This window comes from Sphingomonas sp. S-NIH.Pt15_0812 (assembly GCF_003951315.1).
Taxonomy (GTDB): domain Bacteria; phylum Pseudomonadota; class Alphaproteobacteria; order Sphingomonadales; family Sphingomonadaceae; genus Sphingomonas.
In genome coordinates, this window is sequence record NZ_QLJH01000009.1 from 57,672 (window position 1) to 113,977 (window position 56,306).

Genomic DNA, 56,306 nt, shown 5'->3' on the forward strand with positions numbered 1-56,306 from the left:
CAGCGCGATCACGGCTTGCGCTCGGCATCCTTCCTGTCGGCCTCGGCCGGCGTCAGCCTGGCGCGCTCGCGTATGCGGCGTTCCAGCGGCGCTCCGACGAACAGGACGAGCATTGCGAGGCTCACCCCGCCGACGATGAGCGGCCACACTGCCAATCCCGCTGCCGCGCCGATCGTGGCGGTGACCCAGATGCACGCGGCGGTCGCCAAACCATGCACTTCCTGACCCTGGCCGACCCGCAGCACCGCACCGGCACCGATGAAGCCGACGCCGGACAGAATGCCCTGCATCGCCCGTCCTGCGGCATCGGCGTTCACGTTCGGCAAGCCACTATGCACGATCGCCTGCACGGCGATGCAGCTCGCCAGACCGACCAGACCCAGCGTTCGCAAGCCCATGATCTGCCGGTTCTCGCGCGAGCGTTCCCAGCCGAGCACCATCCCGGCCGCAGTCGCCACCACCAGCCGCCCGATCGCGTCGATCCAGAAGCCGATGTCCGATGCCGCTGACGCTTCGATCATTCGACCAGCACGTGCACGTGATGCCAGGCGGTGCACAGATAGCCGGCGAAGTTCCACATCGTGTCCGGTCGTTCGGGCTGACCCTGTCCAGCCCCGTCAAAGGCGCGCACGACAAGGTGCTGGCGCCCCTTCGCGAGCGTGGCGTCGAGGGTCCAGCGCCGCCAACCCCAGTGCGTCTCCGGATCATCGGCAAACGTCGCCTGTTGCCAGTCGCGACCACCGTTTACCGACACCTCGACGCGCGAGACGCGGCGCTCATAGGCGATGGCGTAACCCTCGATCCGCACCTCCCCGGCCGACAGAGCATCACCCGAGGCTGGCGAGCAGATCGCGGCGTTGAGCGGCATGGCATTGATGGTCAGACCCTGGCTCCAGTCGACGGTGTCGCTCGTCACATCGGCGGGAAAGAGCTTGTAGTCGTGCGACTGGATCGGTGCGTCGGAGGGTGCGTCGCGCACCTCGATCCGTGTCAGCCATTTGGCGCTGCGCACGCCGGCATAGCCCGGTACCACCATGCGGAGCGGGGCACCGTGTTCGGGCGTCAGCGGCTCGCCATTCATCGCCCAGGCGATGAGGACGTCGGGCTCCCGCGCCTTGCTCATGGCGATCGATACCCCGAACAAGGCTTCCTCGCCCTCCACGTCCACCTCGTCCGCGCCGGTAAACGCCACGAACAGGTCGGACGCATCCGGCGCACCGACGGCATCCAGCACGTCGGACAGTCGTACGCCGGTCCACTCCGCATTGCCGATCGCGCCAACGTCCCACGGGTCGCCGGACGTTTTGGCGACCTGCTGGAGATCCGTGCGCCGGTTGCCGGCGCACTGGAGAACTGCCGTCACCGTGCGCGTGGCAAACGTGCTCTTCAGCTCCTGCACCGAGAAGGAGCGGCTCGCCATGCCCGTCCCGCTCACTTCGATCCGATGATCGGCAGGCAGATCAGGCACCGCACCATGGCTGCGCACATAGAACAGCGCCTGCGGCGTCAGGAACCGCTCGATCAGCGCGCCGGGCGTCGGCTCGGCGTTGTAGGGATCGGATTTGCGCTCGATCATATCAGTCATGGACGAACCAACGCCGCAAGCGCGCGGATCGCTTCAAATATCGGAGGTCATCGCAGATGAAGAATTGTTGATCGTTCCGATATGCAGATTGGAACGAACGCATCAAACGGTTAGTCGTCTTGATCAAGACGCGCGATATATGCGCATGACCCTGGAGTAGCTCAGAATATTCGTCGATGTCCCGGAGTGCGAATACGTCATCAAAGCAGCGGAGGCGCTGTCCCAGCCTAGCATCGAGGCTGTTAAGCCATCGGCGGTGTACGATGTGGCGACCCTGCCGGAGTCGGCGGCGAATGCCGAGCGTGGCATCAGTCAACTCATCGCGGGCGCACTCGCTGACGAGAGCGACGGACCGCCGGACGAACGGTTTAATCGCCGTACGATGGATGTCGATCGGCAGGGCCCACGCTTCGCAGTCGCTTCAGTAACAGTTAACCGCGACGATAGGCCAACCTGGCTGGACGTCATTACCGGACGTCGGGTAGCAGGCTCGTTCAGCTTAGCCGACACGCTCGATGCCAAGGCGCCGGGTAACATTAGCGCTTCGCGTGCCGCGCACGTCTCCGTGAAACTGGCCACTGACCGATGGCGGATTGGGCAGGCGCTGGCGGTGCTCTTGCAGCGGCTGTCGGCATCGCACTGGAGGACACGGCATTAGGCTGCACGTCGTTCGACATGATTGGGCGGCGCAATTCCTAAACTAAACGGCCCCACGCCATGAGACGTAGGGCCGTAAAGCAGTCAGGCGAGAAGACGCACGTCGGACTCACGCTTGTAGAAGCGCTTTGCTGCAGCTTCCAGAAAATCGTGATCGACGTCGACCACGCCATCGTCCGGCTCGACGCCGGCTTTCTCGAGCAACGGCTTCGTCGCTTCGGTCATACCGATCGCCTTGAGATGCCCGAAGGCATCCATGACGAACTGAATGGCCGGCCCCTGCTTCAAGAGTGAAGCGCATCCCTCCTCGTTCACCAGGATCGCGACAGCATCGAAGATCTGGCTTGGGGTACCAGCCAGCTGCCCATCCGCCTTGCGCTTACTGCCGTCAGACAAAGTGATGCCGATCTTTGGCGCGACGATCACCGCCTTGCTCTTCTCGGCCTCGATCGCCGCGACGAGCTTCGCCAACCCTTCGGCGTTCGTACCATCGGCGATGAGAATGCCGACGGCGCGACCTTCAAGAACAGGCTTCATGTTCTTGTGGATCGACAGTGCATCCGAAGGCGGCATGTCGATCGTCGGCCGGGCAGCCGGCGTGGCCTCGGGAAGATCGATCCCGAGCCCATCGGCGACCCGGCGTGCCAGGTCCTCGTCGACGTTGCGCAGATTGGCGACCATGCGCGCAGGCACCTTGTCGAGCAGCCCCACCTTCGACAGCTCGAAAACATAGGCCGACGCGATATGCGCCTGCTCGCTTTCTGTTTGCGAACGATAGAACAGCCGGGCCTGGCTATAGTGGTCGGCGAACAGCTCGGTGCGAACCCGCAGCTTGTCGCCCTCCTCGTCCGCGCCGGTCGCCGCGTTGGTCGTGACGAACCCGCGCTCCATGCTCGCGCGCGGGCCACCTTCCTCGCCATGCTCCGCCAGACTGTTCGGTTCGTAATTCGCACGTCCCTTCGGCACCCGCGTCTGCATCAGGCCATCGCGCTGGAAGTTGGCAAAGGGACACCGCGGCGCATTGATCGGGATCTGATGGAAGTTAGTCGTGCCGAGCCGTGACTTCTGCGTATCCAGGTAACTGAACAGACGCCCCTGCAGCAGCGGATCGTTGGTGAAATCGATCCCCGGCACGATGTTCGTCGGCAGGAATGCAACCTGCTCGGTCTCCGCAAAGAAATTGTCGGGATTGCGATTCAGGGTCAGCGTACCGATGACCCGGACGGGAACGTCCTCCTCAGGTATCAGCTTGGTCGCATCCAGCACGTCATAGGGCTGAGCCTCGGCGAACGCCTGATCGAACACCTGGATGCCGAGATCCCATTGCGGAAAAGCGCCCGTATCGATTGCCTCCCACAGGTCGCGCCGCTGATAATCATTGTCAGCGGCCTGGAGCTTGTTTGCCTCATCCCAGATCGTCGATTGAAGGCCCAGCCGTGGCTTCCAGTGGAACTTGACGAAGCTCGATCTTCCTTCCGCGTTGACGAGCCGGAAGGTATGGACGCCGAACCCCTCCATCATGCGGAACGAACGCGGCAGTACGCGATCCGACATTGCCCACATCAGCATGTGGGTCGTCTCGGGCATCAGCGACGCCCAATCCCAGAAGGTGTCGTGAGCAGTCGCCGCCTGCGGATAGGCGCGATCGGCTTCCATCTTCACGGAATGGATCAGGTCGGGGAACTTGATGGCGTCCTGGATGAAGAACACTGGGATATTGTTGCCGACGAGGTCCCAATTGCCTTCGCGGGTGTAGAACTTGACCGCAAAGCCGCGAACGTCGCGCGGCGTGTCCACCGAACCGGCTCCGCCCGTCACCGTCGAGAAGCGGACGAACACCTCGGTCTTCTCGCCCTTGGTAAATACCGCAGCCCGTGACAGATCGCTGATGTCGTCCGTCGCTTCGAATACGCCGTGGGCGCCGGATCCGCGCGCATGAACAATTCGTTCCGGTATACGCTCGTGATCGAAATGGAAGATTTTTTCACGCAGCACGAAATCCTCGAGCAGCGTCGGACCCCGCTTTCCAGACTTCAGGCTGTTCTGATTATCGCTGACGGGAACGCCGTGATTGGTGGTCAACACGTCATCCTCGCCGAGCGGCTGCTGGTGCGGCTCGCCGCCGTTACCGAATTCGGTCTTGCGTACGTCGGTCATGAAGCACCTCAAGTAGCTGGATGAAAAAGAACGATCTCAACCGTCCGGGGGTTGCTCGCAAATCGACACGATCGTAGCGCGTGAGGGCGAACAAGGACGTCGTACGGACCGTATCAGGCGGGGGCTCGGATAATCTCGATTTGATCTGATCGCCGTGAAAGCGGATCGTCGGACGGCAGGTTGTTCGTCATGCTCCCACCATCATTGAAAAGCGAGGCGCGCTTGGCCGAGTAAAGGGCAGCCAACCGAAGGCGCGCTGCCCGTGCACATTCGTGAACGGAGGACATAGCCAGCGTTCGCTCCGCGCGTTCGCGCCGCGCGAGATAGGTTTGTTCGTCCTTGATATCTTGCATGATGCCTCACTCCTGCATGACAAAAACGTCGTTATTGCTTGAGCAACAGTGACACCGCATCGCGTTCCTGCACGAGTTCAGCAACGCTACGTTGGATCATGATGTGCTGGAAATCGTCGAGCCGCAGCCCTGATACGCGCTCGACCGATCCGGGTGAGCAGATCGCTGGCACGCCGCACATCAGCCCCTGCGGAATATCGTATTCGCCGGTCGAAGACAGGCCCATCGAAACCCAGCGTCCGTCCGAGCCCAGCAGCCAGTCACGCATATGATCGAGCGCCGCGTTGGCGGCAGACGCGGCCGAGGATGCGCCGCGCGCCTCGATGATCGCGGTGCCACGCTGCGCCACTTGGGGGATCATCGTATCGGTACACCATTCTGGGTCGCCGATAATACGAGGTAATGGCTCCGCGCGAACCATCGCATTCGTCCAGTCAGCATACATGGTCGGCGAATGGTTGCCCCAGACCGCGAGCTGCTCGATCTCGCCCACGTTGACGTTTGCCTGTGCCGCCAATTGACTGGCAGCGCGATTGTGGTCGAGCCGGATCATCGACGTGATGTTGTCGCGGGCAAAGCCTGGAGCATGTTCGGCCAGAACCCAGGCGTTGGTGTTAGCCGGGTTGCCGACGACCAGCACCTTCGCCTCACGCTTTGCCGCACGATCCAAAGCATGGCCTTGCGTGCGGAAAATGGCAGCATTGGCGGCGAGCAGGTCGCGGCGCTCCATACCCTTCGAGCGGGGTCGGGATCCAACCAGGAACGCAGCATCGATGTCGGCGAATGCGACGTGCGGATCGGCTGTGACGTCGACGCTGTCGAGCAGTGGGAACGCGCAGTCCTCAAGCTCCATCACAACGCCCCAGACCGCCGGGAGAGCTTGCTCGAGGTCGAGGAGCTGAAGCCGGACGGGTTGATCGGGACCGAGGAGGTCGCCGCGTGCGATCCGAAACAGGAGAGCGTAACAGATTTGACCAGCGGCGCCGCTAACGGCAATCCGGACGGGAGTCTTGGCTGACATATTGAAATCCTTGAATGAAGCCTGACAAGGAAGAAGGGGGAAGAGCGGAGATCGTATTGCAGCCCGCTCTTCACCGTTAGGGTGTCTCGTCTCGAAAGTAGGCGTGTCAATCTGCGTAGACGATTGTTCGGCCGCCTTGATTGTTGGTCCAGGAAACCCCGTCGATTATGTCAGCAGCGGCGAACCGGTTGGGCGTACAAGCGCCGCATCGCCGCATTCAGGCGTCAGCCAACCAAGCAGCCGCGGCTGCTTGTGCGCCAGCCAATAGTCGATGCTGAAGAAGCGTCCGCCGCCATAGAACAGCAGCACCGCCAGCATGATGACATAGGTGACGGTGAATTCGATCCCATTGTTCAGAATAATTGGATCGCCCAGCTGAGTGATGTAGTTGAACCGACCGGGGAAGTTCTGCGCCAGCCATTCCATGAAACCCTGGAAGCGAAGGGTCGATTCCGCCGTCTTGCCCGCGATCGCGGCCCATCCATGCGACCAGTGGACCGACAGACCGGCGACCGTCATGGTTACCATCAGCGGGATCGAGATCAACCGCGTGAAAAGGCCAAGCGCGAGGCAGATGCAGCCCGCTGTTTCGGTTGCGGTGGCCAGTGTCGCCATAAGCAACGGGGCGGGCATGTTGAGCCCGCCCTGTGCCGCGGGTGCACCAAACCATTGTACTAGCGCGGAGAAGCCCGTCAGTTTGGCATGGGCCCCTTCATAGAAAATCGGGATCAGATAGAGACGGATCGCAAGCAGCGGCAGGAAGTCGAGGAGCTGGACGCGACGGAACGCGGTATTCAGCCAGCGGAAGATCATCATCGGGAAGTGTCCTTCTGATCGGCAAAAACGAGAAGCTGTTTGGCAAGGCCTTGCCCGATCCAGTCGGGTACCAGCGGTAAGAGGGATGGTTCGACGGCTTCGGCCAGTCCTCGCGATGTCATCGCCTCTTCCTGCTCCAGGCGGTCCAGCAGCAGGCAGTCGCTGACGGTCAGCGGGCGGGTGAGGACATGATGCTCGCGCGTCCGGTACACCCCGTGCGGACGCGGTGGCGCGGGTTTGAGGCTGTCGTTCGCATCGATGAGCGCGGGATCGAACGGCAGCATGACCACGCGCAGCGTAGGATTGGCCGTGACCGGCCCAGCCGCATCGGTGCTCCCGGCGGCATCGTCCGACAGCGCCGCCGGGTCGATCTCCACTTGGAGCAACACCCATTCATATTCGATGATGGGCATCAGCGCAGACGGCAGCACCGGCTGCCCTTGGACGAACAGCACGAATTCCGTGGCGATCTGGTGGAATTGCGGCCGGCTGGCGGGATGTGCGGCGACGAATGCATCCGCCGCCCTGACCACCACGGCCTCGCCTGCCATGCGCGCCACGGCAGGAAAACTGCTGCGGATGGCTCCGGCGACATTCTCGCGGAGCAGTTGCCCGTACAGATCGCTGGGATCGCGCCGCGCCTGGCCCGCAAGGCCCGCCACCTCCTCGCGCAGCCGGGCGGGCGCAGCCGCGTCAGGCGAGCGCATGGGCCGGCTCCGCCATGGCCGCCTGCACCGCCGCCACCTCCCCAGCCAGCTCGTCGAGCGAGGGCACGAAATTGTCGCGCTCTAGCAGCAGCGGTCGTGCCCCGTGGCACTGCCACACCGACCGGCCGAGCGCGATCACCGCCTCGGCGACCGGCGTGCCATGCGTGTCGAGCAGCGTGCCGTCCTCCAGTTCCAGATGGCCGGCGATATGGTAATAAGCGATCGCGTCGGACGGCAGCGCGGTGACGAACGCCAGTGCATCCTCGTGATGGTTGTGCGCGTTCACATAAGCGTTGTTGATGTCCAGCAGGAGACCGCAACCCGACCGCTCGACCAGCGCCGAGATGAACTCGGCCTCCGGCATCTGGTCCGGGAAGCCATGGTAATAAGAGATGTTCTCCAGCACGAGTCGGCGCCCGGTCGCCTCCTGCACCTGGTCGATGCGATCGGCCAGATAATCGAGGTTGGACGCTCGCCGGGGCACCGGCAGCAGGTCGTAGAGATAGCCGGTCTCGTCGCGCGACAAGCTGAGGTGATCGCTGTACAGGTCGATACCGTAATCGTCGAGAAAACGCCGGACATCGGCCAGGAATTTCCGGTTCAGCGGTTGCGGATCGGCGATCGACAGGCTCAGCCCGTGCGCTACCAGCCGGTAGATGTCCGCGAGGCGGTCGAGCTGGTCGCGCTTACGTCCGCCGAGCCCGAGCCAATTTTCCGGCGCGATCTCGAGGAAATCGATGTCGCCCCGCCGGGGCTGGTCGCACAAGGGCGCGACCAGTTCCGGACGAAGGCCCACGCCGCGGGCGGTGGCTCTCAGCGGCCGCATACGCCCTCGGCCAGCCGGTCCTGGCTGGTCTGCGCGACCTTGTATCCCTTGCCGCTCAGGCCGCACTGGCCGTCGCGGGCGCGGACCAACTGGCCGCTGGGGTCCTGCTTCAGCTTGGTCTGGGCATAGATTTTTTCCGTGCCGCACTTGCCGCTGGCGCATTTGCCGCCGCCGTGCGCCGCCGGGCTGGCGGTGGTGGTCGCGGCGGGTGCGGCCTCTGCCGCCTGCGCCGCGCTGGCGGCCAGCGAGGTGACGGCGATGCCGAGAATCAGTTCACGCTTCATGACAACAACTCCTTGGGGTCAGCGGGACAAGGGGAAACAGGACAGGTCGCGTCCCGCGGCGACCGGGCCGTGGTAGAAGCCGCGGATGATCTGGATGTTGTGATCCTTGTCGCGCAGCGACCGGCCCATGAAGTGGTCCAGCACCAGCATCCTGGGGTGCGTTGCCGCCGCGATCTTGCCCACCACGGTCGGCGGGGCGTGCAGGAAGCGCGAGGCGGTGTCGGCATCGTCGTCGATCGCCGCCGGCATCGTCAGGATGTCGGCGCCACGCGCGAAGTCCAGGAACTCACGCCGGCTGCCGTTCTGGTCGGCGGACAGCACGATCACGCCCTTGGGCGTTTCGATGCGAAAGGCGAGGGCGGGCACATCGCCATGCGGGATACCGAGCGCGGTGATGGTCACGCCGTCACCGCGCCACACCAGGGTCGGCGTTGGTTTGGCGACATTGACGTCGAAAGCGTGAACGTCGAGCTTCAATCCTTCACTGGCCGAGGACAGACCAGACAGGTAGGCGAACGATCCCCGCCCTTTGCCGAACTCGCGCTGGAAGAACCCGGTCATGCTGGGAAAGTTGGTATTGCCCGTCGGGCCGACCAGCCTCACCGCATGGCTGTTGGCGAGGAAATAGCCGCCCTTCAAGATCGCGGGCAGATCGGCGCTGTGATCCGTGTGGAAATGCGAGATGCCGATGAAATCGAGGTCCTCAAGCCGAGCACCCGACTGGCCGTAGCGCAGGTACGTGCCGCCGCCGGCATCGATCAGGATGCGAGCCTTGCCATTGATCCAGATAATTGCCCCGGACGATGCGCGGGCATCGTCGGAGATCGGTCCGCCCGAACCAAGCAGCTGCAGTGCAACGCCGCTTGTCCCGCATTGCGGGGCCTGCTGCGCCATCGCCGGCGATGCCATGGCCAAGACAGCCGCCATGGGCAGGCTACGCAAAAGCTTTTTCATTGGAGGGATCCTTGATGCTCCGGGAGCGCCATTGCCGAGCCGGGTTTTCACATCGGCCACGGAGAGCTGCACGGTCACGGCGGAGGAGGTTGAAACCATGACACGGGGATGCCCCGACGGTTTAAATCAATCCAACCGTTTGATTTGATGGTTTAGATCACGGATCGAGATCGGTTACGGTGACCGTTGAAGTTCTAAGCTGGAAACCATCGGCCACCACCGTAGCGCTTCAGCAACGCGCAGCAGATGCAAGGCGCCGACGGCATCCACTATAAGCGAGGCGGCGACATAGTCCGACCTCGCACATCCCGAATTGCATGACGCTGGGGAAGGGAACTTTGAGGGAAAAAAGCGGTCAGCACCGCATAGGCCATGGTGGGCCCGATCACCGACCCAGCCTTGGCCGAAAACACCGATTAATTTGTGCCGAACTGGTAAGATATAGCGTTGCCCAATACGACATCAATGCCGAAGGCAACTGCAAATATCTTCATGCGATAACTGAGTAGATCGCGATAAACTCGTAGACCGGTCAGAAGCTAAGCGTGTTGGGGACGAGCATGTAGCGGACGAATCATGTCGAGAAATTCGTAAAAATGAAATGTAACACCTCCGTGGACGCGAATTGGGCGCGGGCCAAGATCACGGGTCGAGCTGTTCCCGCATCTTACCCACTACCTTCAGGCTCATCCCGTCACAGGAGGGTGCCCGCTCCGACCAATCTCCGCCGTTTGCGGCAGCCTGCGGACGGCTCCGCAGACGCTGTGCGATCACCCTACCCCATTTGCGACACGCGGGCGATGATCCCGATGACCGCAGCCAGCACCGCCATGCAGGCCGGCAGAAACAGCATCTGGATCACCGCCTGTCGCCCGGTGACGACGTCGTTCAGTGTTTCGACCGGACCGGCCAGGAATTCACGAAAGCTGCGCTGGCGCTCCCCCGGCATGGCGGCGTCAGCCGCCAGGATGCCGCCGACGATCAGCCCGAAATAGACGATCATCAGCACCGTCACCATCGTCATCACCAGTCCGGCCGACGTGTCGCGGGCAAAGAAGGTCCAGAAGCTGGTGAGCATCGTCGCGTAGATACCGACCAAGCCGAGCAGTGCGCCGGGGTGAACGCCGCGCGAGGCGACGCCGGGCGCGGTGCGCTCAATCGCATCGTAGTCGTCGACGTCATGCACCAGCGTCAGCATCGGACGCGGGATCAGGTCATCGGCGGACACATCATGGTCGACCTGTCGGGGCAGCGTTGCCATCGTTCGAACTCCATTCTCGGCGGGGCGCGAGATGCGCGACATCGCGATGAGAAGATGGTTGAACGTCTCACATCAGTCCAACTGATCTTACTTTTCAATCCAATCTGAAAAGGAGATTTATGACTGTCGACGTTAAGGACGCGGCTGGTTATGATGGTAGAACCGCACTGATGTCCTTCAAAGTCATAATGGCATCACCGGCGATAATTATATCTACCACCAGCGATAATGGGCAATCCTCAAAATCCATTACCACCCGGCGTATTTGGCCCAGCACCTACGGCACGGCAAGCAGTTCATAGAGTATAGACTATTCTGACCTGAAACATCACCGGGTGCGCCCCGGCAGATCAGCAAATAACAAATCGCACCACGGCACTACTGAGGACAACTTATCCGAAGATTAGTCCTTATGGAAAATATTTCTTGAAGAGTGAAAGACGTTGAAAATGATTAACGCACTGATAAGGTACGCCCTTCATCGCGTACGAATGGGGCAAGATTGGCCAGACCTTTACCCGATCGGACGGCACCAGGAACATAGATAAGGCTTTGAGCATCGGTACTGATCGGAATCTCCGACGCCATGGTGTACGTAAGCGTGTCGATCGTCGCGAGCTTGTCAGTTCCGGCTAGGCTAACATAGATCCTCGTACCATCGCCAGAGGGCCAAACCGCAGTTGGAGGTGCTTGCAGCGGGACGGTCGTCACAGCCTCCAGGCTATCGGTTCTATAGACCTTGATCGCAGGTACATCGCCACCAACGCCGACATACGCAAAAGAATCATCCGCGCGCTGGGCGAAGTTGAGGGCGCCTGCCGCCGGGCCAGTTTTTATCGCCTCGCGCACCGCAAACGGCGGCTTGGCAGCAAAAACCGTGGTCGTGCCGCTGTCGCGGCGTGTCGCCCAGATCTGTTTACCGTCTGGCGACACTGCGATTGCTCCCTCTCCATCGCCGATGCTGGCAACATTTCCGACGATGCGCCGATGCGCCACGTCGATGACCATGATGGACGGCATTTTAGTGAGCGACACAAAGGCATAGCGTCCGCTAGGCGACAGGATGGTAGCGCCCGCTCCGCCGTTCGCTGGAATACGAGTGATCTCTCGCGCAATTTTAGGGTCTACGATCGCGATGGCATTTTCATCGCCGAGCGAAACCCAGAGTTCGTGCCCGTTGGGTGTAAACGCGACGGCGGTCGGCGAACTCTTGAACGCGACCCGGCCGCGTTTCGTGTTAGTAGCCAGATCCACAAACGTAACGCCTCTCGTCGCTGATGTCGATATGGCCAACGTCCGCCCGTCACGCGTCGCAGCCATCCGTGGGACGTTCAGGCTGAGAAAGGGTGTTTTGACAATTGCGCCCTTCGAAAGGTCGATCGAGCCCAATTCACTGCCCGCGGCAGGATCGATGACGGCAATGTTCGTCGATGTCGGATCGGACACGTAAATCCGGTCCTGATGACTTAGATCGATGTCCGGCCTTGACCATGGCGACTGAACCGCCATGAGATCAGCTGGAAAACTATCTGCAACGGGCGCGGCCCAATAGGCCTGAGCGGTTACCGGGAGTGGCGCTGCTGACGCCAACATCGCGGCAACCAGAACGATTGCAGCTTTCATCGTTTGATCCTTATCGCAGATCCAGCGGGTGATCGTGCCGGTCCGATACCGTTAGATCGACCGATATGCCCCTCGCGTCCAACGCGTGGTCACGATGGTTTCAATACACAATCGTGATCAATTATCGCCCATCATTCCGGCCAGCCGATTGTAGCGGCCATGTTCAACCATTGGACCGATGAACGTGTGACAGTGATCCATACGCGCGGGGTCTGACAAGTTTGGCGGCAATGAAGCTGCTACCCGGAATTATTTTCGGTCAGGGAGCGTTCGTATTCCATGGGGAAAATGCGGATGCGGGGCATGTAGTTTGCGACCCGAATGAAGCCACACCGCCATTATTCGGATGACGAACGAGCATTAGGTTTTACAGTGTTCGACAAGCCGAGTACGACGATCATCGACGCTTTGCTTTAACTGAGCATCTCGGCCATCCTCTCTCATAGGAAGTGAGATACACGTTGCGAAGCGGATCATATTACAAGCAAGACAGCACAATTTTTTGCCTCAAGACATGAACCCGGCACAAGAATATATTTGACGAGCGAACTGGTAGAATGCGGCTCACGTTTCGACGACTAGGCGGCACACGTGCCATCATCATTTTTGATTGATCCCTATAGTCAGCGTCCCTTAGGACACCTCATCTGCTCGATTCAGACTGGCGGGATGGTAGGAGTAGCGCGTAATCATCCTCTCCGCGCCGACCAGCTCGACGTCGAGCATCGTTAATATAGAGTTGACGGCATTAACGATCTGGGCATCGTTCGGCCCTTCCGTCATCTGGCAAATAGGCAAGTGTCCTGCCCGCCAGGCGGGCGCAAAGGCGGGAGCCATCAGCCGCGGCGCGGTCATGCGGGTCAATTCATTGCCGTTGATCTAGATGGCCGAACGTCGTGTGCGGCGCAGGCCGATCGGAACGATCACCGATCCTGTTTGGACCTTTGACGCGATCGGCGGCTAGGCCATCGTCATGCCTACGTTGACCCAAGCCCTGGCCGCCTGCGCGATAATACTCACGACCGCGTGCAGCGAAGCGATCGTCCCGTCAGCAATATCCTCAAATGACGCGAACGTGCCGATCGCTGGCCCCCGTGACGCCACAACCGTCGTCAGCGTCTTTTCGGATTACCGATGTGGGCATTGCCGCGCGTTCCATGCGGTGCTCGATGGCTTCCGCCGCGACAACCCAAATGTCCGCATCGTCTATCGTGACTGGCCGGTTCTGGGTTCGGCGTCCAAGGAGGCAGCGCGCTGGGCGATCGCCAGCGCGATGCAAGGCCGCCACGCTGCGTTTCACGATGCGCTGATGGCTGCACCGAAGGAGATGAGCGTAAACGATCTCTCGCAAGCTGCGGCGCATGCCGGGTTGAATATGGACCGCCTTCGTCGCGATCTCGTCTCGCGGGAAGACGCGATCGATGCGACCTTGCGCGAAACCGACGCTCTGGCGCATTCCTACGGCCTGCAGGGTACGCCGGGGATCGTCATCGGCAAGCTGGTGATCCCAGGCGCGATCGACCGGGCGATGCTCGACCGCGCAGTTGCCACGGTACGCAATTAATCATGAAATTCGATCGGAACGAACCGATCAACGAGATGGATAGATTGTTTAATCAAGCCTAACATCGGCGTCAGGAGATTGATCATGACGCTGGAGCAATTGAGAATATTTGTCGGCGTGGCCGAGCGTGAACACGTTACGCGTGCGGCCGAGGCGCTGAACGTCACGCAGTCCGCTGCTTCCGGCGCGGTTGCGGCCCTCGAAGCGCGCTACGGCGTTCCGCTGTTCCACCGCGTCGGGCGTGGCATCCAGCTGACCGAGGCAGGCCGAGGCTTTCTGGAAGAAGCGCGCGCGGTGCTGGGGCGGGCAGCGCATGCCGAGACGATGCTGGCGGACTATGCCGGGCTTGCGCGTGGATCGTTGCGGATCGTCGCAAGCCAGACGATCGCGAGCTACTGGTTGCCCGCAAAGCTCGCCGCCTTCCACGAACGCCACCCGCAGATCGCGGTCGAGCTGGCGATCGACAACACTGAGGGTGCAGCAGCGCAGGTCCTGAGCGGCGCGGCCGAACTCGGCTTTGTCGAGGGCGAGGTGGACGAACCGGCGCTGGCGCATTGGATCGTAGGGCGTGACCCGATGGTACTGGTCGGCCGCGAGGAAGCCGAACGCATCGACGATGCCTGGCTGCGCGCTGCACGCTGGATCGTCCGCGAGCAGGGTTCGGGCACGCGCTCGACCTTCGAGGACGTACTGCGAACGCGCGGGTTTGATCCGGCTCAGCTGACGGTAGCGATGACGCTGCCGTCGAACGAGGCGGTGCGTACCGCGGTCGAGGCCGGTGCCGGCGTCGCTGTGTTGTCGCGATTGGTCGTCGCACGCGCGCTTAAGGCCGGCGATCTGGTCGAGCTGCCGCTTGGGTTGCCCGATCGCGCCTTTCACGCGCTGCGCCACAAGGAACGCTATCGCACCCGCGCGGCCGACGCGCTGACGGACCTCATCAAGGAGCAGGTCGCATGACTGCCGACACCCCCTCGGTCCTGACCGGCCTCAAGCCGCTCAGCCGGCTTGACCATCCGCGCGAGATGATCCGCCAGTTCACGCCCAACTGGTTCGCCGCGACGATGGGCACCGGTATCCTCGCGCTCGCGCTGCCGCAGGTGCCCGGCATCGGAACTGCGTTGAAGCCGGTCGGCGAGATGTTGTGGTTCTTCAACATCGCGCTCTTCGCGCTGTTCGCCGGCCTCTATGGCGCGCGCTGGGTGATGTTCGGGCACGAGGCGAGGCGCATCTTCGGGCACAACACCGTGTCTATGTTCATCGGGACCATCCCGATGGGCCTGGCGACGATCATCAACGGATGCCTCGCCTTCGGGATCGCGCGGTTCGGTAACGGCATCGTGCCGGTCGCACACGTCCTGTGGTGGATCGACGTCGCCATGTCGCTCGCATGCGGCGTGCTCATCCCGTACCTGATGTTTACCCGCCACGAGCACAGCCTGGACGGCATGACCGCGGTATGGCTGCTGCCGGTCGTCGCTGCCGAAGTGGCGGGTGCCAGCGGCGGGCTGCTCGCGCCGCATCTGGTCGATCCTCACGCGCAGATGGTGACCCTTGCGACATCCTATGTGCTGTGGGCCTATTCGGTGCCGGTCGCGTTCGGCATCCTCGCCATCCTGATCCTGCGCATGGCGCTCCACAAGCTGCCGCATGAGAGCATGGCGGCATCCTCCTGGCTGGCGCTGGGGCCGATCGGCACCGGGGCGCTGGGTATGCTGGTGCTCGGGGCCGATGCGCCGGCGATCCTCGCGGCGCACGGGCTGGCCGGTGTCGGTACCGTCGCGCAAGGGATCGGCGTCGTCGCCGGGCTCTGCCTGTGGGGTTTCGGCCTGTGGTGGCTGGCGCTCGCGACGCTCATCACCATCCGCTACTGGCGCGCCGGCGTGCCGTTCAACCTCGGCTGGTGGGGCTACACCTTCCCGCTCGGCGTCTACACCGTCGCCACCTTCCGCCTCGGCACGACGCTGAACCTGATGTTTTTCGGTATCGTCGGCACGGTGCTGACGGTTGCGCTCGCGGCGATGTGGCTGCTGGTCGGTGCCAAGACGCTAGCCGGTGCATGGCGGGGCAACCTGTTCGTCTCGCCCTGCATCGCCACCCCGAACTGATCCGCTGTGGTGATCGGATCAGTCGGTCCGATCACTTGCAGAACGCCCCTTCGATCCGCCAGCGTGGCTGGCCACAGGAGAGCCTTGTCATGGACAATTTCGACGCCGGGCTGGCGAGTGAGACCAGCCGTCGCCGCTTTCTCAGGCATGCCGCCCTCGGCAGCGCCGGCCTTGCCGCAGCACCTGCGCTGGCGCAGCAGCTCGTCGACCTGAAGCTGCCTGGCGGCAATTCCGAACGGCCGATGACCAGCGCCTTTCCCGGCAAGGGCAGCATGATCCTCCAGCGTGTCCATCCGCCCTTGCTGGAGACGCCGATGGACGTGTTCGACAAGTCGGTGTTCACCCCCAACGACCAGTTCTTCGTCCGCTGGCACTGGGCCGACATCCCGACCTCGATCGATGTCGAGACTTTCCGCCTCAACGTCTTCGGCCACGTCAACCGACCGCTGTCGATCAGCCTCGCCCAGCTGCTGCGCCTGCCGCGGGTCGAGATGGCGGCGGTCAACCAATGCTCGGGAAACAGCCGTGGGCTGTTCCAGCCGCGTGTCGCCGGCGCACAATGGGGCAACGGCGCGATGGGCAACGCCAAATGGCTCGGCGTGCGCCTGCGCGACGTGCTCAATCTCGCCGGGGTCAAGGCAGGCGCGGTACAGGTGCGCTTCGGCGCTCTCGATCAGCCGGTGGTCGCTGGCGCCCCTGACTTCGAGAAGGCGCTCGACATCGACCATGCCCGCGACGGCGAGGTGATGATCGCCTTCGGCATGAACGGCGAGCAGCTGCCGCTCCTCAACGGCTTTCCCTGCCGGCTGATCGTGCCGGGCTGGTACTCGACCTATTGGGTCAAGATGCTGAACTCGATTGAGGTACTGCCCGGCCCTGACGACCAGTATTGGATGGCCAAGGCCTACAAGATACCGGCGACGCCCGGCGCGAATGTCGCGCCCGGTGCCAAGGACTTTCCGACCGTTCCCATCAATCGCATGATCCCGCGCAGCTGGATGACCAGCCTGCCCGATGGCCAGGCGATAGCTTATGAGGCGTCGATCCCGGTCGGCGGGATCGCGATGGGCGGCGACTGCGGCGTCGCCAAGGTCGATGTATCGTCGGACGGTGGCCGGACGTGGTATAAGACTACGCTCGGCGCGGACGAGGGCAGGTACAGCTTTCGCCGCTGGGACGGGCGGGTGCCGCTCCGGCGCGGGCCCAACCCGATCATGGTGCGCTGCTGGAATACCAACGGTGTCGCCCAGCCGATGAAACCGATCTGGAACCCGGGCGGGTTCATGCGCGGCAACATCGAGACCACCACCATCATCGCGGCCTGAGGAGCGAGTAGCATGAAGACCCCGTCTCCCGGCATCATGGCCGCTGGCCTGATCGGCCTGACCGGCATTATCCTGGTCTCGATCGGTGCGCCGAGCAGCCGCAAGGCGCCTGCCCCGATCTCCGAGACATCCGAGCCGGCGCCGCCCGCCAGCGTCTCAGCCCACGGCTTTTCGCTCGCCTCGACCAGCGTCGACCTGCCGGTCGATGACGCGACCTACCCCGATGGTCCGCACGCCGACGTCATCAACGCCAACTGCACTTCGTGCCACTCGGCAAGCATGGCGCTGACCCAGCCATCGCTATCAGCGGATCAGTGGAAGGCGACCGTCACCAAGATGCGCGAGGTGTACAAGGCGCCGGTGGCCGAAAAGGACGTAGCCGCGATCGTCGCCTATCTTACCGCTATGCCGAGCCAGAAGGCGGCACCCGCAACCGGCAAGGCGCAGGATCCCGACCCCAAGGCGGCTCCCGATGTCTCAGGTGGAACCGGGTAAGCAAACCTCTCGCATAAGCCAAAAAGGCGATTTCAACAGACGAGCGGCAGCCTTCAGTAGGACTTTTCAACAGCCACAGTAGCTTTTTGGTAAAACTCTAGAAAACCACGGCTGCGTGGACTCAATCCCCGACGTCAGCCGTGCCAATCAGCCGCAAAGGCTCTTCAGCCGTACTAGGTGCTTAGCGTCGACCTCCTCCATCATGGCGAAAAGCGTGATCGCCGCTCCCCGGGTTTCTTCCAGCGTCATTGTCGAGAACGACAGCAGGTCGTCGACGTTGTCAGAATGGGACTCGACCTGGGTGAGACGTTCGAGCGCGGCCAGCTTCTCCCGGTCGAGCGTCGGATAATCCTTACACAGCTTCTCAAGCTGGCTTGGAAGCCCCCCGCCCCCCGGACATTTGAAGGCAAGAAACACATCCAGCACGCGCCGGAGCACGTTGGGGATCATGTAGCCATGATCGTCGTAGGCGTCCGGCCTATCCACGAACCGCAGCACGTGACTGAACAGGAAGTGATACTCCGAGTCGTACTCGCGAAGCAGCTTCGACATTTCTACTATGGTCGATGTGCGTCGATCCTGCCCTTCCGCGACCGTGACGTCGATGAAAAGGAAGGTGGCGGTCGGATCCACGCCTTGCCGCGGCTTGGCCTTGCTCTTCCAGGCCTTCCTGAACTCGTTCATGCACTGAAGATTGTGGGTGAGGATGAAGACCTGTGAGGCTCCTTCCAGCCGGGTTCTCACGAGGGAGCATGCGAAATTCAATGCCTTCGTATCCAGGCTGGAAACGGGATCGTCCACGACTACAATGACGTCCTTCAGCTTCCGATTGTCGGCTGCGATTGAAGATAAAAAGTATGAGATCGCAATCGCGGTCTTCTCGCCTTCGCTCGGGACTCCGCTGATCGGTCGGCTGTGCCGCTGCAGTTCGTAACCTTGCTCTACCGGGGCGATCGTCAGCTCGCCGTGGCCGAGGTATGCAGCGATTAGCTTGTTGATCACGCCGGCAGCCGGTCCGTGCGTCCGGACGCGCTCGCGCAGCTCGCCTGCCTTCCTCCGCAAATCTGCCGCGCTATCGATCTCGTCCTTCAGCTTGTCCGACGCCTGGGCCAATTCCGCAACCGCCTGCGCGTAGTCGCCGCGACCCTCGACGACGAAATGGCGCCGGATCGACGTTTCGGCCGCCTCCTTGTGCTGGACGAAGTCGACGACGGACTGATTGTGACCTGCAATCGCCTCGTTGGCCATCGTTACACCCAAAGCCAACCGCTCGGCGGTGGCAACCACATCCCGTTCCGGGATGACGGCTGACATGTCAGCAGGCGTCGCCGGCCGCTCCAGCTTCGCCATAAGGGCCGTCTGCAGCGTTCCAAGCTGCTCCACGAGAACGTGAACCTCCTTGGCGACGCTTTCTCTGACATCCTTGAAGCTGGACCTGACTTCCGCCACGAGATCGCCCGCGGCAGGCAGCTGAACTTCCAATTGGCCCAATGACTGAAGCAGCGTTCTGAGCCTCTCGTCAGTCTTGGTCAGTCGGGTCACGAACGCGTTGACACTGTCATCCAAAGCGTTGGTCAGGAGCGACCGTCTCTCGGAAGAAATCGAATTGCCGCAGAGGAGGCAATCGGCGAGGCCGTGAGCCTGGTGGTACTCATGCCCCTCCTTCAGCCATAGGAGCATGTCTGGGTGCTCCTGCACCTCGGTAAGCGCGACTGTTGAGAGCGACTGACCGCAAACCTCGGCAATGAAGCGATAGGCCGTTTCGATCGTCCCCTTGTCGAATGAAACCGGTTCGAGGCGAGGCATCGGTTCGTCCATCTGGCGGATGTCCTCGGCCGCCTTCAGCTCGTCGTCCGTCAATGCAGGTCGATCATCGTCCTTCCACGCCTCGTAATCCCTCGCGAGATTTGGTGCTTCATACTTGCGGTTGCCCAGGTGGAGGCGGGAAGCAATCGACTTGGCGCGTTCCCTCTTCAAGTTGGCGAACATCTTATCGGCCGCCCTCTCCGCTGCGGCTGCCGCCGCCTTCCTCGTGTCGGCCTTTACGATGTCCCCCTCGATCTTCGTGAGTTCGGCGGCTGCCTCCGCCTGATCGGCACCGATGTAGAAGACGGGATTGGCTCGCCCGGCGGCCCACTGCAGGTTTCGCTCGATGTAATCGGAATTGAAGACCAGCACGCGCTGCTCCAACCCATTCGGCCTGGTCGGGCAGCCGAACGCCGTGTCGTCCTCCAGCGTGATCTCGAACGCGCCCCCCTCCGGGAGCTTTGGGTGGGCCTCACCGGCCTCGAGGCTTGCGAACAGACGGGAGAGGGTACTCTTCCCCGATCCATTGAAGCCGTAAACAAGATTATAGCGCCGGAACTGCAGAGACGGCGAGCGTGGGCTACGGTCCGCGTAGATCCCCATCCCATTCAACGACTTGATGTTCGTGATGACTCCCATGACCCGAGTTCATGCTCCCGGTCATTCATTGTCAATCAAGGAATTGGGGGTGCGCTGTTAGCGACGGGACGAGGGCGGAACGGTGGAAAGCCACCTGAGGTCACACTGCCGAAAAGCGTGACCGCAATTTCCAAGGGGGTTGCGACGCAGGCGGTCCAGTGCGAACAGACTGCTGTCCCCCGACGCGGGCTCCTAACCAGCCTCGCCTACCCGCTGAACAAAGGTGCGGTTCTCGCGGAGAGCTGCTCGAAGCCGGAAAATCGCTAATCTCCGTTGCGCTCCACTCCGCTTTTTAGGCTGATCCGATTGCCAAGGTGGCGGAAGGCGCGATCACGACAGGTGAGCAGGATGACCTGCATCCGTGTTGCCGCCTCCGTCAGGATCTCGGTCATGAGGTCGAGGCGGGTGTCGTCTGAGTAGACAAGCGGGTCGTCCAGGATCAGCGATACTGGCATTCCCTGCTCGAGGAGCATGTCGGCGAAGGCAAGCCGGGTTAGAACCGCCAACTGCTCCTGCGTGCCCCTAGAGAGATCGCCGCAACTCTCGCCAAATCCGCCCCGCGCAATCGACGCCAGGCCAAGGTCGTCACCAAAGCTGGGGTCAGCGCCCGGCAGCAGCCGCTCGATGTGCCGGCGTGCACGCCGCGCCACTGGCCCGACGAACGTCCGTGACGTCTCGGCGCGCGCGTTCTCCAACGTGTCGCGAAGCAGCTTCAGCGTTTCGGCTTCCTGCGTCACACGTGCCAGGTTGGCAGCTGCGGCTTCAGCCTCCTCACGCGCGACTGCGGCGCGTTCGGCCAGCCCCTTGCCGCCTTCCGCCTCGATCCGCGCCTCGAGCCCGGCAATCACCTTTTCTAGGTCGGTACGCTGGGCCCGGGCCACCTCGACCCGCTTGTCCACCAGTCCGATCTGCCGTTCGATCGTCACAACGTCGTGCGCCGTCGCCGCACGCTCGGCATCCTGCAGGTTGACGAGCGCTGCCGCCTCCTGCTGGCGCGCATCGCGCAAAGCATCGTCAAGCGAGGCCACCTCGGGCCTGGCTTCCAAGGTCGCAAGGTGTGCCGCAGCGTTCAGCGCATCCCGCTCGGCGCCAGCCTCCTGCACCATCAATGGAGCATTGCGCGCCTCCACTTCGCGCAACTGCTCGGATGCCACCGCATCGACACCTTCCGCCCTTGCAAGGGCCGTATCCGCCTCACCCGCTGCAATCGTCAATGCCTCGACATCGGCTTCTTCATCCCTCTCCGGCCCTTCCGCGCCTTCCTCCATTTCGGCAATGAAGAGCTTCAGGGCCGACGCACCCGCCTTGATCCCGAGCAGCGTCACGGCAGGCGTGATCCCGGCGATCCGCGCTTCAACCGTGCGAAGGTTGGCGACCGCGTCTCGCGCGGCCTGGTTACGAGCGCGAGCCGCAGCGACGCTCGCCACCCCGTGCTCGGCCAAGGCTGCATTCAGATCATCGGTCGCATTGGCGAGTACCGTTTCGGCGCCTTGCAGCCCGACCGGCGGACGGATGATCAGTTCGGCATCGCCCAGTCGAATGCGCGTCTCGCGAGACAACATCCGGTCTCCACGCTCCGCCACAGATCCGTCGATCATCAGGCCGCTGAGATCGCCGGCGAACTCGATCCGCGTCGCACCGGCATCCACGGCCGCCCGCGCCTTGTCCACGGTACGTTCACGTTCTTCGAGGGCCTTGATGACGGTGGTGGGGATCATCGCAGTCGCGAACTGGCGCGTCGCTTCGTATTCGGCCTCCAGCGCAACCAGCTCGACATATCGCTGTCGTGCCTCGCCAATTGCCCCCCGGCGCTCGCGCTCCGCAGCCCGTTTCCGAGCAGCGTCAAGTGCGGCGTGAGCGGTCCGCCGAGTGTCACGAGCACGAGTTAGCAGCTCACGGGCTGTCGTTGCTCGTTCCTGCGCGGCGGCCAGCTGCCCGACCAAGCCCGATCGACTATCCCGTGCCTTGTTCAGCGCCGTAGCCGTGTCGACGACAGCTTTGCGGGCGGTTGCGAGGCGTGATGCGAGATCCTCAAGGGCCCTGACACGATCGACAAGGCGGCCCTGCTCGGCGCGGCGTGTATCGAGCAGCTGAGCGGCAGAGCGCGCCACGTCGAGCTGGCCTACCAGCGCCCGACGCTGCTCAGCATCGGTGGTATCGGCAAGATCGCGATCGAGCACCTTCAGCCGCGCCCGCGCGGCCTCGACGTCGGAGAAGCCCTGCTCGAGTGCGGCAAGCCGAGTTGCCGCCTCGCTCGCGGCGCGTTGTGCTGCGTCATGCTCGTCGCGTGCCGCAGTCTGGCGACCGGTCGGCCGACCGCTGTTGGTCCAGTATTCCGCGTACTGGCTGTCGATGCGGGGACGCACGCGCTGGTAGGCGGCACCGCCCATGATCGTGCCAACCTCAGCTTCCAGCGTAGCGCGAACGCTGTCGCGCACGATCTCGCCCGGCGCCGTCACTTCAAGCGCCTGCGCCTGCCCGACCCACAGCAGGCCGAGTGCGCCGTGCGCGGCCGCATCGCCGCCCTGGCTGGTGTCGCGACGCGCACCGAGCAGTGCTTGCAGCTGCGCCTCGGCATCCTCGCCCTGCGCACGCCCGTTTGGTCCCCGAACCTCAACCGAAGCACTTTTCAGGAAGCGCTTGCTGACCGCCCACGCCTCACCTTTCGCCTCGAAGCCGATCTCGATCTGCGGGGCGACGGCCTCACCGTAAGGCGCATAGCTACGCGCAAGCCGGTTGGCAGTGTTGTGCCGGATGAAGAAGGCCGCGCGCATCGCTTCCAGCAGCGTCGACTTGCCGGTCTCGTTGGGCTCAATGATGACGTTGAGCCCATCGGTCAGCCCGTCGAGCACGAAGGGATCGCGGTATTTGCGGAAGTTTGAAAGCGCGATGCGCCGGATCCGAAGGCTCATGCCGCGTCCTGCCCACGCTGATGTTCCACGAACAGACGCTCGAGCGCCCGCCTGGCGATGGTGCCGTTGCTGCCACCAGCCTCGATCATACTCATCAGCTTGGCCGCGGCCGTGCCGATCATCCCCTCGACCTGCAGGTCTGCCAAGTCCTGGTCGCTTGGCCGACCGACGAGATCGTCGGCGGTGACCGCCAGATGGCGGAGGCGATGGCGCAGGTCATTGTCGAGGCGCGCAAGGATTGCGATACGATCGGACAAACTGACGATCCCTGAGAGCGAGAGCTGCAAGAGGGTTGCCGATGGTTCGACTTGTGCAAGCAGCCGGTCACATTCGGCGGCAAAGCCCTCCGCGTCGGCGATCGTCCACGAACGCATCAGCCACTGGAACCTGCCGGTGCGGATCGGCGATACCGACGGCTCCGCCCCTGGCTCAAGCGTCACGAGGAGCGCATAGCCCGGCTCGTCGCGCTGGAAGCGGTCGGTTTCCGGTGTGCCTGAGTACCAAGTGCGCGCATCGACCCGAAGGCTCCCGTGCCAGTCGCCGAGCGCGAGGTAGTCGAGGCCAGAGCGCTGAGCGCGATCAGGCGCAATCTGGTTCTGCGCCTCGCCGCGCGACGAGAAGTCGCGGATCGAGCCGTGAGCGAGACCGATGCGCAAGTTCGCGCCTGGCGTCTCCATCGTGTCGAACAGCGCGGTTGGATCGTCGGGATTGTGCCGGTGGGTTAGCGGTGCCGGCAGCAGCCACTGCCCGGGCTCCAACTCGCGCGGCACCGGCTCGGCGAGGATGCGGATATTGGCGGCGCCCTTGGCGCGGACACGATGCCACAAGCCGCTATTGCGTGCGAAGTCGTGGTTGCCGGGCAACAACCACCAGGTACAGGCATAGCGCTGCATCCGCGATACCGCCTGCACGATCACGCGGTCTTCTGGTCCTTCGGTATCGAACACATCGCCGGCGACCAGTACGTGCCTGACGTCATGCTCCGCTGCCGCCTTGCCGATCGCGTCTATCGCGTCGAACCGGGCTTCGCTGAGGGCAGCGCGCACGTCGCTGTCGAAGCGGCCGTATGGCTTGCCGAGTTGCCAGTCTGCTGTGTGGATCAGGCGTAGCATCGAAACCTTCTGGCGGTGTGGGCCATGGCAGTCGAGCCGAGCCCCCTACCCGCTCCCCTAACCCTTGACCGTGCGAAGTCAGCGGATCGCGACAACCTTGACCTCGACGGCGTCGGCGATCTTCTTCCAGTTCTGGTCGCTGGTCCATGCGGGCAGACCGTCGCGCCGCGCGAGTGCCAGGCAGAAACGGTCACCAAGGCTGAGCCCCACCTCGGCTGTTGCCGTCCGCAACCGCCCGGCAATCTGCGCGAGCGCCTTGTCGGCCGGCACGACCGTCAGCGGCAACGGATCGAGCATCGCATCGACTTCGCGCTCGGGCATGCCGGCATGGACGAAGTGGCTGACGACCTCGGCATAGTTGACGCTGCTCACACGCGCCCCACCGATCTCCGCCGCGACCTTTGCCGCGCCGCGTTCGCCCTTGAGCATGGCAATGATCGCAGACGCGTCCAGCACCACGCTCATTCGCCGCTCTCCTCCCGACGTCGGGCAAGAAATGCGTCCACGGATGCGTCAGGGTTACCGCCGGTGTATTGCTTGGCCAGAACCTGGGCGCGTGCCACAGCCTGGCCTGCCGTCCGCAACACCACGCCGTCCTCCGTCTCGTCGAGATAGACTGCGCCACCGCCACTCAGGCCAAGGCGCTTCCGGACGTCCGCCGGCAGACTCATGCGCCCGTTAGGCGTAATGTTAATTTGCAAGGTCATGTTAGCACACTAGCCTTGATGTACCACGGTGACGCAACATAGCTGAAGCGTTCACACATGACAACTATGTTGCTATTACGCCCTTTCATATTTTAATGTCACAAATGACATTGCGTGCCATACCGCTACGATCCTGCCAATTGTGGATATTCGCCGGTTCCTTTTGGGTATACCCTTGGATTACCTCACAGTGCCGGTCCCTTTTCCGTAAGGAATCGATTTAAAAAAACCGACATGAATTTGGGACCTGTTCTTTTTTGATTCTAGATGTATCGAAGACCATCGAGCACCTACCCAACTAAGACCGGCGCATCGCGGCCGACCGTGCTGCCAATCGCACCGTCACCGGCATCCTCTCCAAGGGTCGATGCAGCGAACACCCGCACCGTCTGGCTGATCGTCGCTCTTGAAAGGGCGTCTAATCACGTGTTGTGAGCGGGCGGGCCGTCGCGATGCTCGACAGATCGGTCGCCGTGTCGATCGGCGTGCCCGCTTCCTTGCGTTCGGAATAGCGGTCGACGAGCTGGGCGGCGTGCGGGCGCAGCAGTACCGTGAACCGCACCAGTTCTTCCATCACGTCCACAATCCGGTCATAGTAGCTCGACGGCTTCATCCGCCCGGCGTCATCGAACTCGTTGAACGCCTTGGCGACGCTCGACTGGTTCGGGATGGTCAGCATCCGCATCCAGCGGCCCAGCACGCGCAGCGTGTTGACGCTGTTGAACGACTGCGATCCGGCCGACACCTGCATGACCGCCAGCGTGCGCCCCTGCGTCGGGCGCATCCCGCCCATCGACAGCGGCAAATGGTCGATCTGCAACTTCATGATGCCGGTGATCTGCCCGTGACGTTCAGGGCTGCACCACACCTGACCCTCCGACCATAGAGACAATTCGCGCAGCTCGTGGACGGCCGGATGGTCGTCGCCGGCATGTTGGTCGGGCAGCGGCAGGGTCGATGGATCGAAGATGCGCGTTTCGCAGCCGAATAACCGGAGCAGGCGCGCCGCTTCCTCGACGCACAGCCGGGAAAATGATCGCTCACGCAGCGACCCGTAGAGCAGGAGGATACGCGGTGCGGGATCGAGCGGGCCAAGCCCCAGCGCTGGCCGCCGGATGACATAGGCGGGATCAAGCGCCGGCAGGGTATCGGATTCAGTGAGGGTGCGGAGCGGCATCAAGAGGCTTTCACTATCGTCATGCTCCCCTCGGGCCGAGCAGGATGACGCAGGTTCCGACAAGGCACAGGGCGGCACCGCCCACGTCCCATCGATCGGGCCGAACGCCCTCGACGCTCCATAGCCACAGCAATGACGCGCAGATGTAGATACCTCCATAGGCCGCATAGGCCCGGCCTGCCGCGTCGCTTTCCACCCGGGTCAGGAGCCATGCGAACAGGATCAGCGAGACAATACCGGGTGCCAGCCACACGGGCGACTTTCCCATGCGTAGCCAGGCCCAGAAGGCGAAGCATCCGGCGATCTCCGCGAGCGCCGCGCCGGTGTAGATCAGTGCCGTCATCGGATCGTGATCCTCAATGCCAGCGCCGCGAGCGTGATGAGCAGGACCGGCACGGTTAGCGTGACGCCCACCCGGAAGTAATAGCCCCATCCGATCCGAACGCCCTTCTGGCCGAGGACGTGGAGCCAGAGCAGCGTTGCAAGCGACCCGATCGGTGTCAGCTTTGGGCCGAGATCGCATCCTATCACGTTGGCGTAGATCATCGCTTCCTTGATCGCGCCAGTGGCGTGGGTAGCGTCGATCGAGAGCGCGCCCACCAGCACGGTCGGCATGTTGTTCATCACCGACGACAGGACCGCCGCGATGACGCCCGTACCCAGCGCCGCACCCCATTCGCCGCCTTGCGCGGTACGATCGAGCAGCGCCGCCAGATGGTCGGTCAGGCCGGCGTTCCGCAGGCCATAGACGACAAGATACATGCCGAGCGAGAAGATCACGACCTGCCAGGGCGCGCCGCGCAGCACCTTGGCCGTTGGGATCACATGGCCCCGCCCCGCGATCACCAGCAGCAGGATCGCGCCGGCAGCGGCCACGGCGCTGACCGGCACGCCGAGCGGTTCAAGCAGGAAGAAGCCGGCGAGCAGCAGCGCCAGCACGATCCAGCCCGCGCGGAACGTCGCGGCATCGCGGATCGCGTCACGCGGCGCGCGCAGCGCCCCCACGTCATAGTCCGCCGGTATGTCGCGCCGGAAGAACAGCAACAGCGCGCCCAGCGTGGCCGCGATCGACACCAGATCGACCGGCACCATCACGGCTGCATATTCGCCGAACCCGATCTTGAAGAAGTCGGCCGACACGATGTTGACGAGGTTCGACACGACCAGCGGCAGGCTGGCAGTGTCGGCGATGAACCCGGCCGCCATGACGAACGCCAGCGTCGCCTTGTCCTTGAACCCCAGCGCCCGCAACATGGCGATGACGATCGGCGTCAGGATCAGCGCCGCGCCGTCGTTGGCGAACAGCGCCGACACCGCCGCGCCGAGCAGCACGATCAGGACGAACAGCCGGCGACCGTGCCCTCTGCCCCAGCGGGCGACGTGGAGCGCCGCCCATTCAAAGAACCCGGCTTCATCGAGTAGTAGGCTGATGACGATGATCGCGACGAACGCGGCCGTCGCGTTCCAGACGATGCCCCACACCACCGGCACATCGGAGAGCGTGACGACGCCCGCGAGCAGTGCCACGACGGCCCCGCCCATCGCGCTCCATCCGATCCCGAGTCCCTTGAGTTGCCAGATGACGAGCGCGATCGTCGCGACGAAGATCAGGACGGCAAGGAGCATCAGGCGACGCGCTGGCCCGAGGCATCGACCACTTGCTCGCCGTCTTCCTTTGCAAATGCGCCGAGCTGATCGCTCGGCAGCAGATCGAGCACGGCTTCGGACGGCCGACAGAGCTTCACGCCGAGTGGCGAGACGACCAGCGGCCGGTTGATGAGGATCGGATGCGCCATCATCGCGTCCACCAGCGCGTCGTCGGACAGCGACGTGTCGCCCAGGCCCAGCTCGGCATAGGGCGTCCCCTTCTCGCGCAGCAGCTCGCGGGGCGTCATGCCGGCTCGGTCAATCAACTCGACCAGCAGCGCGTGTGTGGGCGGGGTTTTCAGATACTCGACCACATGCGGCTCGATGCCGGCATTGCGGATCATCGCCAGCGTGTTGCGCGACGTGCCGCACTCGGGATTGTGGTAGATGACGATATCGACGGCCACAGGACGTCCTTTCAGCAGCAGGGGGTGAGTTCGGCGACGAGCGGCGCGCACAGCGCCGCATTGCCGGCGCAGCAATCCTTGACGAGGAACAGCGTCAGCGCGCGCAGGCCGTCCAGATCGGCACGGTAGATGATTGAGCGGCTATGCCGTTCGGAGCGGACCAAGCCGGCGCGCGCGAGGATGCCAAGATGCGCCGACATGGTGTTTTGCGGCACGTCGAGCTGGCGGGCGATATCGCCTGCGGCCATGCCGTCCGGCTCGTGACGCACCAGCAGGCGGAACACGTCGAGGCGCGTCCCTTGAGCGAGCGCGCCCAGCGCCACTATGGCAGATTGGTTTTCCATACATCCAGCATAGTGGATATATGGCTCTGGTCCAGTGTTATGCCTTTAACAGGTCACAGCAACTTAGGTGCTTGGAGCCAAGGCTTCGATGATCCGGCAGTCGGCGACGGTGTTGCGGCTACAGGAATCGATCAGCGCATCCAGTTCGCCGGCCAACGCCGTCAGGTCGGCGATCTTGTGGGTGATCGCATCGCGGTGCTGGTTGGCGATGACGTCGACAGCCATGCAGGATTGGTCGCGCCGGTCGGCAAGCCCCATCAATTCCCGCACCTGGTCGATCGAGAAGCCGAGGTCGCGCGCGCGCCGAATGAAGGACAGGCGGCGGAGATGCGCGGCGTCATAGGTCCGGTAGTTCGAGGCCGATCGCGCCGGTGCCGGCAGCAGGCCGATCTGCTCGTAATAGCGGATCGTCTCGACCTTGGTGCCGGTCGCCCCGGCCAATTTTCCGATCGTCAGTTGGCCGGACATGGCGCTTGACCCTCTAGTGACTAGAGGGTGCATATAGGCTGCCGGATCGATTCTATCGAGGTGGCGGAAACATGGCCTGCACGAGCTGCGCGTCCGACAAGGCGGGCACTTTCAACGACCCCAAATGGCGGCGCGCGCTGTGGATTGCGCTTGCGATCAACGGCGCCATGTTCGGCGTCGAGATCGTCGCCGGCATCACCGGCGGATCGAAGGCGCTCCAAGCCGACGCGCTCGACTTCTTCGGCGACACCGCGAATTACGCGATCAGCCTTGGCGTCGCAGGGATGGCGATAGCGTGGCGCGCCCGTGCGGCCATGTTGAAGGGGGCGACCCTCGCGCTGCTCGACCTCTATGTTCTCGCCGCTGCGGGCTGGGCGGCCGCCCACGGCGCCGCGCCCCAGGCCGAGGTGATGGGGATCGTCGGCATCGCCGCGCTGATCGCAAACCTTGTGGTGGCGGTGATGCTCTATCGCTTCCGTGAGGGCGACGCGAACATGCGATCGGTCTGGATCTGCTCGCGCAACGACGCGATCGGCAACATCGCCGTCGTCCTGGCCGCGGGCGGCGTCTTCGGCCTGAACAGTGCCTGGCCCGATCTTGTCGTCGCGGCACTGATGGCCGCGCTGGGATTGTCGGGCGGCATCCAGATCATGCGGCAGGCTCTTGCCGAGTTGCGGTCCTCCCCGCCTTCCGCGCCCGTCGATTTCCAGGGATCATTACATGGCAGCCGGTAAACTGCTACGCGCAGGGCCGATGCACCGTTTGTCGGCTCTCTTCCTCTGTCTGATGCTCGTGCTGACGCTCGGGTTCGGATCGGTCGCGCATGCGGCCGAGGGTCCGGGCGTCGAGGTTTCCGTGGGCACCGCGATCGGCCATGCCGATGGCGATGGCGATCAGGTGCCGGCCGATAGCCAGAAGGGCTATCCGCATCATCATGGTGGATGCCACGGCCACGATATCGGCGTTCCGATGGCGCCCGATCCCGTGGCGTCCGTCACCGGAATGCGCGTAGCCTTGTCGGCATGGGACAAGGGGCCGATGCCGCGCGCACCTTCGGACCCGGCGCTGCGACCGCCCCAAGCCTGAGCGACGTCTAAGCTCCGCCGGGCACACCCGCGCGGAATCCAGCGTTTGTCAGGAGTCCGTTACCCATGCAGCGTTTTATCGCGGCCTTTTTGGCCGTGGCGTCGTGCGCGTCGATCGCGCACGCGCAATCATCCGAGCCGGCATCGACCAGTCCCCCGCTCACGCTCGAGCGCGCGCTAACTCTTGCCGGCGCAGCCGCGCCTACGCTCGAAGCAGCGACAGCGGGCGTGCGGGCGGCCGAGGCCGGTCGCACCGTTGCCGGCTACCGTCCCAACCCGTTGATCGTCGCCGAAACCGAAAATATCGCCGGTAGCGGCCAGTATCGCGGCGTGCGCAGCGCCGAGACGACGGCAGGGCTGGCGTTTCCGATCGAGCTGGGGGGCAAGCGCTCGGCGCGGATTGCGGTCGCCGACGCGATCGGCAATCGCGCCCGGATCGGCTCGGCCCTTGCCGAGGCCGATCTACGTCTCGCCGTCACCCAACTCTATATCGAGGCCACTGCGGCGGAACGGCGTCTCGTCACCGCGCGCGAACAGGCGGGCATCGCTCGCGAGGCATTGCGTGCGGCCGGAGTTCGCGTGCAGGCCGGGCGTGCCTCGCCGCTCGAACAGCAGCGCGCCGACGTGCTGCGCATCAACGCCGAGACCGCGGTGGAGCGCGCGCAGCGCCTTGCCGACGTCGCCCGCGACAATCTGGCGCGCCGGATCGGGCAGCCCGTCACCGGCGTGCTCGACATGGCATGGTACGATCGCATCGAGGGCTATGGGCCGGCGCAGCCGATCGCACCGGCCGGCACGCTCGCGCTCGCCGCGGCGCACGCCGATGCAACCACCGCCGAGGCGCAGGTCAGGCTTGCCCGATCGCAGCGCATTCCCGACGTGACGCTCAGCGCCAGCGCGCGGCGTCTCGAAGCGACGAACGACGTCGCCGCGGTGTTCGGCGTGTCGATCCCGATCCCCCTCTTCAACAGTGGTCGTGCGAGCGTGACGCAGGCGCGCGCGCAGAGCGATCAGGCACAGGCGCTCCGGCGCGCGGCCGAGCTGGACACCGCACAGGACATCGCCCGCGCCCAGGTCGAGGTGGCGAATGCGGCCACGTCCGCCCGCAACGCCAGCGGACCGGCGCTCGCATCGGCGACCGAAGCCGCGCGTATCGCGCGGATCGGCTACCGCGAGGGCAAGTTCGGGCAGCTCGACCTTCTCGATGCCGAACGCACCCTGTCCGAGACGCGCACCGCCGCGATCGACGCGCTCGCCACCTATCATGACGCCAAGGCACGCCTGGAACGGCTCGTTGCCGCGGCGCCCTCGCTCGAGGAAAACGACCGATGAAGAAGAACTTAGTGCGGGCGCTCGCGCCCGTGACATTGGCGATCCTCCTGATTGGGTGCGGCAAAGGCGGTAGCGAGGCGGGCGGCAGTGCCGGCGCCGAGAAGACAGAGGCGGCCGAAGGTGCCAAGGCCAAGGAAGCCCCCAAGGATATCGTCACCCTGTCCGCCCAGCAGATCGCGGACGCCGGCATTGAGGTCACGCGACCGACCGTGGGCGGCGAAGCAGGCGCGATCGAGCTGTCGGCGACGATCGAGGGCGACCCGCAGGGCGTCCAGGTGGTGTCGGCAGCGGTCGGAGGACGGCTCGTCTCGCTGACCCGCAACCTTGGCCAGTCGGTCGGGCGCGGCGATCCGCTCGCAATCATCGAGAGCCGGGAGGCGGCCTCGCTCAAGGCCGAGGTAGAAGCGGCGCGCGCGCGCGCCGCCCTCGCCCAATCGAACCTGCGACGCGAGCAGCGCCTGTTCGCCGAGCGCGTATCGCCCGAACAGGATCTCGTCGCCGCGCGCACGGCCGCCACGGAAGCCAGCATCGCGCTGCGCCTGGCCCAGCAGCAATTGTCGGCGACCGGTAGCGGGGGTGGTGCGCTCAACCGCATCGCCGTGCGCTCGCCGATCGGCGGTCAGGTCATCGCGCGCTCCGCCACGCTCGGCCAGACGGTCGCGGCCGACGCCGAACTGTTCCGGGTCGCCAATCTCTCCAAGGTCACTGTCACGACGTCGCTGGTGCCGAACGATGCGGGTCGTGTGAAGCCGGGTGCGCGCGTCGAGGTGACGGCGTCCGGCCGTCGCCAAGAGGGTCGCGTGACGTTCGTCTCGCCCGTGCTCGACGAAACCACCCGACTGGTGCCGGTGATCGCAACGCTCGACAATGCCGGCAGCACGTGGCGGGTCGGCGAGACGGTCAATGTGTCGATCCTCGTGCCCGCCAGCGGGGATCGCACCGTCGCCGTGCCATCGGCCGCGGTGCAGATGATCGAGGACAAGCCGTTCGTCTTCGTCCGCACCGCGACCGGCTTCCGCGCGACCCCGGTGACACTCGGCCGGACCAACGGCGGTCAGGTCGTCGTGACGTCGGGTCTCACCGGCTCGGAGCGGATCGCGTCCACCAACAGCTTCACGCTCAAGGCCGAACTCGGCAAGGGCGCGGCCGAGGACGAGGACTGAGCCATGATCGGTCGCATCGTCACCCTGTCCGTCGAGAAGCGCTGGCTTGTCCTGCTTCTCACGATCGCCGCGGCGTTGCTCGGGATCGGCGCGCTGCGCCAGCTCCCGATCGACGCCGTTCCCGACATCACCAACAACCAGGTGCAGATCAACGTCGTCGCCCCTGCCCTCTCGCCCGATCAGATCGAGAAGCAGGTCGCCTTCACCGTCGAGACGGCGCTCGCCGGCATCCCGGGCCTAGAATATACCCGTTCGCTCAGTCGGAACGGCTTCGCGCAGATCACCGCCGTCTTCACCGAGAAGACCGACATCTACTTTGCGCGGGCGCAGGTGGCGGAGCGGCTGCGCACTGCCGAGGAAGACCTGCCGCAAGGCGTGAACCCGGAGATGGGACCGATCGCGACCGGGCTCGGCGATATCTTCATGTGGACGGTCGAATATCGTGAACTCGATCAGGTCCATCATCGCAACGGCGAACCCGGGCTGCAACGCGACGGCAGCTACATCACGCCCGAAGGCGATCACCTCGTCAGCGCGGCGGACAAGGCGACCTACCTGCGCACCGTGCAGGACTGGATCGTCACGCCACAGCTCAAGAGCGCGGCGGGGCTTGCCGGCGTCGACTCCCTCGGCGGCTACACCAAGGAATATCTCGTCGTTCCCGACGTGCAGCGGATGGCCGCGATGCGCCTCACGCTGCAGGATTTGACGACGGCACTCGACCGCAACAACACCAGTGCCGGCGCTGGCGTCGTCAACCGCAACGGCGAAGGGCTTGCCGTCCGCTCGGACGGCCGCGTGCGCAATGCCGACGAGCTGGCCCGAACCGTCGTCGCCACCCGCGAGGGCGTGCCGATCCTGCTCAACCAGATCGCGACCGTTCGCACTGGCCAGGCGCTTCGCATGGGTTCGGCATCCGAGAACGGCCATGAGGTCGTGGTCGGGACCGCGGTCATGCGGATCGGCGAGAACAGCCGCACCGTATCAACGGGCGTGGCCGAGCGGCTGACGCAGATCGGCCGTTCGCTGCCGGTCGACGTGGTGGTGAAGCCGGTTATGAACCGGACCGAGCTGGTGAACTCCACCATTTCCACGGTTGCCCGCAACCTCGCCGAAGGCGCGGTGCTGGTCATCGTCGTCCTGTTCGCGCTGCTCGGCAATTTCCGGGCGGCGCTGATCGCCGCGTTCGTCATCCCCATCACGATGCTGCTCACCAGCATCGGCATGCTGGAAGCCGGCGTGTCCGCCAATCTGATGAGCCTCGGTGCGCTCGATTTCGGCCTGATCGTCGACGGTGCCGTCATCATCGTCGAGAACGCGCTGCGCCGTCTTGCCGAGGCGCAGCATGACCGTGAGGGCGAGCTGACGATGCAACAGCGGCTCGGCCTGGTCGCTGCGTCCGCGCGAGAGATGATCCGCCCGTCCGTTTACGGGCAGGCGATCATCATCCTCGTCTATGCCCCGCTCCTCACCTTCACCGGTGTCGAGGGCAAGATGTTCGAGCCGATGGCACTCACCGTCATCATCGCGCTCGTCTTTGCTTTCATCCTGTCGCTGACCTTCGTGCCCGCGGCCATTGCCATCTGGCTCAGCAAGCGGGTGGAAGAGAAGGAAAGTCGGGTCGTAGCGTTCCTGCGGCAGCGCTACGAACCGGGGCTCGACGCGGCGATGCGGCGGCCGAGCTTGACGGTCGGCGTCGCGGTCGGCGCGCTGGCGCTCGCCGGCGTCGCCTTCACCACCCTGGGCCAGGAGTTCCTGCCCCAGCTCGATGAGGGCAATGTCCTCGTGCAGGCGGTCCGCATCCCCGGCACATCGGTCGACCAGAGCCAAGCGATGCAGTTCCAGGTCGAAAAGGCGCTCGCCAAGGCGCCGGAGGTTCGGTTCGCTTTCTCGCGCACCGGCACGTCCGAGATCGCGTCCGACCCGATGCCGGCGAATGCGACCGACACGTTCGTCATCCTCAAGCCCAAGGGGGAATGGCCGGACCCCGGCCTGTCCAAGGAGGCACTGGTCGAGCGGCTGGAAAAGCGGCTCTCCGCGCTGCCGGGCAATGCCTATGAGATCACCCAGCCCATCCAGATGCGCTTCAACGAGCTGATCGCGGGCGTGCGCGGTGACATCGCGATCAAGGTGTTCGGCGACGACTTCGGCGAGATGAACGCGACCGCCAATCGCATCGCCGGCATCCTGCGCCGGACACAAGGCGCGGCAGACGTGCGTGTCGAGCAGACCGAGGGGCTGCCAATGCTCGATATCCGCCCCAACCGCACCGCCATGTCGCGGGTCGGGGTGACGGCGGGCGACGTACAGGACACCGTCGCCGCAGCGATCGGGGGCAGGCAGGCGGGCGTCATCTTCGAAGGCGATCGACGCTTCCCGGTCGTGATCCGGATGGCGGAAAGCTCACGGTCCGACCTGACCGCGGTCGCCCAAGTGCCCGTGCCTACCGCCAGCGGCGGTTTCGTGCCGCTGTCGACGGTCGCGGATATCGCCGTGGTCGACGGCCCCAACCAGATCAGCCGCGAGAATGGGAAGCGGCGTGTCGTGGTGCAGGCGAATGTCCGCGACCGCGACGTGGCAGGCGTCGTCGCCGACACGCGCGCTGCGATCGACGCCCAGGTGAAACTGCCTGCCGGCACCTATCTCGAATGGGGCGGACAGTTCGAGAATCTGGCATCCGCGCGGGACCGGCTCGCCATCGTCGTTCCGATCTGCTTCGCCGTCATCATGCTGTTGCTCTACGGAGCGCTCGGTTCGGTGCGCGATGCACTGATCGTGTTCACCGGGGTGCCGCTGGCGCTGGTGGGCGGCGTGCTGGCGCTGGTGTTGCGGGGAATGCCCTTCTCCATTTCCGCGGCCGTCGGCTTCATCGCGCTTTCGGGTATCGCCGTCCTTAACGGGCTGGTCATGGTGTCCTCCATCCACGACCTGATGCGCGCCGGCGTGGATCGGGCTGTAGCGGCCCACCAAGGGGCACTTGCCAGGCTCAGGCCGGTGGCGATGACCGCGCTCGTCGCATCGCTCGGTTTCGTGCCGATGGCGTTGGGCCACGGTGCCGGCGCCGAGGTGCAGAAACCCCTCGCCACCGTCGTCATTGGTGGCCTGATTTCGGCGACGCTGCTGACCTTGTTCGTGCTGCCGACGCTCTACGCGCGCTTCGGCACGCGCACGCTGTCGGCACCGTCGAGTGACCATCTCGAACTGCCCCCCCTCCCCGCTCCGGCACATTGAAAGACCAGACGATGCACGACCATGCAGCGGGCGGACACGCCCACGATCACACTGCCGGGGCCAACGCCAAGATGCTGGGGTGGGCGCTGGCCCTGACCACCGTCTATCTCGTCGCCGAAGTCGTCGGCGCGTTCGTCTTCAACAGCCTCGCCCTGCTGTCCGACGCGGCGCACATGCTGACCGATGTTGCCGCGCTGGTGATCGCGCTGCTGGCGATCCGGTTCGGCCAGAAGCCGGCCGACGACAAGCGGACGTTCGGTTACAAGAGATTCGAGATCCTCGCCGCGGCCTTCAACGCGCTGCTGCTGTTCGCGGTTGCGATCTACGTGTTAGTGGAGGCCGTCCAGCGCTTCCGTCAGCCCGAAGCCGTCCAGTCTACCGGCATGATGATCGTCGCCGCGATCGGGCTCGTGGTGAACCTCGTATCCATGAAGCTTCTGACGTCGGGCAAGGACGCCAGCATGAACGTCAAGGGCGCCTACCTCGAGGTATGGGCGGACATGATCGGCTCGATCGGCGTGATCGCGGGCGCGCTTGCAATCCGCTTTACGGGATGGACATGGGTCGATCCGATCGTCGCGGTGGGCATCGGTTTATGGGTGTTGCCACGGACCTGGGTGTTGCTCCGCGATACCACCAACGTGCTGCTCGAAGGCGTCCCCGGTGGGATCAAACTGCCTGAGCTGCGCGCCGGGATCGCCGGGCTTCCCGGCGTGGCCGGAGTTCACGACCTCCACGTCTGGTCGATGTCGTCGGACGACATTACCTGCACCGCCCACGTCACCCTCGGCGAGGGCGCAGATGCCGATGCTGTCCGCAAAGCGGTTGCGGATACGCTCAATCGTCGGTTCGGCATCGAGCATTGCACGATCCAGACCGAGGCGCCGGCCGAAGCGTGCGAAGATGCCGGGCACCTGCACCCGTGAACGCGCGATGACGATAAGAGGAAGGCGGCTGCGTTGGACGAACGAGACCGATGCAGAGCTTCGTCAGCGGATTGCCGCGAGACAGCCTTTGGCGAAGATCGCGAGGGAAATGGGTAGGACGATGGATGGTGTTCGAGGAAGGGCGGCTGCGCTGCGAATCACGCTTCCTTCACCGACGCGCCCTTGGCGCGAGACGGTGAAGCGGAGCCCCATGCCGAAGGTAGTGGAGGATCAGATAACCGGGGACGAGTAAAGACCCGTGAGGGCGGACCGCGCGCCACACGTATCTATTCTGGCGGGGGCCAAAATGGAGAACTAACGATGCATCACCAAATGTCCGCCGAAATGCAGGCGTGCATGGACGCCTGCCACCGCTGCCATGTCACCTGCCTGTCGATGACCACCCAGCATTGCCTTGATGTGGGCGGCGCGCACGCGGCGCCCGAGCATATCAAGATCATGCTGGACTGCGCGCAGATGTGCGCCACCTCGCTCGACTTCATGGCACGGGGGTCCGACCAGCATAAGCTCGTGTGCGGCATCTGTGCCCAGATTTGCCGGGCTTGCGCCGCGAGCTGCAAGGGGCTCGATGGCATGGAGGAGTGCGTCGCCGCGTGCGAGCGCTGCGCGGAGGAATGCGAGAAGATGGCCGCCTGAGCGGCGGGCGGGCGACTTTCGCCCGCCCACCCTCACATCGCCGAAGCAGGTGGCTCGAGCGTGCCGAGCCAGGCGACCAGCGCCAGGACCGTGACGGCGCAGGTCGTCTCGATGGCGAGGCTGCGCCGCAGCGCACCGAGTGCTCCGCGATGATCGCCTGTGGCGATCGACCGCTCGATCGCAGGCGTCAGCCGGAAGCGGTTGAGGGAGGCCAGCCCCAGCATCACGCCGAAGAGTGCGAGCTTGGCAAGGAGAAGCTGGCCATAGAGTGTGAAGGGAAGGTTCGGCAGATTGCCCATGCCGATCAGCAACCAGCTATTGAGCAGTCCCGTGACGACGATCGCGCCGACCACGATCGTGCCGACCAGCCCGAAGCCGTGCAGCGCGCGATGGGTGAGTCTGAGATGGGCGATGTCGATGCGATCGGCAGGGCGCGTGACGAGGAGCGTCAGCCCGAGCAGCGCACCGACCCAGGCTCCGGCCGCCAGCAGATGCAGGATGTCGGCCAGCAGGTGGACCCAGCCCCTCACCCCCTCATCCATCGCGCCGTGACCCGTCCAGGCAAGTGTTGCGAGCGCGATTCCTCCTGCGATGGCGATCAGACCGAGCGGAACCGCCCGTCCTGCCGCGATCAGCGCGACGACGGACGCGAGCCCCAGCGCGCCCATCCGCGCCTCCCACGCCGTACCCGTCGCCGTCCCGGTGAGCAGCACGCCGATCGCCTCGCGATCGATCGGCCAGGCCGGGGCACCGGCCATCGCCGCGGCGAGCAGCGCAAGCGCGATCCCGGACAACAGGAGCGCGGCAAGACCACTGCCGACAAGCCAGGGGCGCAAGGGAAGCGCATTGGAGCGCTCACCCGCATGAAGCCCGTAGAGGCTGAACGCCGACAGGCCGAACAGTCCGCTCAACGCGAGATACAGCGCGAGGCGGACCGCGATCAGCGGCCAGTCGGTTTCCACCTTACTTCACCGCAAAGGCGAAGTTGCCGGCTACCCGGTGCGTGTCGGTCGAGACGACGTGCCACGCGACGCTGTAGCGGCCCGCGCCGAGCGGCGACTTGGGCGTCAGGACGAGCGTGCGGCCGTCCGCCCCGACGGCGGTCGCGACTGCGACCTTCATCGGCGGGTGCGTGGTCCCGGCGTGTCCCGTCATCATCAGGTCCGCGCCCGAGAATTTCGGCATCAGCTTTTCGCTGAATTGCAGAGCGACGCTTGCGGGCTTGGCGACGGTCGCGTTGGGCGCAGGCGATGCCGACAGGAGCTTGGGATGCGCCTGTGCGGTACCGGCGAGGCCGAGAAGAGCGATGGCGGCAGGAACGACAAGGCGACGCATGGGCTACTCCGATCAGGTTCGTGTCCCCTCTTACGCGGCCCATGCCTGCACCCCTCACCGATCCGCATGAGGGACGATGGGCAGCCGTGCGTAACCGATGATAGAGGGGCGGAGTGGAAAGCATGGACGAACTGGACAGAGCATTGGCGCGACTGGCGGGGGCACCCGTTCCGGACACGCTGGACGGGATCGAGAACCAGGTGCTCGCGCGCATCGGCAGCCGCCCCGCGGTCCGCGGCGCAGGCATCGGTATCGGGGCCGTGACGATCGCGGCACTGGCGATCGGGATGATCGGCGCCGAGTTGCCGGCGTCCGCCAGCCCTGCGGTTTCGCTTGCACCGCTTGGCGGCGCCTCGCCGCTTGCCCCTTCGGCACTGCTGGTCGGCGAGCCATGACCTCTACCAGGCGCATCGTCCTGTGTGTCGTGCTCGCCTTTCTGGCGGCGATCGGAGGGGTGTTCATCGGCCGGACGCTGTTGCCGCAGCCCAAGCAGCCCGGCGCCGCCCTGCACGAGGTTCTGCATCACAAGCTCGCGCTCGATGCCGATCAGCAAGCACGCTTGAAGGTGCTGGAGGACCGGTTCGCGGTGCAGCGCCGCGCACTCGAGCTGGAGATGCGTGCCGCCAATGCCCGCCTTGCCGAGGCGATCGAGGCCGAACACGGCAACGGTCCTCGGGTCGCGGCCGCGGTCGACCAGAGCCACGCCGCGATGGGCGAGCTGCAGAAGGCGACGCTCGCCCACATCTTCGCCATGCGTCAGCTTCTGCGGGCCGACCAGACCTCCCAATTCGATTCTGCGGTGGTGAAGGCGCTCACCGACGGCCAGGGGTGAGCCTCGACTGGACCACGCTGTCGGATGGCGAGCTGGCGACGCTTAGCATCGCGGGCCGGCAGGCCGCCTTTGCCGAGATCGTGCGGCGCTATCGGCAGCCTATCTTTCGGCTGACGCGGGCTTTCATCGGCGATGCAGACGAAGCGCTCGACCTGACGCAGGAAGCCTTCGTGGCCGCGCATCAGGCGCTGGCGCGCTATGATCCCAACCGGTCGATGCAGGCGTGGCTTACGACGATCGCCGTCAACAAATGCCGGGATTGGGCGAGGAAGCGGGCCGTCCGTCGTTTTCTGTCCTTCGCCCTACCGAACGACGACCAGGTGGAAGCGATCGCCGACGATGGCGCTGCCGTCGATGTCGCCGCGGCCGACCGGCAGGAGTTAGGCCGCGTGTCGCGCGCGATCGCCTCGCTTCCTGCGAATCTGAAGGAGCCGCTGGTTTTGCGGACGATCGAGGGCCTGAGCCAGGCCGAGACCGCCGAGGTGCTGGGCATCAGCCAGAAGGCGGTCGAAACCCGGCTCTACCGGGCGCGAGCGCGGTTGCTCGAAAAACTCGGGCCTCGGTAAGGGATGCGCGGACGGGCCGCGTAGAACAGGCGAAGAGCCGTTCGCGGCCACGTTCCGAGGAGCTTGAATGTCGTGCGTTGTTGACCGCCGCCAATTGCTGCGCGGTGCCAGTCTGGCCGGGGGCGGGCTTGCCTTGTCGGCCTATATGCCGGCGTGGGCGCAGCCCGTATCCGCCGGCATCGCCAAGCCGCTGCCGACTGTTTCGGGCGAGGACATCACGCTCAAGGTCGCGCATCAGATGATGACGATTGACGGGCGGCAAAGCCACGCCATCGGCATCAACGGCACTGTCCCTGCCCCGCTCATCCGGTTGCGCGAAGGGCAGAACGTGCGCCTCCATGTCGTTAACGAGCTGGACGAGGAGACGTCGATCCATTGGCACGGGCTGTTGCTGCCTTTCCAGATGGATGGCGTACCCGGCATCGCCTTCCCGGGCATTCCCTCGCGCTCGACCTTCACCTACGAGTTCCCGATCATCCAGAGCGGCACCTACTGGTATCACAGCCATTCTGGGTTGCAGGAACAGGAAGGACATTACGGTCCGATCCTGATCGATCCCAAGACCCCGGACCCGGTGCAGTTCGACCGGGAGCATGTAATCGTGCTGTCCGACCACAGCTTCCAGCATCCGCACTATCTCTTCGACCGGCTGAAAAAGGAGTCGGGGTACTTCAACCGCCAGCGTCAGACCCTTTCCGGCCTCCTCGCGGGCAAGGATCAGCCGCTCAAGGAGCGGTTGATGTGGGGCAAGATGCGGATGGACCCCGCCGACGTCGCCGATGTCACCGCCTCGACCTATACCTATCTCGTCAACGGCTACGGTCCGCGGGACAACTGGACGGCGCTGTTCCGTCCCGGCGAGCGGGTGCGGCTACGCTTCATCAACGCGTCGTCGATGACCACTTTCAACGTCCGCATCCCTGGCCTGCCGATGACCATCGTCGCCGCCGATGGATTGAACGTGCGTCCAGTCGAGATCGACGAGTTCCAGTTCGGCCCGGCCGAAACTTATGACGCGATCGTCACGCCCCCCGACATGCGCGCCTACACGCTCGTCGGCGAGAGCGTCGATCGCTCGGGCCAGGCGCGCGCCACGCTAGCGCCGCGCGAAGGCATGGCTGCCGAAGTGCCGCCACTGCGCAAGCGTCCGCTCGCCACCATGAAGGACATGGGCATGGGCGGCATGGATCACGGTTCGATGGACCACGGTGCCATGGGCGCCGGTGCCGGCGCTTCCATGGCGGGCATGGACCATAGCGCGATGGGGCCTGGCACGGATGCCGGCGCCATGCCCGGCATGGACCATTCGCAGATGAGCCACGGCACGACCGCGGCTGCTGCCGGCAGCATGGTCGGAATGAACCACGGGTCAGCTCCGCAAGCCGGCGCCATGCCCGGTATGGGTCAGGCGAACGGCGCGATGGCAGGGATGAGCGGCGATCAGGCGATGCCCGGCATGGATATGGGCGCCATGAACATGCGCGACTTCTCCAAAGCACCCGAGGTCAAGAAGGGGCCGGGGGTGCAGACGATCTCGTCGATGCCGGTCGACCGTACCGGCGACCCCGGGCAGGGGCTCGAGAATGTCGGACACCGCGTCCTCACCTATCGCGATCTGGTGGCGCTCGAGCGCAACCCCGACACGCGGGCCCCGGAACGGGAGATCAAGCTTCATCTCACCGGCAACATGGAGCGCTATATGTGGGGCTTCGATGGCGAGAAGCTGTCGGAGAACCCCGATCCGATCACGCTGCTTCACGGCGAGCGGGTGCGCGTCACCCTCATCAACGACACGATGATGGGCCATCCCATCCATATCCACGGCCACTTCTTCGACCTGGTAACGGGAAAAGGTGCCTATGCGCCGCGGAAGCATACCGTGCTCGTCCAGCCGGGCGGCACCGTGAGCTGGGACGTGACAGGTGAGGAAGGCGATTGGGCGTTCCACTGCCACATGCTCTATCACATGCACGCGGGCATGATGCGCGTCGTCCAGGTCCGCAAGGCCGGGGAGGCTGCAGCATGAACCGGTCGCTTCTTCTCGTCGGCCTCGCTTCGGCAGCGCTCGCCAGCCCTATGTTCGGGCAGAGCATGGACCATTCCATGCACAACATGCCGGGTATGACCATGCCGGCGAAGCCGGCCGCTAAGGCAACTCCCAAGCCTGCGAAGAAAGCCGCGGCGAAGCCCGCGCCCAAGCGGAAGGCGCCTGTGAGGCGTGCGGCTCCGGCTCGTGCGCAGGCCGCACCCGCTCCAGCGGCCGATCCCCACGCCGGCCACGATATGAGTGGCATGCAGGGGATGGATATGAGCGGTCAGCAGCAGCCCGCGCCCGCCCAAGACCCGCACGCCGGCCACGATATGTCGGCGATGCCTGGCATGAGTTCATCGCCAAGCGCCGGGCAGGACCCGCACGCGGGGCATGACATGACTGCCATGCCCGGGATGGCAAAGGACGGTAATCAGGCTGCCAAGGTCGGGACCGACCTTCCTCCCGGCAACAAGCCAGCGCCCGCGCCGTCCGGAGACCATCTCGCCGATCGTTTCTGGGGGGCTGGCGCCATGGCCAACTCCCGCGAAGATGATCTGCGCCGCGAGCATGGTGGGATGACCTACTACCAAGTGCTCTTCAATCTCGCGGAGTACCAAGCTCGCAAGGGCGGCGATGGCTATCGCTGGGACGGCGAAGCGTGGATCGGCGGAGACATCAACCGCCTCACGCTCAAGAGCGAAGGCGAAGGCACGTTCGGCAAACCGCTCGAAGCTGCCGAGGTGCAGGCGCTCTACAGCCGTGCTCTCGATCCCTATTGGAACCTCCAGGCCGGCGTCCGCTACGATTTCAAACCCAATCCCTCGCGCACCTATGCGACGATCGGGGTCGAAGGGCTGGCCCCCTACTGGTTCGATGTCGAGGGCGCCCTGTTCCTCTCCGACAAGGGCGACGTCTTGGGCCGTGCCGAAGCGTGGTACGACCAGCGCATCACCAACTATTTCGTGCTCCAGCCCAGAGTGGAGGCCAACTTCGCAGCGCAGGACGTGCGGCGCGACGGAATCGGCTCGGGACTAACGGATCTCGAGGCCGGGCTGCGGCTTCGTTACGAGGGCCGGCGCGAACTCGCGCCTTACATCGGCATATCGTGGGAGCGGCAGTTCGGCGACACCGCGCGCTTCACGCGAGCGCGGGGAGACGACACGGGCGGCTTCAGCTTCGTCGCCGGCGTGAGGACCTGGTTCTGAGGAGCCGTAAGCTCCGCCTCCATATCGGCGCCAGCAAGCTTCACCGCTGGCTGTCGCTGATTATCGGCGTGCAGCTCCTGCTCTGGTTCTCCAGCGGCTTGCTGATGAGTGTCTTGCCGATCGAGCGGGTACGCGGCGAGCATCTTGTCACCCGCGATAGCGCGGCGCCGTTGGCGCCGACGCTGCAACTCGCGTCTCCGGCAACCGTGCTGCGCAGGGCGTCTGCGCCGGTGCGCGAGCTGCGCTATGCGAGCCTCCTCGGACAGCCGATCGCCGAGCTGACGATGACCGACGGCACTGTTCGACTGCACGATGCACGGACCGGGCGCCCCCTTCCGCGTCTCGACGCTCCTGCCGCGATCCGGGTTGCGCGTGCCGCCTACCGTGGCCCGGGCGCGCCTGCCGTGACAGGCGTTCTGATCGGGACGGCGAGCACCGAGTATCGCGGCAAGCTGCCGGTGTGGCGCGTCGAGTTTGACGACGAGGAGACGACCCGCGTGTTCGTCTCGCCCGACAGCGGCAGGATCGTCGCTGTCCGGACAGGCACGTGGCGGCTCTACGACTTCTTCTGGGGCCTCCACATCATGGACTGGAAGAACCATGAGGACTTCAACACGCCCTGGATGATGGCCTTCGCGGCCGGAGGGCTGTTGCTCGCCGTTGCGGGCGTCGTGCTTCTCTACATGCGCTGGCCCCGTCGCCGGCGCAGAAAAGCTCAAGGGGTAAGCGAGGTCGCCGCGTAGCTCCTTCTAGGTGGGGGATTCCTAGGGAGCACGACCATGAAGACCATTACGACGATTGGCATCCTTGCCGCGGCGCTCGCCGCCACCCCGCTCGCCGCGCAGCAGAGCGGCATGGCTGGCATGGATCACAGCCAGATGCAGGGCATGGATCATTCCAGGATGATGCAGCCGACCGCGGCTAACCCCTACGGCCCGGCCGAGATGAAGATGCACGAGAAGATGATGGCAGCAAAAGGCGCCGATGCCGGCGAAACTTGGTTGCGCAAAATGATCGAGCATCACCGTGGCGCGGTAGAAATGTCGCAGGCGGCATTGCGCAGCACCCAGAATGCGGATGTTCGTCGCGAAGCGCAGAAGGCGATCGCGAGCCAGACCCGCGAGATCGCGACCCTCAACGCGGTCCTTCGTAAAATGGGCAAGAGCCCGCAGTAACGGGTATGACCCCGCCCTGTTAGGGCGGGGCACCAGCACAGGAGTTCAGCGATGAAGGGTCCGATCCGTAGCGCGCTCATCGCCGTTGCGATGATGCTGCCGGCAACCGCCATGGCGGCGAACGGCATCGCCATGCACCGCGATCCGGGATGCGGGTGTTGCGAGAAATGGGCGGCGCAGGTGCGCCGGCAATTCGGCCACAGCGTCCAAATCATCGATGATGCGCGTCGTAACGTGCTTCAGCGCAAGTTGGGCGTGCCCGCCGACCTCGCTTCCTGCCATACCGCCATCATCGACGGTATGGCCTTCGAGGGCCATGTCCCGATCGCCGATATGAAGCGGGCGCTTGCCCAGCATCCCAAAGGGGTGCGGGGTCTGGCCGTGGCTGGAATGCCGATGGGATCACCCGGCATGGAGATGCCGGGCATGAAGGCCCAGCCCTATGACGTGATCGCGTTCGGTGCTGCCGGTCGGCGTGTCTTTGCGCATCACGGCGGATAGTCGTTGACACCTACACGCCCACGCCCGACCATATTCGCCTCGTGAAAGGTCGGCTTTCCTTCTTTCTCCTCTTGGGAGCGCTGCTCGGCTTTCTCGGCCAGCAGGCCGCCTATGCTGGCGGTCCTGCGCTCGTTCCCGTGATGGAAGCGAGCCACGCCATGCCGTCGGGTATGGACTGCCCCGACATGAGGGACATGCCGAAAGCGACTCACGATGCGCCCTGCAAAGGGCTTACGCTCGCGTGCATCGCTCAGATGGGGTGCGTCATTCCGGTAACGATTGAGGACCGGCTTGCGCTGACTACCCCACAAGTCGCGGTTCCGCTTGCAGCCTATCAGGCCGGCGCCCGGCCCTTGTCAGGGCGGGATGTAGCGCCGGAGCCCGAACCCCCTACCGTCTGAGCTGAATCGATACCGGTCGCGCCTGCCCTCCTCGCTCTGCGAGGTCGCGGGCACTTCGCCGTGACATCCCATTCAGAACGGACTTTGCCATGCGCGCATCCATGATGCTCGCGGTCGCCGCGCTTATGACAAGCGCTGCGCACGCGCAGACACTAACCTATGACCAGGCGCTGCGCGATGCGGTCGCCAATGCCCCGGGGGCGGCTGCCGGACGTGCGGGTGTGACCGCCGCCCAGGCCGACGCCCGCGCGGCGGGGAGCCTGCCGGACCCACGCGTGGCGGTAGGCATCGACAATTATCCCGTCTCGGGGCCCCCCGCCTTCTCGCTTTCAAGGGACGACATGACGATGGGGCGGGTCGGCTTCCAGCAGGACGTCCCCAACCTTGCAAAACGCCATGCCGCGCAGGCCCAGGCGCGCGCGGTGATCGCGACGGCGGAGGCCGCGCAGGCGACCAAACTTCGGGAAGTGCGGTTGGGAGCGGGGCAAGCCTGGATCGATCTTGCCTATGCCGAACGTCGGCTTACCGCACTCGACACCGTCCTGCACGCCCTCCGCGCGCTGCCTTCGGCTGCGCGCGCTGCCGTAACCGCCGGTACGGTGCGGCCCGGTCAGACAGTTACGACCGATCAGGGCATCGCGGGATTGGAAGACCGCCGTGACGAGCTGGTGGCGGCGGTTGCGCGTGCTCGCGCGATGCTGGCCCGCTGGACCGGTGTGTCGGCGCCGGGGACCGCCGGCGTTATGCCCGCGATCGACCTTTCTCCGGCCCGGCTGCGCGACGCGCTCAGCCAGCATTCCGATATGATCTCTGCGGACGCCGGCATTCGGCGTGCAGAGGCGGACGTGGACGCCGCGCGCGCGGAGAAGCGACCGGATTGGGGTGTTGAAGTGGCGTATCAGCGCCGCGATCCCCGGTACGGCGACATGGTGTCGGCGGGAGTATCGATGACTCTACCCCTGTTCGCACGATCGCGTCAGGACCCACGCATCGCGGCGCGGCAATCGGCTCGAGTGCAAGCAGAAGCCCAGCGCGAGGAAACCCGGCGCGCCTTGGCGGCCGACTTGGAGGCGGCGCTGGCGGATCATCAGATGCACCATAATCAATGGGAACGCGCCCGGGACGTGCTGCTCCCGCTCGCAAGGAAACGCGCCGAGCTGGAGACGGCCAGCTATTCCGCCGGCCGGGCGAGCCTCACGGACGCGATAGAGGCCAAGACCGCGCTCGCCGATGCCGAGCTGGCGGTGCTCGAGCGGGAAGCGCTGGTCGCTGCGGACGGGGTCCGCCTCACCATCACCTTCGGGAGCGTCGATCGATGAGCGGCACCACTATCGCCCGCACCCGCCTTGTCACCGCAGCGGCTGCGCTGGCGCTGGTCGCGGGCAGCGTGGGCTTCGGCATCGCCAAGTTCGGCACGTCGCCCGCGGCCGACCCGGCAGCATCGCCGATCCCGCAGAAGAAGATCCTCTATTGGTATGATCCGATGATCCCCGCGGAACGCCACGACGGCCCAGGGCTGTCGTCGATGGGGATGAAGCTGATCCCGCGCTATGCCGACGAGGGTGGCGGCGGCAGCGCCGAACCGGGGGTGGCGATCGATCCGGCCAGCATACAGCGGCTCGGAGCGCGGATCGTGGCCGCTCAGCGCGGATCGTTGTCCAATGCGGCGTCCGCTACCGGCAGCATCGACTTTAACGAGCGTAACATCGCGATCGTGCAGGCGCGCAGCGGCGGTTTCGTCCAGCGCGTCTATGCGCGCGCGCCAGGTGACGTCGTGTCGGCAGGCGCGCCCCTCGCCGACATCCTCGTGCCCGAATGGGCGGGCGCGCAGGAGGAATATCTCGCCGTGCGCCGGACCGGGGATGCCGCGCTTGCACGAGCAGCACGGCAACGCCTGTCGCTTCTGGGAATGCCGGCCGGGTCGATCGCGTCGGCCGAGCGAAGCGGCCGACCGCAGGGCGTGACGACGATCCGGACGCCTGTGGGGGGCGTCATCAAGACGCTCGGCGTCCGGCAGGGCATGACAGTCGCGCAAGGGCAGACACTGGCGGAGGTGAACGGGCTCGGCACCGTCTGGTTGAATGCGGCCGTCCCCGAGGCCATCGCCGGCAAGCTCCGTATCGGCACGTTCGTCACCGCCACGCTGGCGGCTTTTCCGGGCGAGAGTTTCCGGGGCCGGATCGCCGCGATTCTGCCGCAGGCCGACGCCGCGAGCCGCACGCTGACGATCCGCGTCGAGCTGCCCAACAGGGGCGGCCGGTTGCGCCCCGGCATGTTTGCCAGCGTGGCGCTCGATCAGGGGAGCCGCGACGCGCTGCTCGTTCCCAGCGAGGCCGTCATCAGAACCGGCCGGCGCACGCTCGTCATGCTGGCAGGGCCAGGCGGGCGGTTCAGACCGGCCGAGGTCCGCATCGGTGCGGAAGGCGGCGGCAAGACCGAGGTCGTGGCCGGACTGTCCGAAGGCGAAAAGGTCGTCGCGTCGGGCCAGTTCCTGATCGACTCCGAAGCCAGCCTTGCCGGCCTCGACGCGCGGCCGATTGGGGGCGCAGCGCCGCCCACGGCAAAGCCGGCGCCGAAACCGGCCGCGCCGATCTACGAGACGGTCGGCAGCATCGAGGCGATCGACCGCAGCGGCGTCACCCTGTCCCACCAGCCCGTTCCGGCGATCGGTTGGCCTGCGATGACGATGACCTTCCGCGTCGCAGAACCCGCGCTGGTGCGCGGCTATCGCAAGGGCGACCGGGTCCGCTTCGGCTTCGACCAACCCGCGGACGGGCCGACGCTGCGCCGCATGACGCGCGAGGCCGGTCGATGATCGCAACCATCATCCGCTGGTCGGTCGCGAACCGCTTCCTCGTCGTGCTGGCGGCCGTCGCGCTCGCCATCGCCGGGGTGTTCGCAATGCGCGCGACCCCCGTCGATGCGCTCCCCGACCTGTCCGACACACAGGTTATCATCCGCACAAGCTGGCCGGGCCAGGCCCCTCAGATCGTCGAGAACCAGGTGACGTATCCGCTCACCACGACGATGCTGTCCGTGCCCGGCGCGAAGACCGTGCGCGGCTATTCGTTCTTCGGCGACAGCTATGTCTACGTCCTTTTCGAGGATGGGACCGACCTCTATTGGGCGCGCTCGCGCGTGCTCGAATATTTGAGCCAGGTGCAGGGACGTCTCCCCCAGGGCGCGCAGGCCGCGCTCGGTCCCGATGCGACGGGGGTCGGCTGGGTCTATGAATATGCGCTGGTCGATCGCACCGGACGCCACGACCTGTCGCAGCTCCGATCCTTGCAGGACTGGTTCCTGCGCTACGAGCTGAAGACACTGCCCGGCGTCGCCGAGGTGGCGAGCATCGGCGGCATGGTGAAGGAGTATCAGGTGCTGCTCGACCCGACGCGCCTCGCAGCGTTCGGCGTCACGCACGCTCAGGCCGTCGATGCGATTCGTCGCGCCAATCAGGAGGCCGGCGGCTCCGTTCTCGAATTGGGTGGAGCCGAATATATGGTCCGCGCGTCGGGCTATCTGCGCACCGTCGATGACTTCCGCGCGATCCCGCTCAAAGTCGCCGGTGCCGGCGTACCCGTCACCTTGGGCGACGTCGCCTCGATCCAGATCGGCCCCGAAATGCGGCGCGGCATCGCCGAGTTGAACGGCGAGGGCGAGGTCGCGGGCGGCGTCGTCATCCTGCGCCAGGGCAAGAACGCGCGCCAGACGATCGAGGCGGTCAAGGCCAAGCTAGCGGAATTGAAGGGGAGCCTTCCCCCCGGCGTCGAGATCGTCACCACTTATGACCGCTCGCAGTTGATCGATCGCGCGGTCGAGAATCTGTCTGGCAAGCTGATCGAGGAGTTCGTCGTCGTCGCGATCATCTGCGGGCTGTTCCTGTGGCACGTCCGATCGGCGCTGGTCGCGATCATCACCCTGCCCTTGGGCGTACTGGCGGCCCTGCTCGTCATGCGCGTGCAGGGGGTGAATGCCAACATCATGTCTCTAGGCGGCATCGCCATCGCGATCGGCGCGATGGTCGATGCCGCGATCGTGATGATCGAGAACGCGCACAAGCGGATCGAGCGATGGGAACACGATCATCCGGGCGCGGCCTTGGCGGGCGAGGATCGCTGGCGCGTCATCACCGAGGCCGCGGCCGAGGTCGGACCGGCGCTGTTCTTCAGCCTCGTCATCATCACCCTGTCGTTCGTGCCGGTCTTCACGCTCGAAGCGCAGGAGGGACGGTTGTTCGCCCCGCTCGCCTTCACCAAGAGCTATGCGATGGCGGCAGCGGCGATCCTGTCGGTGACGCTCGTGCCGGTCCTGATGGGATGGCTGATCCGGGGACGCATACCGGCCGAGAACGACAATCTCCTCAACCGCGCGCTCACCCGCGCTTACCGTCCCGCGCTCGACCGCGTGCTGGCGCGACCGTGGGCGGCGATCGGCATCGCCGCCCTGGTACTGGCGACGACGGCATGGCCGCTGACGCGGCTTGGCGGCGAGTTCATCCCGACGATGGACGAGGGCGACCTGCTCTACATGCCGTCCGCGCTGCCCGGGCTTTCGGCCGCGAGCGCATCGGCGCTGCTCCAGCGTACCGATCGGCTGATTAAGACCGTGCCCGAGGTCGCGACCGTGTTCGGCAAGGCCGGGCGCGCGGAGACCGCGACCGACCCCGCCCCGCTCGAGATGTTCGAGACCACCATCCAGTTCAAACCGCGCGACCAGTGGCGCGTCCGAATGACGCCGGCGAAGCTGGTGGAGGAGCTGGATCGCACGGTGCGCGTGCCGGGCCTCACCAACGTCTGGGTTCCCCCGATCCGCAACCGCATCGACATGCTCGCGACCGGCATCAAGAGCCCGATCGGGGTGAAGGTGGCGGGGTCCAATCTCGCCGAGATGGACCGGATCGCCGCCAGCATCGAGCGCGTCGCCCGAACCGTGCCGGGTGTCAGTTCGGCATTGGCCGAGCGGCTGACGGGGGGCCGCTATGTCGATGTCGACATCGATCGGGCGACCGCAGGGCGCTACGGCCTCAACATCGCCGATGTGCAGGAGATCGTGTCGGGCGCGATCGGGGGCGAGACGATCGGCCAGACGGTCGAGGGCCTCGCCCGCTACCCGATCAGCGTACGCTACCCGCGCGAGCTGCGCGACAGCCTGGAGGGATTGCGGACCCTCCCGATCGTGACCGCATCGGGCCAGCAGATCACGCTCGGCACCGTCGCATCGGTGTCGATCGCGGAAGGCCCGCCGATGCTCAAGACCGAGAACGGGCGGCCCTCGACCTGGGTCTATGTCGATGTACGTGGGCGCGATCTGGCCTCCACGGTCGCGGACCTGCGCCGTGCCGTCGCCAAGGATGTTCGGCTCAGCCCCGGCGTGTCGATCGCCTATTCCGGGCAGTTCGAGTATCTGCAACGCGCCGAGGCGCGGCTGATGCTCGTCGTGCCGGCGACGCTCGCCATCATCTTCCTCCTGCTCTACCTCACCTTCGGACGGCTCGACGAGGCGGCGCTTATCATGGGCACGCTGCCCTTCGCGCTGACCGGCGGGATCTGGACACTTTGGCTGCTCGGTTATGCGCAGTCGGTCGCGACCGGCGTCGGATTCATCGCGCTCGCCGGTGTATCGGCGGAGTTCGGCGTCGTTATGCTGATCTACCTCAAATACGCGCTGGCCGACCGAGGGCCATTGCCGTCGGCGGATGAGGTGTCGGAGGCGATCCGGGAAGGCGCGCTGTTGCGGGTGCGGCCCAAGGCGATGACCGTCGCGGTGATCGTCGCCGGGCTGTTCCCCGTGCTGATCGGGCATGGTGCGGGGTCGGAGGTGATGAGCCGCATCGCCGCGCCGATGATCGGCGGAATGCTGACCGCACCACTCCTGTCCATGTTCATCCTGCCCGCCGCCTACATGCTCTTGCGACGGCGAACCCTCACCCACCCCGAAAGGAAAACATCATGAAGCTCACACACTCCATGGGCGCCGCGTCGATCCTGCTGCTCGTGCCGATCGCGACGGGTGCCTTCGCGCAAGCCGGCAAGCCGTCCGCGGCTGCGGTGAAGACCGGAAACGGCATGGGCGCGATCACCGCCATCGATGCGAAAGGTGGAACCGTGACCATCAAGCATGGCCCCATCCCAAGCATCGGCTGGCCCGCCATGACCATGACCTTCAAGGCCGCTCCCCCGGCCCTGCTCAAGGGATTACGGTCGGGACAGCGGGTCGCGTTCACCGCCAGGGCGAAGGGCATGGCGGCCGAGGTCACGGCGATCAGCCCGCATTGACGGTGCGGGCGGCTCCTCGCGTCAGTGCGCCATCGACAGCGCGGATGGGGCGGCGATCATCCATAGCGCCATCGCGACCATCATCAGGTTCTCGGTGAGCGAGATGAAGCCGAGCGGCACGTTGCTGTCTCCGCCGACGCAAGCGCATTTCAGTTCGCGCTTGTCGATATAGACGGCCTTGAACACCGACACCGCGCCGATCGTGCCGATGACGAGCGCGACGGGCACCGAGAGCCAGGTGAGCGCGCCAGCGGCCATCAGCACGCCCGCCCCGCCTTCCGCGAACGGGTAGATGTAGGAATAGGGCACCCAGCGCTTGGCGAGCAGATCATAGTTCAGAAACATGCTCGAAAAACTCTCCACGTTCTGGAGCTTGAGCATGGCGAGCACGCACATCGAAAAGGCGATGAACCATTCGCCGGCGCGAACCGTGAAGGGCGTGCCGAGCACCGCATAGCTGGCGGCAAGCGCCATCAAGGCCGTCATCGCAAACACGGCGATCACCGGCCGATAGGTAACGGCCTTGGGATCGCGCACGGTCTTGCCGAAGAAGCGACGCAGATCGTCATAGCCGCCCACCCGCTCGCCGGCGATGAAGGTCTGCGGGGTCGTCTTGACCCCGTGCTTCGCTTTGAAGGCGTCGGTCTCCTCCCGCGTGCGGAGCCAATGGTCGTCGACCTCGTAGCCCTCTCGGCGCAACAGGTCCTTCGCCTTCAGCCCGAAGGGACAGGTGTGTTCGGGCATCACCATCCGGTAGATCGTCGCCTGTTTGGCGGGGGCGCTCGCCATGTCGCTTCTCCAGTTCGTCTGCCCCACCTATATGGAGTCCGTACCATAGTCCGGAGTCAAGGCATGGCGGGCATGACGATCGCAGGGCTCGCGCGCGAAGGTGGCGTGGGTGTCGAAACCGTGCGCTATTACCAGCGGCGCGGGCTTCTCGACGAGCCCGATCGGCCGAGCGGGTCCGGCACCGGTGGCGGTATCCGACGCTATGGTGCCGATGATGTGCGGCGGCTCCGCTTTATCCGTTCGGCACAGGCAGCCGGATTCACGCTCGAGCAGATCGGCGAGCTGCTGGCATTGGATGCGACCGATGATCGCGCGCGTGCGCGCCAGCTCGCCCATGAGCAGATTGCAGCGCTGGATGCGAAGATCGTCGAGCTTGAAAAGGCGCGTGCTTCGCTGCGACGGCTTGCGAGCGAGTGCGGCTCGCGATCGGCAGGCCCCTGCCCGATCCTGACGGCGTTTCAACTTGAGTAAAGCAACGTGTCGATGCCATCTATCCGGCTGCAGCCTCATGTCGTGCCAATGCCTTGGTGAGGCGTGACCACATACCGTCCGGGACATGTGGCGTTACAACGGCAGCGAACGCTGCCGCTTCGCGAACGTATCGATCGGCATGACCGCTTCCTACTCGCGCTGCCTCCACGTTTGCGATCCGATCCGCGAGTTTGACGATTGCGGCGCGAGGTTCACGCCTGATACCGGCATAGATACGTTCGTTGCGATCGGCTCGTGTTGCGCCCAGACCAGTGACGGCATCGACCATGCCAGCGATTTCGGGACCGAAGTGATCGGCAATTGTCTCGAGATCGATTGCTGTGTCTTCCACCACGTCGTGCAGCCACCCTACCGCCTGATAAGAACCGGTGTAGCCGAAGTCCCGCAGGATTTGGACAACTGCTGCAAGATGGGTGCGATAGGGTTCGTTGCCGTATAGCTGGTCGCCATGAGCGGCGACGGCGAATGCTTCTGCGCGTTCTGCGACATCGACGGATCCAAACGGGGTTTCTCCCGCATCTGTCGCGCCCCCGGTCGTCACGATAGAGTCTGGAAGGAAGCGATAGACGGTTCCCCGTGAGATGCCGAGCTGCCGCGCGATATGAGATGGCCTCATACCGTTCGCCGCCAGTGCCCGCACGGCTTCTGGGTCGATCCGCGCCTTGCCGCCCTTGTAAACGCCGCGTACTTTAGCTGCGGCAATACCCTCCATCTGGCGCTCGCGACGCAGGTTCGTCTCGAACTCGGCGAATACGCCCAGCATATCGAGGAAAGCCTTGCCCGCGGCGGTGCCGGTATCGATCGGCTGCTCGGTGGCCTTCAGCGCCACCCCCCTACCCTTCAATTCATGGACGATGTCCTGCAGATCCTTCATCGAACGGGCAAGCCGGTCGATCCGCGTTACAACCAGCGTGTCGCCCTTACGCAGAAACTCGAGCAAAATTTGCAGCTCGGTTCGCGCACCGCGCTCGGTGCCCGACTTCTTCTCTGACCGGATCGTCTGGCAGCCCGCAGCCTTCAACGTAGCGATTTGGATGTCGAGATCCTGTTCCGAGGTCGATACCCGGGCGTAGCCAAAAAGCGTCATCAACCCCCCTCTTGTTCAATCAGCTTCTAGACCACAACAACCAACTGTTCAATATGCCTGCAACTGACCCTGGTCGAACACCGAAACTGTCTCAACGCCTTTGTACAATTACGGTATACCCACATTGACGGCAATGTCTTGGCATTCCAATCAAGGCTGCCCCTCGCATTGTTGTGTCATCCCGTCCGATGTGGCATGATGAGGCTTAACATTTAAAACGGAGGATTCCACGGTGGCTACGCAGACCATAGATATCCGGGTCGCTAGCAATGGCCGCATGGTCCTTCCCGCATCGGTGCGCAAGGCTATGGGCCTGCACGGTGACGCGAAGGTCATTTTGACGATTGAGGACGATCAAGTGCGCCTGTCTCCGATCGGGCATGGTGTATCGCGTGCGCAGGCGCTCTATCGAGAACACGCCAAGCACGCGCGCACGACAGACGACTTTCTGGATGACCGGAAGGCGGAAACGGCAGCTGATCTCGGTGAGGCAGCTTCAGGCGACGAGGATCAAGACGTACAATGACATCGGCCGTCCTCGACGCATCCGCGGTTCTGGCGCTGGTTCGAGATGAACCCGGCGCCGACAAGGTCGCTCCCCATATCGGGCGCGCTGCAATTTCGGCCGTCAACCTCCAGGAGGTCATCAAGGAACTCCTGCTCAGTGGCCTTGACGAGGCGACCACCCGTGAACTGCTTGACGAGCTTCGTCTCGACGTTCGTGCCCACGATGGCGACGCAGCCTATGCCGCCGCTGCCTTGCATGCACAGACGCGGCAATATGGCCGCGGCTTAGGCGACCGGTCCTGTCTCGCGCTCGCTGTGCAGCTTGGCGTCCCTGCTCTCACTGCCGATCGTGAGTGGAAGAAGGTGAAGGTCAAGAACTTGAAGCTCGAGCACATCCGATAGCCACAGCCATGGTGCGCCTGAATCTTCAGCGCCGACTTCGTGCTTTCGACGACACTGAGTTCGGTGGGCCATGCGAACGGGCGGAAACGGGCGGTTTATACCTTTGCCCCCCCCGCCCAGTACATTCCGCAGTCCAACGGACCGCTAGTCGTTTTCGGGCATACCCTTAGAGAACTTTTAGTCAGCCAGTCCTTTTTCCGTCGGATTAGATTTCAAAAGAGACTGAACATAAGCAGACCGTTCATAAAAGACTGAAGCATATTCGTTCGAACCTATTTACGCGCGTCGACCGCGGAACAGGACGCAACCCGCGCCCGCGCGGCGCTGGATGCCTTGGCCGTTGCACATGGTTTTAGGATTGCGGCGCGATATGTCGAAAATGAGATTGGGACCCGCCTTGCTCGGCCGAAATTGTTCCGGCTGCTGGATGACTGTAGCCATGCTTCAGGGTTGAGTGGATGGCAACGTGGTCCACGGCATGCCCCCGGACAACGTTGGCCAACGATCTGGTCGGGGGGAGCGGTCTATGGCGACGAGTAGGTAGAGCTTGCCTTCGGCAGTCTGCATTTCGGCAATATAGATGTGGAAGAAGCCGATCGGGTAGCAGTTGAAGCGTTGCCGGGTCGGTTTATCGCCTTCGATGTCCGGCAGGCGGGAGATGCCGTGCCGCTGCAGGCAACGATGCACGCTGATTGGGTCAGGTGCAGTATCGACGATCGCAGGACGTAGAGGCACTCATCCAGCCGCAGCATTGTGAGCCATCCTAATGTCCACAACGACTGCCTCCTCGGCCTCGGCCTCGGACAAGGTCGTTGAATGAGGGGCCTTTGGCCCGGTCTTCAGATTGTCGACCGTCGCTCTCTTACGCCACTTCGCGACCTTTTTTGGGTTGATCCCCGGCTCCCGGCCCAGCGTCGCGAGCGAAGCTTGCGATCGCTGTATTGCTGCTCGGACGGCGTGCGTGGTCGTGGCGAGTGATCGCATGCGATCACTCATGACGTACCGGTCCCAGACGGCATCCTTACATTCCAGCGAAAGGACCGCACCATCGAACCGTGGGATCAAACATCTAAGCAAGCCCTCCGTAGCCGGCCATGATCGTATCAGCGACTGGAACAGGATCCGGCTCTTCGTTGAGACTGAGCGCGGCCCTGCTTTCCTTCATGCAGAGCCAATCAACGATATCGCCGCGACCAGAGGTGACCTACACACGGCCGCCCGTCGGCCGGTTGAAGGGTATCCCGCTGCCCAAAGCGTACCTGAAAGCACGATAATGGCATCCATCTCGGACACTTCAGCTTTAAGCTACACGTGCTTTCAGGTACGCTATGGCTCTCCCATGTCAGCGTACCCGAAAGCAC

Annotated in this window: 58 protein-coding genes and 2 pseudogenes; 30 read left to right on the forward strand and 30 right to left on the reverse strand. The window is 64.6% G+C overall.

Annotation, left to right across the window (positions count from 1 at the left end; genetic code table 11):
• Positions 1-8: 8 nt before the first annotated feature.
• Together BRX43_RS07985 and BRX43_RS07990 are read right to left on the reverse strand one after the other, a co-directional pair.
• Positions 9-521, reverse strand: coding sequence for an MgtC/SapB family protein (locus BRX43_RS07985; RefSeq protein WP_125994329.1), 513 nt, complete (start codon positions 519-521; stop codon positions 9-11).
• Positions 518-1,585, reverse strand: a complete 1,068-nt coding sequence (locus BRX43_RS07990; RefSeq protein WP_125994330.1) for a molybdopterin-dependent oxidoreductase — start codon at positions 1,583-1,585, stop codon at positions 518-520. The genes BRX43_RS07985 and BRX43_RS07990 overlap by 4 nt, the downstream gene beginning before the upstream one ends.
• A 256-nt stretch (positions 1,586-1,841) precedes the next feature.
• Here BRX43_RS07990 and BRX43_RS20520 point away from each other — a divergent pair, with 256 nt between their 5' ends.
• Positions 1,842-2,243, forward strand: a complete 402-nt coding sequence (locus BRX43_RS20520) for a hypothetical protein (RefSeq protein ID WP_206433151.1) — start codon at positions 1,842-1,844, stop codon at positions 2,241-2,243.
• Between the two features lie 83 nt (positions 2,244-2,326).
• Here the strand turns inward: BRX43_RS20520 and BRX43_RS07995 are convergent, their stop codons facing one another.
• The 11 genes from BRX43_RS07995 to BRX43_RS08045 form a co-directional block, all read right to left on the reverse strand.
• The gene (locus BRX43_RS07995; RefSeq protein WP_125994331.1) at positions 2,327-4,399 is read right to left on the reverse strand and encodes a catalase; all 2,073 of its coding nucleotides are present in this window, start codon (positions 4,397-4,399) and stop codon (positions 2,327-2,329) included.
• Between the two features lie 113 nt (positions 4,400-4,512).
• Complete coding sequence (locus BRX43_RS08000; RefSeq protein WP_125994332.1) at positions 4,513-4,752, reverse strand: hypothetical protein; 240 nt, start codon at positions 4,750-4,752, stop codon at positions 4,513-4,515.
• 31 nt (positions 4,753-4,783) lie between these two features.
• Complete coding sequence (locus tag BRX43_RS08005; RefSeq protein ID WP_061781382.1) at positions 4,784-5,773, reverse strand: malate dehydrogenase; 990 nt, start codon at positions 5,771-5,773, stop codon at positions 4,784-4,786.
• A gap of 165 nt (positions 5,774-5,938) precedes the next feature.
• Complete coding sequence (locus BRX43_RS08010) at positions 5,939-6,589, reverse strand: DoxX family protein (protein ID WP_082795162.1); 651 nt, start codon at positions 6,587-6,589, stop codon at positions 5,939-5,941.
• Complete coding sequence (locus BRX43_RS08015; RefSeq protein WP_125994333.1) at positions 6,586-7,296, reverse strand: putative DNA-binding domain-containing protein; 711 nt, start codon at positions 7,294-7,296, stop codon at positions 6,586-6,588. The genes BRX43_RS08010 and BRX43_RS08015 overlap by 4 nt, the downstream gene beginning before the upstream one ends.
• The gene (locus BRX43_RS08020) at positions 7,283-8,092 is read right to left on the reverse strand and encodes a DUF692 domain-containing protein (protein WP_241214847.1); all 810 of its coding nucleotides are present in this window, start codon (positions 8,090-8,092) and stop codon (positions 7,283-7,285) included. The genes BRX43_RS08015 and BRX43_RS08020 overlap by 14 nt, the downstream gene beginning before the upstream one ends.
• Before the next feature lie 17 nt (positions 8,093-8,109).
• Positions 8,110-8,406: a hypothetical protein gene (locus BRX43_RS08025; RefSeq protein WP_061781379.1), complete on the reverse strand. Its 297-nt coding sequence runs from the start codon at positions 8,404-8,406 to the stop codon at positions 8,110-8,112.
• 18 nt (positions 8,407-8,424) lie between these two features.
• Complete coding sequence (locus BRX43_RS08030) at positions 8,425-9,438, reverse strand: MBL fold metallo-hydrolase (protein ID WP_241214848.1); 1,014 nt, start codon at positions 9,436-9,438, stop codon at positions 8,425-8,427.
• 697 nt (positions 9,439-10,135) lie between these two features.
• The gene (locus tag BRX43_RS08035) at positions 10,136-10,558 is read right to left on the reverse strand and encodes a hypothetical protein (RefSeq protein ID WP_125994335.1); all 423 of its coding nucleotides are present in this window, start codon (positions 10,556-10,558) and stop codon (positions 10,136-10,138) included.
• 516 nt (positions 10,559-11,074) lie between these two features.
• Complete coding sequence (locus BRX43_RS08040) at positions 11,075-12,244, reverse strand: hypothetical protein (RefSeq protein WP_125994336.1); 1,170 nt, start codon at positions 12,242-12,244, stop codon at positions 11,075-11,077.
• 633 nt (positions 12,245-12,877) lie between these two features.
• Complete coding sequence (locus BRX43_RS08045; RefSeq protein ID WP_061781375.1) at positions 12,878-13,099, reverse strand: hypothetical protein; 222 nt, start codon at positions 13,097-13,099, stop codon at positions 12,878-12,880.
• Between the two features lie 127 nt (positions 13,100-13,226).
• Between BRX43_RS08045 and BRX43_RS08050 the strand changes: the two genes are divergently transcribed.
• The 5 genes from BRX43_RS08050 (at position 13,227) to BRX43_RS08070 (ending at position 17,733) form a co-directional block, all read left to right on the forward strand.
• A complete protein-coding gene (locus tag BRX43_RS08050) occupies positions 13,227-13,808 on the forward strand; it encodes a DsbA family protein (RefSeq protein ID WP_164523562.1) in 582 nt (193 codons plus the stop codon).
• A gap of 84 nt (positions 13,809-13,892) precedes the next feature.
• Positions 13,893-14,765: a LysR family transcriptional regulator gene (locus BRX43_RS08055; protein ID WP_061781373.1), complete on the forward strand. Its 873-nt coding sequence runs from the start codon at positions 13,893-13,895 to the stop codon at positions 14,763-14,765.
• Positions 14,762-15,913, forward strand: a complete 1,152-nt coding sequence (locus BRX43_RS08060; RefSeq protein ID WP_125994337.1) for a TDT family transporter — start codon at positions 14,762-14,764, stop codon at positions 15,911-15,913. The genes BRX43_RS08055 and BRX43_RS08060 overlap by 4 nt, the downstream gene beginning before the upstream one ends.
• Before the next feature lie 89 nt (positions 15,914-16,002).
• Positions 16,003-17,238 carry a molybdopterin-dependent oxidoreductase gene (locus BRX43_RS08065; protein ID WP_125994338.1) on the forward strand — a complete coding sequence of 412 codons (1,236 nt, stop codon included), beginning with the start codon at positions 16,003-16,005 and terminating at the stop codon, positions 17,236-17,238.
• A gap of 12 nt (positions 17,239-17,250) precedes the next feature.
• Positions 17,251-17,733, forward strand: coding sequence for a hypothetical protein (locus tag BRX43_RS08070; protein WP_125994339.1), 483 nt, complete (start codon positions 17,251-17,253; stop codon positions 17,731-17,733).
• A gap of 147 nt (positions 17,734-17,880) precedes the next feature.
• Here the strand turns inward: BRX43_RS08070 and BRX43_RS08075 are convergent, their stop codons facing one another.
• The 11 genes from BRX43_RS08075 to BRX43_RS08125 form a co-directional block, all read right to left on the reverse strand.
• Complete coding sequence (locus BRX43_RS08075; RefSeq protein ID WP_125994340.1) at positions 17,881-20,178, reverse strand: AAA family ATPase; 2,298 nt, start codon at positions 20,176-20,178, stop codon at positions 17,881-17,883.
• Positions 20,179-20,441: 263 nt separating this feature from the next.
• Positions 20,442-23,090 (reverse strand): AAA family ATPase, encoded by a 2,649-nt coding sequence (locus tag BRX43_RS08080; RefSeq protein WP_125994341.1) that lies wholly within the window; start codon positions 23,088-23,090, stop codon positions 20,442-20,444.
• Positions 23,087-24,202 (reverse strand): DNA repair exonuclease, encoded by a 1,116-nt coding sequence (locus BRX43_RS08085; protein WP_125994342.1) that lies wholly within the window; start codon positions 24,200-24,202, stop codon positions 23,087-23,089. Before BRX43_RS08085 ends, BRX43_RS08080 begins: the two co-directional genes overlap by 4 nt.
• Positions 24,203-24,280: 78 nt before the next feature.
• The gene (locus BRX43_RS08090; RefSeq protein ID WP_125994343.1) at positions 24,281-24,667 is read right to left on the reverse strand and encodes a type II toxin-antitoxin system VapC family toxin; all 387 of its coding nucleotides are present in this window, start codon (positions 24,665-24,667) and stop codon (positions 24,281-24,283) included.
• Complete coding sequence (locus BRX43_RS08095) at positions 24,664-24,909, reverse strand: AbrB/MazE/SpoVT family DNA-binding domain-containing protein (protein WP_125994344.1); 246 nt, start codon at positions 24,907-24,909, stop codon at positions 24,664-24,666. Before BRX43_RS08095 ends, BRX43_RS08090 begins: the two co-directional genes overlap by 4 nt.
• Before the next feature lie 418 nt (positions 24,910-25,327).
• Positions 25,328-26,086 (reverse strand): arsenical resistance protein ArsH, encoded by a 759-nt coding sequence (gene arsH, locus BRX43_RS08100; RefSeq protein ID WP_125994345.1) that lies wholly within the window; start codon positions 26,084-26,086, stop codon positions 25,328-25,330.
• 19 nt (positions 26,087-26,105) lie between these two features.
• Positions 26,106-26,429, reverse strand: coding sequence for a YnfA family protein (locus BRX43_RS08105; RefSeq protein WP_125994346.1), 324 nt, complete (start codon positions 26,427-26,429; stop codon positions 26,106-26,108).
• On the reverse strand, positions 26,426-27,712 hold the full coding sequence (locus BRX43_RS08110) for an arsenic transporter (RefSeq protein ID WP_125994347.1): 1,287 nt from the start codon (positions 27,710-27,712) through the stop codon (positions 26,426-26,428). The genes BRX43_RS08105 and BRX43_RS08110 overlap by 4 nt, the downstream gene beginning before the upstream one ends.
• The gene (arsC, locus tag BRX43_RS08115) at positions 27,712-28,140 is read right to left on the reverse strand and encodes an arsenate reductase (glutaredoxin) (RefSeq protein ID WP_125994348.1); all 429 of its coding nucleotides are present in this window, start codon (positions 28,138-28,140) and stop codon (positions 27,712-27,714) included. Before arsC ends, BRX43_RS08110 begins: the two co-directional genes overlap by 1 nt.
• Before the next feature lie 11 nt (positions 28,141-28,151).
• The gene (locus tag BRX43_RS08120; protein WP_125994349.1) at positions 28,152-28,484 is read right to left on the reverse strand and encodes a metalloregulator ArsR/SmtB family transcription factor; all 333 of its coding nucleotides are present in this window, start codon (positions 28,482-28,484) and stop codon (positions 28,152-28,154) included.
• Positions 28,485-28,547: 63 nt separating this feature from the next.
• The gene (locus BRX43_RS08125; protein ID WP_125994350.1) at positions 28,548-28,952 is read right to left on the reverse strand and encodes a helix-turn-helix domain-containing protein; all 405 of its coding nucleotides are present in this window, start codon (positions 28,950-28,952) and stop codon (positions 28,548-28,550) included.
• 71 nt (positions 28,953-29,023) lie between these two features.
• Here BRX43_RS08125 and BRX43_RS08130 point away from each other — a divergent pair, with 71 nt between their 5' ends.
• From BRX43_RS08130 to BRX43_RS08160, 7 genes are all read left to right on the forward strand, one after another.
• Complete coding sequence (locus tag BRX43_RS08130; protein WP_125994351.1) at positions 29,024-29,686, forward strand: cation transporter; 663 nt, start codon at positions 29,024-29,026, stop codon at positions 29,684-29,686.
• A 52-nt stretch (positions 29,687-29,738) separates the two neighbouring features.
• Positions 29,739-30,038: a hypothetical protein gene (locus tag BRX43_RS08135; protein ID WP_206433152.1), complete on the forward strand. Its 300-nt coding sequence runs from the start codon at positions 29,739-29,741 to the stop codon at positions 30,036-30,038.
• Positions 30,039-30,103: 65 nt separating this feature from the next.
• Positions 30,104-31,369 (forward strand): TolC family protein, encoded by a 1,266-nt coding sequence (locus BRX43_RS08140; protein WP_125994353.1) that lies wholly within the window; start codon positions 30,104-30,106, stop codon positions 31,367-31,369.
• The gene (locus BRX43_RS08145; RefSeq protein ID WP_125994354.1) at positions 31,366-32,532 is read left to right on the forward strand and encodes an efflux RND transporter periplasmic adaptor subunit; all 1,167 of its coding nucleotides are present in this window, start codon (positions 31,366-31,368) and stop codon (positions 32,530-32,532) included. The genes BRX43_RS08140 and BRX43_RS08145 overlap by 4 nt, the downstream gene beginning before the upstream one ends.
• A gap of 3 nt (positions 32,533-32,535) precedes the next feature.
• Positions 32,536-35,763, forward strand: a complete 3,228-nt coding sequence (locus BRX43_RS08150) for a CusA/CzcA family heavy metal efflux RND transporter (RefSeq protein ID WP_125994355.1) — start codon at positions 32,536-32,538, stop codon at positions 35,761-35,763.
• Between the two features lie 11 nt (positions 35,764-35,774).
• Positions 35,775-36,689, forward strand: a complete 915-nt coding sequence (locus BRX43_RS08155) for a cation diffusion facilitator family transporter (RefSeq protein WP_125994356.1) — start codon at positions 35,775-35,777, stop codon at positions 36,687-36,689.
• A 321-nt stretch (positions 36,690-37,010) separates the two neighbouring features.
• Positions 37,011-37,346 (forward strand): four-helix bundle copper-binding protein, encoded by a 336-nt coding sequence (locus tag BRX43_RS08160; protein WP_125994357.1) that lies wholly within the window; start codon positions 37,011-37,013, stop codon positions 37,344-37,346.
• 32 nt (positions 37,347-37,378) lie between these two features.
• On the opposite strand, the gene copD is transcribed toward BRX43_RS08160, so the two are convergent.
• The gene (gene copD / locus BRX43_RS08165; protein ID WP_125994358.1) at positions 37,379-38,308 is read right to left on the reverse strand and encodes a copper homeostasis membrane protein CopD; all 930 of its coding nucleotides are present in this window, start codon (positions 38,306-38,308) and stop codon (positions 37,379-37,381) included.
• 1 nt (position 38,309) lies between these two features.
• Positions 38,310-38,681: a copper homeostasis periplasmic binding protein CopC gene (copC, locus tag BRX43_RS08170; RefSeq protein WP_096342188.1), complete on the reverse strand. Its 372-nt coding sequence runs from the start codon at positions 38,679-38,681 to the stop codon at positions 38,310-38,312.
• A 122-nt stretch (positions 38,682-38,803) separates the two neighbouring features.
• Here copC and BRX43_RS08175 point away from each other — a divergent pair, with 122 nt between their 5' ends.
• The 13 genes from BRX43_RS08175 (at position 38,804) to BRX43_RS08235 (ending at position 51,668) form a co-directional block, all read left to right on the forward strand.
• Positions 38,804-39,076 carry a hypothetical protein gene (locus tag BRX43_RS08175; RefSeq protein ID WP_125994359.1) on the forward strand — a complete coding sequence of 91 codons (273 nt, stop codon included), beginning with the start codon at positions 38,804-38,806 and terminating at the stop codon, positions 39,074-39,076.
• Entirely contained in the window at positions 39,073-39,513 is a 441-nt protein-coding gene (locus BRX43_RS08180; protein WP_125994360.1) for a periplasmic heavy metal sensor, read from the forward strand. The genes BRX43_RS08175 and BRX43_RS08180 overlap by 4 nt, the downstream gene beginning before the upstream one ends.
• A complete protein-coding gene (locus BRX43_RS08185) occupies positions 39,510-40,079 on the forward strand; it encodes an RNA polymerase sigma factor (protein ID WP_125994361.1) in 570 nt (189 codons plus the stop codon). Before BRX43_RS08180 ends, BRX43_RS08185 begins: the two co-directional genes overlap by 4 nt.
• A 67-nt stretch (positions 40,080-40,146) precedes the next feature.
• Complete coding sequence (locus BRX43_RS08190; RefSeq protein ID WP_125994362.1) at positions 40,147-42,105, forward strand: copper resistance system multicopper oxidase; 1,959 nt, start codon at positions 40,147-40,149, stop codon at positions 42,103-42,105.
• Complete coding sequence (locus tag BRX43_RS08195; RefSeq protein ID WP_125994363.1) at positions 42,102-43,316, forward strand: copper resistance protein B; 1,215 nt, start codon at positions 42,102-42,104, stop codon at positions 43,314-43,316. The genes BRX43_RS08190 and BRX43_RS08195 overlap by 4 nt, the downstream gene beginning before the upstream one ends.
• Before the next feature lie 23 nt (positions 43,317-43,339).
• Entirely contained in the window at positions 43,340-44,059 is a 720-nt protein-coding gene (locus tag BRX43_RS08200) for a PepSY domain-containing protein (protein WP_277600160.1), read from the forward strand.
• A gap of 36 nt (positions 44,060-44,095) precedes the next feature.
• The gene (locus BRX43_RS08205) at positions 44,096-44,491 is read left to right on the forward strand and encodes a DUF305 domain-containing protein (RefSeq protein ID WP_096342193.1); all 396 of its coding nucleotides are present in this window, start codon (positions 44,096-44,098) and stop codon (positions 44,489-44,491) included.
• Positions 44,492-44,542: 51 nt separating this feature from the next.
• Positions 44,543-44,992, forward strand: a complete 450-nt coding sequence (locus BRX43_RS08210) for a DUF411 domain-containing protein (RefSeq protein ID WP_241214850.1) — start codon at positions 44,543-44,545, stop codon at positions 44,990-44,992.
• A gap of 41 nt (positions 44,993-45,033) precedes the next feature.
• Positions 45,034-45,393, forward strand: a complete 360-nt coding sequence (locus tag BRX43_RS08215) for a hypothetical protein (protein ID WP_125994364.1) — start codon at positions 45,034-45,036, stop codon at positions 45,391-45,393.
• An 89-nt stretch (positions 45,394-45,482) separates the two neighbouring features.
• A complete protein-coding gene (locus tag BRX43_RS08220) occupies positions 45,483-46,712 on the forward strand; it encodes a TolC family protein (protein WP_125994365.1) in 1,230 nt (409 codons plus the stop codon).
• Entirely contained in the window at positions 46,709-48,208 is a 1,500-nt protein-coding gene (locus BRX43_RS08225; RefSeq protein ID WP_125994366.1) for an efflux RND transporter periplasmic adaptor subunit, read from the forward strand. Before BRX43_RS08220 ends, BRX43_RS08225 begins: the two co-directional genes overlap by 4 nt.
• The gene (locus BRX43_RS08230; protein ID WP_125994367.1) at positions 48,205-51,345 is read left to right on the forward strand and encodes an efflux RND transporter permease subunit; all 3,141 of its coding nucleotides are present in this window, start codon (positions 48,205-48,207) and stop codon (positions 51,343-51,345) included. The genes BRX43_RS08225 and BRX43_RS08230 overlap by 4 nt, the downstream gene beginning before the upstream one ends.
• Before the next feature lie 14 nt (positions 51,346-51,359).
• On the forward strand, positions 51,360-51,668 hold the full coding sequence (locus BRX43_RS08235) for a copper-binding protein (protein ID WP_241214851.1): 309 nt from the start codon (positions 51,360-51,362) through the stop codon (positions 51,666-51,668).
• Between the two features lie 21 nt (positions 51,669-51,689).
• Here BRX43_RS08235 and BRX43_RS08240 read toward each other — a convergent pair whose 3' ends face one another.
• Positions 51,690-52,457: a glutaredoxin family protein gene (locus tag BRX43_RS08240; protein ID WP_125994369.1), complete on the reverse strand. Its 768-nt coding sequence runs from the start codon at positions 52,455-52,457 to the stop codon at positions 51,690-51,692.
• A 63-nt stretch (positions 52,458-52,520) separates the two neighbouring features.
• Here BRX43_RS08240 and BRX43_RS08245 point away from each other — a divergent pair, with 63 nt between their 5' ends.
• Positions 52,521-52,928, forward strand: coding sequence for a MerR family transcriptional regulator (locus BRX43_RS08245; RefSeq protein ID WP_125994370.1), 408 nt, complete (start codon positions 52,521-52,523; stop codon positions 52,926-52,928).
• A gap of 19 nt (positions 52,929-52,947) precedes the next feature.
• Here BRX43_RS08245 and BRX43_RS20820 read toward each other — a convergent pair whose 3' ends face one another.
• Positions 52,948-53,490 (reverse strand): HD domain-containing protein, encoded by a 543-nt coding sequence (locus tag BRX43_RS20820; protein ID WP_241214854.1) that lies wholly within the window; start codon positions 53,488-53,490, stop codon positions 52,948-52,950.
• A gap of 9 nt (positions 53,491-53,499) precedes the next feature.
• A pseudogene (locus tag BRX43_RS20825) lies at positions 53,500-54,036 on the reverse strand (recombinase family protein); the annotation flags it as partial.
• 232 nt (positions 54,037-54,268) lie between these two features.
• Here BRX43_RS20825 and BRX43_RS08255 point away from each other — a divergent pair.
• The 3 genes from BRX43_RS08255 to BRX43_RS08265 all read left to right on the forward strand — a co-directional run bounded on the left by BRX43_RS08255 (position 54,269) and on the right by BRX43_RS08265 (position 55,485).
• On the forward strand, positions 54,269-54,562 hold the full coding sequence (locus BRX43_RS08255) for an AbrB/MazE/SpoVT family DNA-binding domain-containing protein (RefSeq protein WP_125994372.1): 294 nt from the start codon (positions 54,269-54,271) through the stop codon (positions 54,560-54,562).
• On the forward strand, positions 54,559-54,945 hold the full coding sequence (locus tag BRX43_RS08260) for a type II toxin-antitoxin system VapC family toxin (RefSeq protein WP_125994373.1): 387 nt from the start codon (positions 54,559-54,561) through the stop codon (positions 54,943-54,945). The genes BRX43_RS08255 and BRX43_RS08260 overlap by 4 nt, the downstream gene beginning before the upstream one ends.
• A 258-nt stretch (positions 54,946-55,203) precedes the next feature.
• Complete coding sequence (locus BRX43_RS08265; RefSeq protein WP_125994407.1) at positions 55,204-55,485, forward strand: recombinase family protein; 282 nt, start codon at positions 55,204-55,206, stop codon at positions 55,483-55,485.
• Here BRX43_RS08265 and BRX43_RS08270 read toward each other — a convergent pair.
• A pseudogene (locus tag BRX43_RS08270) lies at positions 55,456-55,941 on the reverse strand (IS481 family transposase); the annotation flags it as partial. The gene BRX43_RS08265 and the pseudogene BRX43_RS08270 sit on opposite strands and share 30 nt — an antisense overlap.
• Positions 55,942-56,306 lie beyond the last annotated feature (365 nt).

Bases quoted from the DNA above. Each gene is read 5' to 3' on its own strand.
- BRX43_RS07985 (WP_125994329.1), bottom strand. From the start codon at position 521: ATGATCGAAGCGTCAGCGGCATCGGACATCGGCTTCTGGATCGACGCG.
- BRX43_RS07990 (WP_125994330.1), bottom strand. From the start codon at position 1,585: ATGACTGATATGATCGAGCGCAAATCCGATCCCTACAACGCCGAGCCG.
- BRX43_RS07995 (WP_125994331.1), bottom strand. From the start codon at position 4,399: ATGACCGACGTACGCAAGACCGAATTCGGTAACGGCGGCGAGCCGCAC.
- BRX43_RS08000 (WP_125994332.1), bottom strand. From the start codon at position 4,752: ATGCAAGATATCAAGGACGAACAAACCTATCTCGCGCGGCGCGAACGC.
- BRX43_RS08005 (WP_061781382.1), bottom strand. From the start codon at position 5,773: ATGTCAGCCAAGACTCCCGTCCGGATTGCCGTTAGCGGCGCCGCTGGT.
- BRX43_RS08010 (WP_082795162.1), bottom strand. From the start codon at position 6,589: ATGATGATCTTCCGCTGGCTGAATACCGCGTTCCGTCGCGTCCAGCTC.
- BRX43_RS08015 (WP_125994333.1), bottom strand. From the start codon at position 7,296: ATGCGCTCGCCTGACGCGGCTGCGCCCGCCCGGCTGCGCGAGGAGGTG.
- BRX43_RS08025 (WP_061781379.1), bottom strand. From the start codon at position 8,406: ATGAAGCGTGAACTGATTCTCGGCATCGCCGTCACCTCGCTGGCCGCC.
- BRX43_RS08035 (WP_125994335.1), bottom strand. From the start codon at position 10,558: ATGCTGACGCTGGTGCATGACGTCGACGACTACGATGCGATTGAGCGC.
- BRX43_RS08040 (WP_125994336.1), bottom strand. From the start codon at position 12,244: ATGAAAGCTGCAATCGTTCTGGTTGCCGCGATGTTGGCGTCAGCAGCG.
- BRX43_RS08045 (WP_061781375.1), bottom strand. From the start codon at position 13,099: ATGACCGCGCCGCGGCTGATGGCTCCCGCCTTTGCGCCCGCCTGGCGG.
- BRX43_RS08055 (WP_061781373.1), top strand. From the start codon at position 13,893: ATGACGCTGGAGCAATTGAGAATATTTGTCGGCGTGGCCGAGCGTGAA.
- BRX43_RS08060 (WP_125994337.1), top strand. From the start codon at position 14,762: ATGACTGCCGACACCCCCTCGGTCCTGACCGGCCTCAAGCCGCTCAGC.
- BRX43_RS08065 (WP_125994338.1), top strand. From the start codon at position 16,003: ATGGACAATTTCGACGCCGGGCTGGCGAGTGAGACCAGCCGTCGCCGC.
- BRX43_RS08070 (WP_125994339.1), top strand. From the start codon at position 17,251: ATGAAGACCCCGTCTCCCGGCATCATGGCCGCTGGCCTGATCGGCCTG.
- BRX43_RS08075 (WP_125994340.1), bottom strand. From the start codon at position 20,178: ATGGGAGTCATCACGAACATCAAGTCGTTGAATGGGATGGGGATCTAC.
- BRX43_RS08080 (WP_125994341.1), bottom strand. From the start codon at position 23,090: ATGAGCCTTCGGATCCGGCGCATCGCGCTTTCAAACTTCCGCAAATAC.
- BRX43_RS08085 (WP_125994342.1), bottom strand. From the start codon at position 24,202: ATGCTACGCCTGATCCACACAGCAGACTGGCAACTCGGCAAGCCATAC.
- BRX43_RS08090 (WP_125994343.1), bottom strand. From the start codon at position 24,667: ATGAGCGTGGTGCTGGACGCGTCTGCGATCATTGCCATGCTCAAGGGC.
- BRX43_RS08095 (WP_125994344.1), bottom strand. From the start codon at position 24,909: ATGACCTTGCAAATTAACATTACGCCTAACGGGCGCATGAGTCTGCCG.
- arsH (WP_125994345.1), bottom strand. From the start codon at position 26,086: ATGCCGCTCCGCACCCTCACTGAATCCGATACCCTGCCGGCGCTTGAT.
- BRX43_RS08105 (WP_125994346.1), bottom strand. From the start codon at position 26,429: ATGACGGCACTGATCTACACCGGCGCGGCGCTCGCGGAGATCGCCGGA.
- BRX43_RS08110 (WP_125994347.1), bottom strand. From the start codon at position 27,712: ATGCTCCTTGCCGTCCTGATCTTCGTCGCGACGATCGCGCTCGTCATC.
- BRX43_RS08120 (WP_125994349.1), bottom strand. From the start codon at position 28,484: ATGGAAAACCAATCTGCCATAGTGGCGCTGGGCGCGCTCGCTCAAGGG.
- BRX43_RS08125 (WP_125994350.1), bottom strand. From the start codon at position 28,952: ATGTCCGGCCAACTGACGATCGGAAAATTGGCCGGGGCGACCGGCACC.
- BRX43_RS08130 (WP_125994351.1), top strand. From the start codon at position 29,024: ATGGCCTGCACGAGCTGCGCGTCCGACAAGGCGGGCACTTTCAACGAC.
- BRX43_RS08135 (WP_206433152.1), top strand. From the start codon at position 29,739: ATGCTCGTGCTGACGCTCGGGTTCGGATCGGTCGCGCATGCGGCCGAG.
- BRX43_RS08140 (WP_125994353.1), top strand. From the start codon at position 30,104: ATGCAGCGTTTTATCGCGGCCTTTTTGGCCGTGGCGTCGTGCGCGTCG.
- BRX43_RS08145 (WP_125994354.1), top strand. From the start codon at position 31,366: ATGAAGAAGAACTTAGTGCGGGCGCTCGCGCCCGTGACATTGGCGATC.
- BRX43_RS08150 (WP_125994355.1), top strand. From the start codon at position 32,536: ATGATCGGTCGCATCGTCACCCTGTCCGTCGAGAAGCGCTGGCTTGTC.
- BRX43_RS08155 (WP_125994356.1), top strand. From the start codon at position 35,775: ATGCACGACCATGCAGCGGGCGGACACGCCCACGATCACACTGCCGGG.
- BRX43_RS08160 (WP_125994357.1), top strand. From the start codon at position 37,011: ATGCATCACCAAATGTCCGCCGAAATGCAGGCGTGCATGGACGCCTGC.
- copC (WP_096342188.1), bottom strand. From the start codon at position 38,681: ATGCGTCGCCTTGTCGTTCCTGCCGCCATCGCTCTTCTCGGCCTCGCC.
- BRX43_RS08175 (WP_125994359.1), top strand. From the start codon at position 38,804: ATGGACGAACTGGACAGAGCATTGGCGCGACTGGCGGGGGCACCCGTT.
- BRX43_RS08180 (WP_125994360.1), top strand. From the start codon at position 39,073: ATGACCTCTACCAGGCGCATCGTCCTGTGTGTCGTGCTCGCCTTTCTG.
- BRX43_RS08190 (WP_125994362.1), top strand. From the start codon at position 40,147: ATGTCGTGCGTTGTTGACCGCCGCCAATTGCTGCGCGGTGCCAGTCTG.
- BRX43_RS08195 (WP_125994363.1), top strand. From the start codon at position 42,102: ATGAACCGGTCGCTTCTTCTCGTCGGCCTCGCTTCGGCAGCGCTCGCC.
- BRX43_RS08205 (WP_096342193.1), top strand. From the start codon at position 44,096: ATGAAGACCATTACGACGATTGGCATCCTTGCCGCGGCGCTCGCCGCC.
- BRX43_RS08210 (WP_241214850.1), top strand. From the start codon at position 44,543: ATGAAGGGTCCGATCCGTAGCGCGCTCATCGCCGTTGCGATGATGCTG.
- BRX43_RS08220 (WP_125994365.1), top strand. From the start codon at position 45,483: ATGCGCGCATCCATGATGCTCGCGGTCGCCGCGCTTATGACAAGCGCT.
- BRX43_RS08225 (WP_125994366.1), top strand. From the start codon at position 46,709: ATGAGCGGCACCACTATCGCCCGCACCCGCCTTGTCACCGCAGCGGCT.
- BRX43_RS08230 (WP_125994367.1), top strand. From the start codon at position 48,205: ATGATCGCAACCATCATCCGCTGGTCGGTCGCGAACCGCTTCCTCGTC.
- BRX43_RS08235 (WP_241214851.1), top strand. From the start codon at position 51,360: ATGGGCGCCGCGTCGATCCTGCTGCTCGTGCCGATCGCGACGGGTGCC.
- BRX43_RS08240 (WP_125994369.1), bottom strand. From the start codon at position 52,457: ATGGCGAGCGCCCCCGCCAAACAGGCGACGATCTACCGGATGGTGATG.
- BRX43_RS08245 (WP_125994370.1), top strand. From the start codon at position 52,521: ATGGCGGGCATGACGATCGCAGGGCTCGCGCGCGAAGGTGGCGTGGGT.
- BRX43_RS08260 (WP_125994373.1), top strand. From the start codon at position 54,559: ATGACATCGGCCGTCCTCGACGCATCCGCGGTTCTGGCGCTGGTTCGA.